The 56403-nt window shown below is 60.6% G+C and carries 55 protein-coding genes (1 of these 55 cut by a window edge); 33 read left to right on the top strand and 22 right to left on the bottom strand.

The features are described 5' to 3' along the window. Positions 1-433 carry the 3' portion of an HTH-type transcriptional regulator UlaR gene (gene ulaR / locus BRD58_RS16925; protein ID WP_012850087.1) on the top strand. It extends 323 nt beyond the left edge of the window, so 433 of the gene's 756 nt are visible here — the last part of the coding sequence; the start codon falls outside the window, past its left edge; its stop codon occupies positions 431-433. A 78-nt stretch (positions 434-511) separates the two neighbouring features. On the opposite strand, the gene nfuA is transcribed toward ulaR, so the two are convergent. Together nfuA and BRD58_RS16915 are read right to left on the bottom strand one after the other, a co-directional pair. Beyond that, complete coding sequence (gene nfuA, locus BRD58_RS16920) at positions 512-1087, bottom strand: Fe-S biogenesis protein NfuA (RefSeq protein ID WP_005290532.1); 576 nt, start codon at positions 1085-1087, stop codon at positions 512-514. A gap of 58 nt (positions 1088-1145) precedes the next feature. Next, complete coding sequence (locus tag BRD58_RS16915; protein WP_015462442.1) at positions 1146-1826, bottom strand: phosphoribosyltransferase family protein; 681 nt, start codon at positions 1824-1826, stop codon at positions 1146-1148. Between the two features lie 44 nt (positions 1827-1870). On the opposite strand from BRD58_RS16915, the gene bioH reads away from it, so the two are divergent. Then, the gene (bioH, locus tag BRD58_RS16910) at positions 1871-2647 is read left to right on the top strand and encodes a pimeloyl-ACP methyl ester esterase BioH (RefSeq protein ID WP_034168521.1); all 777 of its coding nucleotides are present in this window, start codon (positions 1871-1873) and stop codon (positions 2645-2647) included. Positions 2648-2719: 72 nt separating this feature from the next. On the opposite strand, the gene BRD58_RS16905 is transcribed toward bioH, so the two are convergent. The 5 genes from BRD58_RS16905 to greB all read right to left on the bottom strand — a co-directional run bounded on the left by BRD58_RS16905 (position 2720) and on the right by greB (position 9202). Next, positions 2720-2968 carry a FeoC-like transcriptional regulator gene (locus BRD58_RS16905; protein ID WP_015462440.1) on the bottom strand — a complete coding sequence of 83 codons (249 nt, stop codon included), beginning with the start codon at positions 2966-2968 and terminating at the stop codon, positions 2720-2722. A 21-nt stretch (positions 2969-2989) separates the two neighbouring features. After that, on the bottom strand, positions 2990-5305 hold the full coding sequence (gene feoB, locus BRD58_RS16900) for a Fe(2+) transporter permease subunit FeoB (RefSeq protein ID WP_012850083.1): 2316 nt from the start codon (positions 5303-5305) through the stop codon (positions 2990-2992). A gap of 98 nt (positions 5306-5403) precedes the next feature. Then, on the bottom strand, positions 5404-5691 hold the full coding sequence (feoA, locus tag BRD58_RS16895; protein WP_069579464.1) for a ferrous iron transporter A: 288 nt from the start codon (positions 5689-5691) through the stop codon (positions 5404-5406). 609 nt (positions 5692-6300) lie between these two features. Continuing rightward, the gene (locus tag BRD58_RS16890; protein WP_069579462.1) at positions 6301-8643 is read right to left on the bottom strand and encodes a Tex family protein; all 2343 of its coding nucleotides are present in this window, start codon (positions 8641-8643) and stop codon (positions 6301-6303) included. 82 nt (positions 8644-8725) lie between these two features. Continuing rightward, a complete protein-coding gene (gene greB / locus BRD58_RS16885) occupies positions 8726-9202 on the bottom strand; it encodes a transcription elongation factor GreB (protein ID WP_012850079.1) in 477 nt (158 codons plus the stop codon). Positions 9203-9540: 338 nt separating this feature from the next. Between greB and ompR the strand changes: the two genes are divergently transcribed. Together ompR and envZ are read left to right on the top strand one after the other, a co-directional pair. After that, on the top strand, positions 9541-10260 hold the full coding sequence (gene ompR / locus BRD58_RS16880; RefSeq protein ID WP_005290509.1) for an osmolarity response regulator transcription factor OmpR: 720 nt from the start codon (positions 9541-9543) through the stop codon (positions 10258-10260). After that, positions 10257-11642: a two-component system sensor histidine kinase EnvZ gene (gene envZ, locus BRD58_RS16875; protein ID WP_012850078.1), complete on the top strand. Its 1386-nt coding sequence runs from the start codon at positions 10257-10259 to the stop codon at positions 11640-11642. The genes ompR and envZ overlap by 4 nt, the downstream gene beginning before the upstream one ends. A gap of 93 nt (positions 11643-11735) precedes the next feature. On the opposite strand, the gene pckA is transcribed toward envZ, so the two are convergent. From pckA to BRD58_RS16825, 9 genes are all read right to left on the bottom strand, one after another. After that, positions 11736-13355: a phosphoenolpyruvate carboxykinase (ATP) gene (gene pckA / locus BRD58_RS16870; protein WP_012850077.1), complete on the bottom strand. Its 1620-nt coding sequence runs from the start codon at positions 13353-13355 to the stop codon at positions 11736-11738. Positions 13356-13621: 266 nt separating this feature from the next. Continuing rightward, positions 13622-14044, bottom strand: coding sequence for a rhodanese-like domain-containing protein (locus BRD58_RS16860; RefSeq protein ID WP_012850076.1), 423 nt, complete (start codon positions 14042-14044; stop codon positions 13622-13624). A 57-nt stretch (positions 14045-14101) separates the two neighbouring features. After that, positions 14102-16093, bottom strand: a complete 1992-nt coding sequence (locus BRD58_RS16855) for a cytochrome c3 family protein (RefSeq protein ID WP_069579460.1) — start codon at positions 16091-16093, stop codon at positions 14102-14104. 80 nt (positions 16094-16173) lie between these two features. Further along, positions 16174-16959: a thiosulfate reductase cytochrome B subunit gene (gene phsC / locus BRD58_RS16850; RefSeq protein WP_034168523.1), complete on the bottom strand. Its 786-nt coding sequence runs from the start codon at positions 16957-16959 to the stop codon at positions 16174-16176. Between the two features lie 10 nt (positions 16960-16969). After that, positions 16970-17605, bottom strand: a complete 636-nt coding sequence (locus tag BRD58_RS16845) for a 4Fe-4S dicluster domain-containing protein (RefSeq protein WP_012850073.1) — start codon at positions 17603-17605, stop codon at positions 16970-16972. Between the two features lie 228 nt (positions 17606-17833). Next, complete coding sequence (hslO, locus tag BRD58_RS16840) at positions 17834-18715, bottom strand: Hsp33 family molecular chaperone HslO (protein WP_034168525.1); 882 nt, start codon at positions 18713-18715, stop codon at positions 17834-17836. A gap of 23 nt (positions 18716-18738) precedes the next feature. Continuing rightward, positions 18739-19149, bottom strand: coding sequence for a ribosome-associated heat shock protein Hsp15 (gene hslR / locus BRD58_RS16835; RefSeq protein ID WP_012850071.1), 411 nt, complete (start codon positions 19147-19149; stop codon positions 18739-18741). Then, entirely contained in the window at positions 19146-19847 is a 702-nt protein-coding gene (yrfG, locus tag BRD58_RS16830) for a GMP/IMP nucleotidase (RefSeq protein ID WP_073383783.1), read from the bottom strand. The genes hslR and yrfG overlap by 4 nt, the downstream gene beginning before the upstream one ends. A gap of 81 nt (positions 19848-19928) precedes the next feature. Continuing rightward, the gene (locus BRD58_RS16825) at positions 19929-22043 is read right to left on the bottom strand and encodes an IgaA/UmoB family intracellular growth attenuator (protein WP_041692557.1); all 2115 of its coding nucleotides are present in this window, start codon (positions 22041-22043) and stop codon (positions 19929-19931) included. A 457-nt stretch (positions 22044-22500) separates the two neighbouring features. Here BRD58_RS16825 and nudE point away from each other — a divergent pair, with 457 nt between their 5' ends. After that, positions 22501-23058 carry an ADP compounds hydrolase NudE gene (gene nudE, locus BRD58_RS16820; RefSeq protein ID WP_012850068.1) on the top strand — a complete coding sequence of 186 codons (558 nt, stop codon included), beginning with the start codon at positions 22501-22503 and terminating at the stop codon, positions 23056-23058. 78 nt (positions 23059-23136) lie between these two features. Here the strand turns inward: nudE and mrcA are convergent, their stop codons facing one another. Further along, on the bottom strand, positions 23137-25701 hold the full coding sequence (mrcA, locus tag BRD58_RS16815; protein WP_015462431.1) for a peptidoglycan glycosyltransferase/peptidoglycan DD-transpeptidase MrcA: 2565 nt from the start codon (positions 25699-25701) through the stop codon (positions 23137-23139). Positions 25702-25818: 117 nt separating this feature from the next. On the opposite strand from mrcA, the gene BRD58_RS16810 reads away from it, so the two are divergent. The 12 genes from BRD58_RS16810 to trpS all read left to right on the top strand — a co-directional run bounded on the left by BRD58_RS16810 (position 25819) and on the right by trpS (position 35563). Beyond that, positions 25819-26649: a pilus assembly protein PilM gene (locus tag BRD58_RS16810; protein WP_069579455.1), complete on the top strand. Its 831-nt coding sequence runs from the start codon at positions 25819-25821 to the stop codon at positions 26647-26649. Next, positions 26637-27167 carry a hypothetical protein gene (locus tag BRD58_RS16805; protein ID WP_225857382.1) on the top strand — a complete coding sequence of 177 codons (531 nt, stop codon included), beginning with the start codon at positions 26637-26639 and terminating at the stop codon, positions 27165-27167. Before BRD58_RS16810 ends, BRD58_RS16805 begins: the two co-directional genes overlap by 13 nt. Continuing rightward, the gene (locus tag BRD58_RS16800) at positions 27160-27633 is read left to right on the top strand and encodes a hypothetical protein (protein WP_012850064.1); all 474 of its coding nucleotides are present in this window, start codon (positions 27160-27162) and stop codon (positions 27631-27633) included. Before BRD58_RS16805 ends, BRD58_RS16800 begins: the two co-directional genes overlap by 8 nt. Beyond that, the gene (locus BRD58_RS16795) at positions 27630-27950 is read left to right on the top strand and encodes a hypothetical protein (RefSeq protein ID WP_015462428.1); all 321 of its coding nucleotides are present in this window, start codon (positions 27630-27632) and stop codon (positions 27948-27950) included. The genes BRD58_RS16800 and BRD58_RS16795 overlap by 4 nt, the downstream gene beginning before the upstream one ends. After that, positions 27947-29212, top strand: a complete 1266-nt coding sequence (locus BRD58_RS16790) for a secretin N-terminal domain-containing protein (RefSeq protein ID WP_069579453.1) — start codon at positions 27947-27949, stop codon at positions 29210-29212. The genes BRD58_RS16795 and BRD58_RS16790 overlap by 4 nt, the downstream gene beginning before the upstream one ends. A 287-nt stretch (positions 29213-29499) precedes the next feature. After that, on the top strand, positions 29500-30018 hold the full coding sequence (aroK, locus tag BRD58_RS16785; protein WP_005290467.1) for a shikimate kinase AroK: 519 nt from the start codon (positions 29500-29502) through the stop codon (positions 30016-30018). Between the two features lie 45 nt (positions 30019-30063). After that, positions 30064-31149, top strand: coding sequence for a 3-dehydroquinate synthase (gene aroB / locus BRD58_RS16780; RefSeq protein ID WP_015462426.1), 1086 nt, complete (start codon positions 30064-30066; stop codon positions 31147-31149). Between the two features lie 61 nt (positions 31150-31210). Then, on the top strand, positions 31211-32233 hold the full coding sequence (locus BRD58_RS16775) for an SPOR domain-containing protein (protein ID WP_015462425.1): 1023 nt from the start codon (positions 31211-31213) through the stop codon (positions 32231-32233). A gap of 89 nt (positions 32234-32322) precedes the next feature. Further along, positions 32323-33141, top strand: coding sequence for an adenine-specific DNA-methyltransferase (dam, locus tag BRD58_RS16770; RefSeq protein WP_012850058.1), 819 nt, complete (start codon positions 32323-32325; stop codon positions 33139-33141). A 36-nt stretch (positions 33142-33177) separates the two neighbouring features. Further along, positions 33178-33855 (top strand): ribulose-phosphate 3-epimerase, encoded by a 678-nt coding sequence (gene rpe / locus BRD58_RS16765; protein ID WP_012850057.1) that lies wholly within the window; start codon positions 33178-33180, stop codon positions 33853-33855. Next, positions 33848-34534: a phosphoglycolate phosphatase gene (locus BRD58_RS16760; RefSeq protein WP_069579451.1), complete on the top strand. Its 687-nt coding sequence runs from the start codon at positions 33848-33850 to the stop codon at positions 34532-34534. Before rpe ends, BRD58_RS16760 begins: the two co-directional genes overlap by 8 nt. Before the next feature lie 24 nt (positions 34535-34558). Further along, positions 34559-35563, top strand: a complete 1005-nt coding sequence (gene trpS / locus BRD58_RS16755; protein WP_012850055.1) for a tryptophan--tRNA ligase — start codon at positions 34559-34561, stop codon at positions 35561-35563. A gap of 70 nt (positions 35564-35633) precedes the next feature. Here trpS and cysG read toward each other — a convergent pair whose 3' ends face one another. Further along, positions 35634-37019: a siroheme synthase CysG gene (cysG, locus tag BRD58_RS16750; protein ID WP_015462423.1), complete on the bottom strand. Its 1386-nt coding sequence runs from the start codon at positions 37017-37019 to the stop codon at positions 35634-35636. Positions 37020-37305: 286 nt separating this feature from the next. Between cysG and codB the strand changes: the two genes are divergently transcribed. Further along, the gene (gene codB / locus BRD58_RS16745; RefSeq protein WP_012850053.1) at positions 37306-38556 is read left to right on the top strand and encodes a cytosine permease; all 1251 of its coding nucleotides are present in this window, start codon (positions 37306-37308) and stop codon (positions 38554-38556) included. Beyond that, positions 38546-39829 carry a cytosine deaminase gene (locus BRD58_RS16740; RefSeq protein WP_012850052.1) on the top strand — a complete coding sequence of 428 codons (1284 nt, stop codon included), beginning with the start codon at positions 38546-38548 and terminating at the stop codon, positions 39827-39829. Before codB ends, BRD58_RS16740 begins: the two co-directional genes overlap by 11 nt. Positions 39830-39894: 65 nt before the next feature. On the opposite strand, the gene tsgA is transcribed toward BRD58_RS16740, so the two are convergent. Next, positions 39895-41079, bottom strand: a complete 1185-nt coding sequence (tsgA, locus tag BRD58_RS16735; RefSeq protein ID WP_012850051.1) for an MFS transporter TsgA — start codon at positions 41077-41079, stop codon at positions 39895-39897. Positions 41080-41550: 471 nt separating this feature from the next. Between tsgA and ppiA the strand changes: the two genes are divergently transcribed. Further along, entirely contained in the window at positions 41551-42117 is a 567-nt protein-coding gene (gene ppiA / locus BRD58_RS16730; RefSeq protein ID WP_012850050.1) for a peptidylprolyl isomerase A, read from the top strand. A 48-nt stretch (positions 42118-42165) separates the two neighbouring features. Here ppiA and BRD58_RS16725 read toward each other — a convergent pair whose 3' ends face one another. Beyond that, positions 42166-42741, bottom strand: coding sequence for an aminodeoxychorismate synthase component II (locus BRD58_RS16725; RefSeq protein WP_073383780.1), 576 nt, complete (start codon positions 42739-42741; stop codon positions 42166-42168). Positions 42742-42937: 196 nt separating this feature from the next. Here BRD58_RS16725 and argD point away from each other — a divergent pair, with 196 nt between their 5' ends. Beyond that, positions 42938-44152 carry a bifunctional acetylornithine/succinyldiaminopimelate transaminase gene (gene argD, locus BRD58_RS16720; RefSeq protein ID WP_012850047.1) on the top strand — a complete coding sequence of 405 codons (1215 nt, stop codon included), beginning with the start codon at positions 42938-42940 and terminating at the stop codon, positions 44150-44152. Between the two features lie 6 nt (positions 44153-44158). Here the strand turns inward: argD and BRD58_RS16715 are convergent, their stop codons facing one another. Then, the gene (locus tag BRD58_RS16715; protein WP_012850046.1) at positions 44159-46087 is read right to left on the bottom strand and encodes an ABC transporter ATP-binding protein; all 1929 of its coding nucleotides are present in this window, start codon (positions 46085-46087) and stop codon (positions 44159-44161) included. 159 nt (positions 46088-46246) lie between these two features. Between BRD58_RS16715 and kefG the strand changes: the two genes are divergently transcribed. The 4 genes from kefG (at position 46247) to slyD (ending at position 49579) form a co-directional block, all read left to right on the top strand. After that, positions 46247-46807: a glutathione-regulated potassium-efflux system ancillary protein KefG gene (gene kefG / locus BRD58_RS16710; RefSeq protein ID WP_012850045.1), complete on the top strand. Its 561-nt coding sequence runs from the start codon at positions 46247-46249 to the stop codon at positions 46805-46807. Continuing rightward, positions 46797-48623: a glutathione-regulated potassium-efflux system protein KefB gene (kefB, locus tag BRD58_RS16705; protein WP_015462416.1), complete on the top strand. Its 1827-nt coding sequence runs from the start codon at positions 46797-46799 to the stop codon at positions 48621-48623. The genes kefG and kefB overlap by 11 nt, the downstream gene beginning before the upstream one ends. Beyond that, positions 48620-48808 carry a YheV family putative zinc ribbon protein gene (locus BRD58_RS16700; RefSeq protein ID WP_012850043.1) on the top strand — a complete coding sequence of 63 codons (189 nt, stop codon included), beginning with the start codon at positions 48620-48622 and terminating at the stop codon, positions 48806-48808. The genes kefB and BRD58_RS16700 overlap by 4 nt, the downstream gene beginning before the upstream one ends. A gap of 108 nt (positions 48809-48916) precedes the next feature. Beyond that, entirely contained in the window at positions 48917-49579 is a 663-nt protein-coding gene (gene slyD, locus BRD58_RS16695; RefSeq protein WP_012850042.1) for a peptidylprolyl isomerase, read from the top strand. A gap of 65 nt (positions 49580-49644) precedes the next feature. Here the strand turns inward: slyD and BRD58_RS16690 are convergent, their stop codons facing one another. Continuing rightward, a complete protein-coding gene (locus BRD58_RS16690; RefSeq protein ID WP_012850041.1) occupies positions 49645-49878 on the bottom strand; it encodes a protein SlyX in 234 nt (77 codons plus the stop codon). A gap of 275 nt (positions 49879-50153) precedes the next feature. Between BRD58_RS16690 and fkpA the strand changes: the two genes are divergently transcribed. From fkpA to fusA, 8 genes are all read left to right on the top strand, one after another. Beyond that, positions 50154-50978: an FKBP-type peptidyl-prolyl cis-trans isomerase gene (gene fkpA, locus BRD58_RS16685; protein ID WP_015462415.1), complete on the top strand. Its 825-nt coding sequence runs from the start codon at positions 50154-50156 to the stop codon at positions 50976-50978. Positions 50979-51189: 211 nt separating this feature from the next. After that, positions 51190-51906: a helix-turn-helix transcriptional regulator gene (locus BRD58_RS16680; RefSeq protein WP_012850038.1), complete on the top strand. Its 717-nt coding sequence runs from the start codon at positions 51190-51192 to the stop codon at positions 51904-51906. 3 nt (positions 51907-51909) lie between these two features. Then, positions 51910-52299 (top strand): sulfurtransferase complex subunit TusD, encoded by a 390-nt coding sequence (tusD, locus tag BRD58_RS16675; RefSeq protein WP_012850037.1) that lies wholly within the window; start codon positions 51910-51912, stop codon positions 52297-52299. A gap of 8 nt (positions 52300-52307) precedes the next feature. Beyond that, positions 52308-52667: a sulfurtransferase complex subunit TusC gene (gene tusC, locus BRD58_RS16670; RefSeq protein ID WP_012850036.1), complete on the top strand. Its 360-nt coding sequence runs from the start codon at positions 52308-52310 to the stop codon at positions 52665-52667. A gap of 16 nt (positions 52668-52683) precedes the next feature. Continuing rightward, a complete protein-coding gene (tusB, locus tag BRD58_RS16665; protein ID WP_012850035.1) occupies positions 52684-52974 on the top strand; it encodes a sulfurtransferase complex subunit TusB in 291 nt (96 codons plus the stop codon). 170 nt (positions 52975-53144) lie between these two features. Then, positions 53145-53519 carry a 30S ribosomal protein S12 gene (rpsL, locus tag BRD58_RS16660; protein ID WP_012850034.1) on the top strand — a complete coding sequence of 125 codons (375 nt, stop codon included), beginning with the start codon at positions 53145-53147 and terminating at the stop codon, positions 53517-53519. Positions 53520-53615: 96 nt separating this feature from the next. Continuing rightward, positions 53616-54086, top strand: coding sequence for a 30S ribosomal protein S7 (gene rpsG / locus BRD58_RS16655; RefSeq protein WP_012850033.1), 471 nt, complete (start codon positions 53616-53618; stop codon positions 54084-54086). Positions 54087-54181: 95 nt separating this feature from the next. Continuing rightward, positions 54182-56290 carry an elongation factor G gene (gene fusA / locus BRD58_RS16650; protein ID WP_012850032.1) on the top strand — a complete coding sequence of 703 codons (2109 nt, stop codon included), beginning with the start codon at positions 54182-54184 and terminating at the stop codon, positions 56288-56290. Positions 56291-56403 lie beyond the last annotated feature (113 nt).

The raw sequence follows: 56403 nt of genomic DNA, 5'->3' as shown, positions 1-56403 counted from the left end.
GGGGCGGGAGCTTTGCGGACGCGATGTGCAGGTGATTACCAACTATTTGCCGTTGGCTAACTACTTGATAGATCAAGAGCACGATAGCGTGGTGATCATGGGGGGGCAGTATAATCGCACCCAGGCGATCACGCTGGCGCCGGCGGACGGCGACGCCTCGCTGTATGCCGGACACTGGATGTTTACCAGCGGTAAGGGGCTGACCCCCGAGGGGCTGTACAAGACCGATATGCTGACGGCGATGGCAGAGCAGAAGATGCTGAAGTACGCCGGTAAGCTAGTGGCGCTGGTGGACAGCAGCAAGGTGGGGCAGCGGGCCGGCATGCTGTTCGCGCGCGCGGGGCAGATAGACATTCTGATCACCGGTCAGGATGCCCCGGCGGAGGTGGTCGCGCGTCTGCGCGAGTGCGGCGTACGGGTTGAGCTAGTGTAAACGGGAAAGGCCAAAAAGCCGCGCGTCGCGCGGCAGATCACGCGATAGGGGCCGTCGCATCCGGCCCGCCTGAGGATATCAGTAGTAAGAGTGGTCGCCGCGCTGGTGCTCGGTCAGATCGCGTACGCCCTTCAGCTCTGGGAAGCGCTGCAGCAGCTCTTTCTCGATCCCCTCTTTCAGGGTGTAGTCCACCATGGAGCAGCCGTTGCAACCGCCGCCGAACTGCAGGATGGCGTAGCCTTCATCGGTGATCTCCATCAGCGAGACGCGACCGCCGTGGCCCGCTAGCTGGGGGTTAATCTGCGACTGCAGAATATACTCCACGCGTTCGATCAGCGGCGCATCGTCGGCGACTTTGCGCATCTTGGCGTTGGGGGCTTTGAGGGTCAGCTGCGAGCCGAGCTGATCGGTAACAAAGTCGATCTCGGCATCTTCAAGGAACGGGGCGCTGATTTCGTCGACATAGGCGCTCAGTTGCTCAAAGTCCAGCTTACGGTCATTGGCTTCTACGGCGTCCGGCGGGCAGTAGGACACGCCGCACTCCGCGTTGGGCGTACCGGGGTTAATGACAAAAACGCGGATCTGGGTACCCGGCTCCTGGTTTGCCAGCAATTTGGCAAAGTGCTCTTGCGCTGCTTCGGTAATACGGATCATGGCATCTGCTCAATAGTTGACTTCTCCGGTCGGTTATAATACGCCGATCGTAAAATGCTCACAAGGTGCGGCACAGGCAGATCGTCTCTACCGACATCACACCCTGTGCGATCAGCAGGCGGGATATTTCGCTCAGGGTGCTGCCGGTGGTGATCACATCGTCGACCAGCAGCACCCGTCGCCCGGCCAGCCCCCGGTGCGCGGCGAAGGCGCCGCGCAGGTTGCGCCGCCGCTGCGCTGCGCTGAGCCCCTGCTGGGGTGGGGTACGCCGGGTGCGCCAGAGCCACTGGGGGCGGAACTCGGCCTGTAGCCAGCGCGCCAGCCAGCGGGCCAGTTCGGCGGCCTGGTTGTAGCCGCGCTGCCAGTGGCGCAGGCGGTGCAGCGGCACCGGCAGGATGATCTCGGGGCGCGCCCGCGGCGCGCGGCGGCGATCCTGCAGGTAGTGCAGCAGCATCAGCCGGGCCAACGGCACGGCCAGCGGCCACTCCGCGCGGTATTTCAAGCGCTGTACCAGCGGCGCCAGCGGCGGCAGATAGTCGCTGACAAACGTCAGTCGCTGCCAGGGCGGCGGGCGCAGCAGGCAGCGGCCGCAGGGGCGCTGGGTATCTGCGCTGGGCAGGCCGCAGCGGGGACAGCAGGGGGGCGGTATGGGCAGCGCCCGACGGCAGGCGCTACAGATACCGACCGGCGCCCGCAGGGGGAGGCGGCAGATCGCGCAGCGTCCGTGAAGTGATACCATAGGCTCCGTCCTGAAAGGTCTAAGGTAAAAGGAGACCATAACCGATGAGTGCGCTGTTTTGGCATACCTGCGGCGCGGGTAAACGCGATCTTGTGCTGCTGCACGGCTGGGGGCTGAATGCCGAAGTGTGGCGTTGCATTGTTCCCCTGCTCTCCGCGCAGTTTCGCCTGCACCTGGTCGATCTGCCCGGCTATGGGCGTAGCGGCGGCGATACGCCCTATTCGCTGGCGGAGATGACGCAGCGGGTGCTGGCGCAGGCGCCGGCGCGGGCGCTATGGCTGGGTTGGTCGCTGGGGGGACTCGTCGCCACCCAGGCGGCCCTGCATCACCCGCAGCGGGTCAGCGGCTTAATCACCGTCGCCTCCTCGCCCTGTTTCACGGCACAGACGGCGTGGCCGGGGATCCGCGGCGATGTGCTGCACCATTTTCAATCACAGCTGCGCGATGATTTTCAGCGTACGGTGGAGCGTTTTCTGGCGCTGCAGACGCTGGGGACCGACAGCGCCCGGCAGGATGCCCGCGCGCTGAAGTCGGTGGTGCTGGCGCAGCCGATGCCGTCGGCGGCGGTCTTGAACGGGGGGCTGTCCCTGCTGCGCGAAACCGATCTGCGCTCGCAGCTGGCGACGCTGGCGCCGCCGTGGCTGCGCCTCTATGGTGCGCTGGACGGTCTGGTTCCGCGCCGAGTGGCGCCGCTGGTGGATGCGCTCAGCCCGCGCGGCCGCTCGCTGATTATTCCCGGCGCTGCCCACGCCCCCTTTATCTCCCACCCTGCGCCCTTTTGCGCCGCGCTGTGCGATTTTGCCGGCGAGGCGTCGGCATAATGGGCTGAGACAAAAAAAAGCAGCCGCATCTGCGGCTGCCTGTCGAGGGGCGTCAATGGCTACGGCGCGCGTTTAGTGCAGCGTGCGTATCCGGTAGACGACGGTTTCACATTTTTTCTGCGCTTCGGGACAGCCTTTACAGCTGCCGCTCAGGCACCCGCTATCCATATCATCGACCTTTTCCACACATCCCATGTGCTCCAGACGCTCCAGCATGGCGCGTACCAGGGCCGGCGTACCGCCGACCTCACGACACAGGCGCTGTAGCTCAATGCGTCCATGCAGCGCGACGGTATCCCGGACTTGCAGTAAGGTGGTCATCATGGCGCTCCGTTAGGGTGATCAGTGGCAGCTGCCGCTATTATTGCAGCAGCAGCTGGCGCTGGCGGCGTTGCTCATGCGCACGGTGACTCGCTCGCGAGAGCGGCGCAGAACGATCAGCAGCGCCAGGTTAAACAGTATGACGACGCTGATGGCGATCAGGCTGTAGTCCGGATGGGCGCTGAAGTTGACCGCCTGGTAGTACAGGGTCGCCAGCGAATAGGCTACGTTCAGCCCCCAGCCGATGGAGAACAGCATCCAGCCGCGGCTGCTTTCACGGGCGATAGCGCCCATGACCGATACGCAGGGGACGTACAGCAGCACGAAGATCAGGTAGGCATAGGCGGCGCTGGCGCTGCCAAATTTGCTGCTCATGACCCCCATGGAACCGTTGCCCATTTCACCGTCGCCCTTGCTGGCTTCGATGGGGTTGGAGAGAACGCTGATACTGAAGGTATCCTTCAGCCCTTGCCACGTCTCATCCAGCGCCTCTTTCAGGCCGCCGGCCAGGCTATAGCTCTGCGGATCGAACGTCTCTTCATTGATATGCTCGGCGGTATACAGGGTGTTCAGGGTGCCGACGACCACCTCTTTGGCCATGGCACCGGTCACCAGACCGACGGTGGCCTGCCAGTTATCCTCTTTCACGCCAATCGGCTGCAGCAGCGGCGTTAACACCTTACTGGTCGTGGCCAGCGCGGAGTCGTTGAGATCGCTGACCGGCTTACCGCTGAAGGAGAAGCTGTTCAGCGCGCCGATAAAGATACTGACGATGATGATCACGCGTCCGGCGCGGATCACAAATCCCTTCAGACGCTGCCAGGTCTGCAGCAGCAGGCTTTTGAGATGCGGCACGTGGTAGACCGGCATCTCCATCACGAACGGCGAGGACTCGCCGCGCATCAGGGTATGCTTCAGCATCAGCCCGGTCAGAATGGCCATCACGATACCCAGCAGGTACAGCGAGAACACGACGAATGCGCCGTTCTGACCAAAGAAAGCGGCGGAGAAGACGGCAAAGATGGCCAGTCGTGCGCCGCAGGACATAAAGGGCGCCATCAGTACGGTGATCAACCGCTCACGCGGTGCATCCAGGGTTCGGGCTCCCATCACGGAGGGCACGTTACAGCCGAATCCGACGATCAGCGGGACAAAGGATTTCCCGGGCAGCCCCAGCGCCTGCATCATCCGGTCAACGACGAACGCCGCGCGGGCCATGTAGCCAGAGTCCTCCAGGAAGGAGAGGAACAGGTACATCATGCCGATCTGCGGCACCAGCGGCAGTACGGTATTGATCCCGCCGCCGACCCCTTGGGCCAGGAAAATGGTCAGCCAGTCGGGGAAGTTCAGGGTTGCCCCCAGCCACTGGATCCCCTGAATAAACAGGGTGGCGGAGCCAATGTCAAACAGCGGCTGCAGCGCGCCGCCGATGTTGATGGCCAGCAGGAACATCAGGTACATCACCAGCAGGAAGATGGGGATCCCCAGCCAGCGGTTTAGGATCACCCGGTCGAGCTTTTCCGTCAGGCGGTTGGGCTGCGCCTGCTGGCTATTGCTGACGGCATCGCAGATGTCGGTGATGCTTTGGTAGCGGGCGTTGGCGATGATCAGCGCAGGATCTTCGTTCAGGGTACGCTGTAGGGTATCGCGCACCTCCGGTAGCAACGCCAGCGCGTTGCTGGCCCGCGAAGAGCTGTAGATATCACCCTCCAGCAGCTGCAGGGCAATCCAGCGGCGCTGCTGCATGGTCAGGGAGTCGGGCATTACCTGCGATAGGCGATCGACCTGGCTCAGCAGCAGCGGGGGATAATCAACCAGCGCCTCCACCGCACAGACCGGCGGCATGTCGATGGCTCGCTTCAGGGCGCAGATCCCTTCGCTGCGGGTAGAGACCATCGGGATTACCGGGCAACCCAGGCGCTTGGAGAGGGCGTCGATGTCGATCTCAATCTGCTGGCTACGGGCGATATCCAGCATGTTGAGTGCGACGATGCAGGGGATGCCCAGCTCCAGTAGCTGGAGCGTCAGGTAAAGGTTGCGCTCTAGGTTCGCGGCATCCACCACGTTGACGATCAGGTCCGCGTCGCCGCTGAGGATGTAGTGACAGGCGATCTGTTCATCCAGCGAGGTCTGCTCGGAGATAGTGGTCAGCGAATAGGTGCCGGGCAGATCGACCAGCTTGACCTGATGCTGGGGCGTCGCGAACTGCCCCTCTTTACGTTCGACGGTGACGCCGGCCCAGTTGCCTACGCGCTGGCGCGCACCGGTCAGCTGGTTGAACAGCGTGGTTTTCCCTGAGTTGGGGTTACCGATTAACCCAATGGTCAATTGTTTCATAATTTACTGTTTTTTGGCGAAGACAGACACTGGCACGGGCGTGAAGCGCCCGCGCTATCCCTTGAGCATAGGCCGATGAAGGTGGCTATGCGGTGCGTTTAGGCGCGCTGCTGCGCGCCGATGGCGGCGACGGCCGCGCTCTGCGGCGCAGGCTGCTGCTCGCCCATCGGTTCAATATTCAGCAGCGCGAGATCTTTCTTACGCAGCACCAGGCTGACCCGGCGCGCCTTGACCTCAATGGGATCGCCCAGCGGCGCGATACGCACCACCGTAAACGGCGAGCCGGGCAGGAATCCCAGCGAGAGCAGCTTTTGACGGTAGGCCGGACTGATATTCGGTGAAAAGCCCAATATTTTGTATTGATGACCCGGAAGAAGCCGATGCATATAAACCTTCTTACTTATTACGACAGTCATTGCGCTGAGCCTTCACTCGGGGGCGCCGGCGGCATGGTGTTGGCTGGAGAGGGCGCCTGGGTGAACACGCAGTATAATAAAACTGATAATCGTTTTCATCTGTGTTTCAAGCCGAACGTCGCGCGGCTTACGTCAACGACGCGCCGTACGCTAAAGCGGCCATCGTCCTTACTATCGCTGTGTTTTAGCACTATTTTAAACAGTCCGCAAATGAGAATCATTCGTTAAAATGGTTAATGGAATGTGCCTATTTTTTGTGTGGGATTGAGGGGCGTCGACGCCATCGCCTGCTGCTTGCCGCCGAGAGCGGCGACGGGAGAGTGTCATTTTAATTATTTATTCATTGATATCATATTGATATGAATTATTGGTTCCGCGGATGAAAAGGCGCAGTGCACGGAGTGGCGGCCAGCGTCAGGGCGGGAGGTACGCAGTATTGGGTAACTTTACGTAACATTTTCATTACCTTTCCGCGCGGCGGACGGCGGGGGAAGATTATGAAATTGCGATGAAGTCTCATTTAGATTTGCATTATGTGATGAGCATCACGCCCCCACGGCGGGGGGCGTGACGTCGCCGTCAGCGCTTGTTTTTGCCCAGCGCTGCCGCCAGGGCATCCCCCATGGCGCTGTTGCCGCTGTTTCCCGCGCGTTCAGTGCGTCCTTGGCCCGTGCGTGCCGGACGCTGTCCCGGACGGGGGCGTTCACCGCTGCTGCGATCGGCCGACGAGCGTCGGCCTCCGCCTTCGCCGGGCTGCTCATCCAGACGCATGGTCAGGGCGATGCGTCGGCGAGCCTGATCGACCTCAAGGACTTTCACCTTAACGATGTCGCCGGCTTTAACCACCTTGTGCGGATCGTCAACAAACTTATGGGCGAGAGAGGAGATATGCACCAGGCCGTCCTGATGTACGCCGATATCGACAAAGGCGCCAAAGTTGGTGACGTTGGTGACCGTTCCCTCCAGGATCATCCCGACGCTGAGGTCGGCCAGGGTTTCGACCCCCTCGGCAAACGTGGCGGTTTTAAACTCCGGACGCGGGTCGCGCCCCGGCTTTTCTAGCTCACGCAGAATGTCGCTGACGGTCGGAACCCCGAAACGCTCATCGGTGAAGGCTTTCGGGCTCAGGCCGCGCAGCGCATCGGGGTTGCCCATCAGCATCGCCAGGCTCTGCTCGGTTTTCGCCAAGATCCGCTCAACCACCGGGTAGGCCTCCGGGTGCACCGTCGAGGCATCCAGCGGGTTATCTCCGTGGGTGATCCGCAGGAAGCCTGCGCACTGCTCGAAGGCTTTGGGCCCCAGTCGGCTGACCTTAAGCAGCTGTTCGCGATTGGTAAAACGGCCGTTGGCGTCGCGCCAGCTGACGATGTTCTGAGCCATCAGGCGGCTCAAGCCCGCTACCCGAGTCAGCAGCGCGACCGAAGCGGTGTTCAGGTCGACGCCCACGGCGTTGACGCAGTCCTCCACCACGGCATCCAGCTTACGGGCAAGGAGGCTTTGGCTGACGTCGTGCTGGTACTGGCCCACGCCGATGGATTTAGGATCGATCTTCACCAGCTCCGCCAGCGGATCCTGCAGGCGACGGGCGATAGAGACGGCGCCGCGCAGGGAGACATCCAGGTCGGGAAACTCCTGCGCCGCCAGCTCGGAGGCGGAGTAGACCGAGGCGCCCGCCTCGCTGACGATCACCTTCTGCGCCGTCACCTGCGGGAACTGACGCTGCACGTCGGCATAGAAGCGATCCGTCTCGCGCGACGCCGTGCCGTTGCCGATGGCCACCAGTTCGACGCTATGTTTTTGGCACAGGTTAGCCACGCTGACGGCCGCCTTGGCCGCCTGACCGGTATGCGGATAAATGGTATCGGTGGCAACCAACTTACCGGTGGCATCGACGACGGCGACCTTGACCCCGGTACGCAGACCGGGATCCAGCCCCATGGTCGCGCGCAGCCCGGCCGGCGCCGCCATCAGCAGATCGTGCAGATTGCGGGCGAATACGTTGATGGCCTCATCCTCCGCCCGCTCGCGCAGGGTGCCCATCAGCTCGGTTTCCAGGTGCAGCAGCACCTTGATGCGCCAGGTCCAGCTGACCACGGCCTTGCGCCAGGCATCCGCCGGCGCCTGCGTCAATCGTAGCCTGAGGTGATCGCAGATAATCTGTTCACCGTAGCTCTCTTTCGGCGGCTCGTCGTACTGCGGATCGGGGTTGAGGGAGATCTGTAAAATGCCCTCGTTGCGTCCACGGAACATCGCCAGCGCTCGGTGGGAGGGCACGGCGGCGAGGGGCTCATGGTGGTCGAAGTAGTCGCGGAACTTGGCGCCTTCCTCCTCTTTGCCTTCATTGACCCGAGAGACCAGATGGGCATTTTTCCACAGGTAGTCGCGCACTTTGCCCAGCAGCGCGGCGTCTTCGGCAAAGCGCTCCATCAGGATATAGCGGGCGCCGTCCAGCGCCGCCTTGGTATCGGCCACCCCTTTTTCGGCGTCGATATACTGTAGCGCCAGGGTCTGCGGATCGTGCTGCGGCTGCTGCCACAGCGTATCGGCCAGCGGCTCCAGCCCGGCCTCGATGGCGATTTGCCCCCGGGTGCGACGTTTCGGCTTATAGGGGAGGTAGAGGTCTTCCAGTTCGGTTTTGCTTTGGGTGGCGCGGAGGGCGCTTTCCAGCGGCGCATCCAGCTTACCCTGCTCTGCGATCGACTTAAGGATGGTGGCGCGGCGCTCCTCCAGCTCACGCAGGTAAATCAGGCGGCTCTCCAGCTGACGCAGCTGTGTATCGTCCAGCCCGCCGGTGACTTCTTTGCGGTAGCGTGCGATAAACGGCACGGTATTGCCTTCGTCCAGCAGGCGGACGGCAGCGTCAACCTGCTCAGTACGCGCCTGCAGTTCTGTTGCGATAATACGGCTTAATGCGTCATTCATAGCGTTAGATAGTCTTGATGGATAAAAGCCAAGTCCCCGTTATACGGAGTCAGCCAGGAAAATGCCAGCCCGCGCGGACGGACTATGGCGTGACGTAGTCGATGGCATTGACATACCATTCCGCGTCACCCTGCGGCGTTGCAACGGTCGCGGCGTCGCCTACCTCTTTTTTCAGCAGCGCGCGGGCCATCGGCGAGTCAATGGAGATATAGTCGTTGCGGCCAAAGATTTCATCATAGCCGACGATGCGAAAGCGTTTGATATCGCCCCGCTCGTTCTCCACCTCGACCCAGGCGCCGAAGAAGACCTTACCGTCCTGCTGCGGGGAGTAGTCGACAATTTTAAGTATGCTCATGCACTTACGCAGATAACGTACGCGTCTGTCAATTTCGCGCAGGCGCTTCTTGTTGTACTGATAATCGGCGTTTTCGCTGCGATCGCCCAGGCTCGCCGCCCAGGTCACCTTTTTGGTGACCTCCGGACGTTCTTCGCGCCACAGGTAATCCAGCTCCTGTTTGAGTTTTTCGTAACCTTCTCGGGTAATCAGCGGGGTTTTCATCTGTTATAACCTGAAGTGGATGCCACATCGTCCAGTGCCGCGCCGTGCGGCCCGATTATCACGTAGGCGCTGCGCGCGGCGGCGCAGCACAGCCTATCCCATTTTGCCCGCGTGGGCGAATAAATGGCGTGATGGTGCATTCAAGTTTGCGTAAGCATAAGATAAATAACCTTTGTAACAATTTAGGCTAGAATATAAACCATTATCTGCTGTCTGAATAAAGAGACTTTTCTGACAATAGATCGCTTCGGGTGCGCGCGATATCGGCGGCCCATAACCTGATTGCCATATACCGCTATACAGATAAGCACCGGGCTTTCTGCCTTTGGGAGTAAACCATGCAAGAAAATTACAAAATTCTCGTTGTTGATGATGATATGCGCCTACGGGCTCTGCTGGAGCGCTATCTGACTGAACAGGGATTCCAGGTGCGCAGCGTTGCTAACGCAGAGCAGATGGATCGCCTGCTGACGCGTGAATCTTTCCACCTGATGGTGCTGGATCTGATGCTGCCGGGCGAAGATGGCCTGTCTATCTGCCGCCGCCTGCGCAGCCAGAGCAACCCGATGCCGATCATTATGGTGACGGCCAAAGGGGAGGAGGTGGATCGCATCGTGGGGCTGGAAATTGGCGCAGATGACTATATTCCCAAGCCGTTTAACCCGCGTGAGCTGCTGGCGCGTATCCGCGCGGTGCTGCGCCGTCAGGCCAACGAACTGCCCGGAGCTCCGTCCCAAGAGGACGCCGTGATTAACTTTGGTAAGTTCAAGCTCAATCTGGGCACGCGCGAAATGTTCCGTGACGATGAGCCGATGCCGTTGACCAGCGGCGAGTTTGCCGTGCTCAAGGCGCTGGTGAGCCATCCGCGTGAGCCGCTGTCGCGCGACAAACTGATGAATCTGGCGCGCGGGCGCGAGTACAGCGCCATGGAGCGCTCCATCGACGTGCAGATCTCCCGTCTGCGTCGAATGGTAGAAGAGGACCCGGCGCATCCGCGCTACATTCAGACCGTATGGGGTCTGGGGTATGTCTTTGTCCCGGACGGCAGTAAAGCATGAGACGACTGCGTTTCTCGCCGCGCAGCTCTTTTGCCCGCACCCTGTTGCTGATCGTCACCCTGCTGTTCGTCAGCCTGGTGACGACCTACTTGGTCGTGTTGAACTTTGCCATTCTGCCCAGTTTGCAACAGTTCAATAAGGTGCTGGCCTATGAGGTGCGGATGCTGATGACGGATAAGCTGCAGCTGGAGGATGGTACCCAGCTGGAGGTTCCGCCGGCGTTTCGCCGCGAGATTTACCGCGAGCTTGGCATTTCGCTGTACACCAATTCAGCGGCGGAAGAGAACGGGCTGCGCTGGGCGCAACATTACCAGTTCCTTAGCCAGCAGATGGCGCAGCAGCTGGGCGGCCCGACGGACGTGCGGGTTGAAATCAGCAAGAATACGCCGGTGGTCTGGCTCAAGACCTGGCTATCGCCTGATATCTGGGTGCGGGTGCCGTTGACGGAGATCCATCAGGGCGATTTTTCACCTCTGTTCCGCTACACGCTGGCGATTATGCTGCTGGCGATCGGCGGAGCCTGGCTGTTTATTCGGATACAAAATCGACCGTTGGTCGAGCTGGAGCATGCCGCCCTGCAGGTTGGTAAGGGGCAGATTCCGCCGCCGCTGCGTGAGTATGGCGCCTCGGAGGTGCGCTCGGTGACCCGGGCGTTTAATCAGATGGCGGCGGGGGTTAAACAGCTGGCCGACGATCGCACCCTGCTGATGGCCGGGGTCAGCCACGATCTGCGTACCCCGCTGACGCGTATTCGTCTGGCGACGGAGATGATGAGTCCGCAGGATGCCTATCTGGCGGAGTCGATCAACAAGGATACGGAAGAGTGTAACGCCATTATTGAGCAGTTTATCGACTATCTGCGCACCGGTCAGGAGATGCAGACCGAGGCGTGCGATCTGAACGGCATTCTGACCGAGGTCGTGGCGGCGGAGAGCGGCTATGAGCGTGAGATCGATACCGATCTGGCCGACGGCGAGCTGTTGATCGACGCGCATCCGCTGTCGATTAAGCGGGCCGTCGTCAATATGGTGGTCAACGCGACCCGCTACGGTAATGGCTGGATCAAGGTCAGCAGCGGTATGGAGGGTGCGCGTGCCTGGTTCCAGGTGGAGGATGACGGCCCTGGGATCGACGATGCGCATCTGGCTCATCTGTTCCAGCCCTTTGTCCGCGGTGAAAGCGCGAGAACCACCAGCGGAACCGGCCTGGGGCTGGCGATCATTCAGCGTATTATCGATGCTCATCACGGTTCGTTGGATATTGGTCGCAGCGAGCGCGGCGGACTGAAGATCCGAGCCTATTTACGACGGGTCAATATGATCGCGGCCAATGCGCCCGATACCGCGCCGCGCAGCGGCGGGCGTCGTAAAGAGCGCGTCTGACGCCCCGACAGAGAGGCCAGTAACGCTAAAAGAAAAGGATGCCCTTGGGCATCCTTTTTTACGTTGAGCGGCCGATATCCGCGTGGGCGTGCGTTAGCGCTGAGGGCCGGCGTGAACCAGCGCGGCGCCCGCGGGCGTATCGGTGTACTTATCGAAGTTGGTGATGAAACGCTGCGCCAGATCCTGGGCCTTCTCTTGCCACTGCTCGCGGTTGGCGTAGGTATCGCGCGGATCGAGGATCGCCGGATTGACGCCGGGCAGCTCGGTCGGCACCGCCAGGTTAAAGATCGGCAGGGTAAAGGTTTCCACCCGATCGATATCGCCGTTGAGGATGGCATCGATAATGGCGCGGGTATCCTGAATGGAGATCCGCTTGCCGCTGCCGTTCCAGCCGGTATTGACCAGGTAGGCCTGAGCGCCGGCCGCCTGCATCCGCTTGACCAGCACCTCGGCGTATTGGGTGGGGTGCAGCGTCAGGAATGCGGCGCCGAAGCAGGCGGAGAAGGTTGGCGTCGGTTCGGTCACGCCGCGTTCGGTACCGGCCAGCTTGGCCGTGAAGCCGGACAGGAAGTGATACTGCGTCTGATCCGCGGTCAGGCGGGAGACCGGCGGCAGGACGCCGAAGGCGTCGGCGGTAAGGAAAATGACCTTCTTGGCCGCCCCGGCCTTAGAGACCGGCTTCACAATATTCTTAATGTGGTAGATGGGGTAGGAGACGCGGGTGTTTTCGGTCTTGCTGCCGTCATCAAAGTCGACGCTACCATCCGCCCGCACCGTGACGTTTTCCAGCAGTGCATCGCGGGTGATGGCGCCGTAGATGTCGGGTTCGGCGTCGGCGGAGAGTTTAATGGTCTTCGCGTAGCAGCCGCCCTCAAAGTTAAACACGCCGTCATCGTCCCAACCGTGCTCGTCATCGCCGATCAGACGGCGCTTCGGATCGGTCGAGAGCGTGGTTTTCCCGGTGCCGGAGAGGCCAAAGAAGATCGCCACGTCGCCCTGTTCGCCCACGTTGGCGGAGCAGTGCATGGAGGCGATGCCTTTTAACGGCAGCAGGTAGTTCATGATGGAGAACATCCCCTTCTTCATCTCGCCGCCGTACCAGGTTCCCCCGATCAGCTGAATGCGTTCGGTCAGGTTAAAGGCGACAAAGTTTTCGGAGTTCAGCCCCTGTGCCTGCCACTGCGGGTTGGTGCATTTGGCTCCGTTCATCACGATGAAATCGGGTTCAAAACCGGCCAGTTCATCCGCCTCTGGACGGATGAACATATTTTTGACGAAGTGGGCCTGCCAGGCCACCTCGGTAATAAAGCGAACCTTCAGGCGGCTGTCCGGGTTGGCGCCGCAGTAGGCATCGACGACGAACAGGCGCTTGTTGGAGAGCTGGCGGGTCACCAGCCCCTTCAGATGCTGCCAGACTTCCGGCGACAGCGGGTGGTTGTCATTCTTGCCCTTGCCCTGATCGGACCACCAGACGGTATCGCGGGTGGTGTCGTCGCGCACCAGGTACTTATCCTTGGGGGAACGGCCGGTAAAAATACCGGTATCCACGGCAACGGCGCCCAGAGAGGTAACGGTACCGCGCTCATAGCCCTGTAGGCCCGGGGCGGTTTCTTCCTTGAATAAGAGGTCGTAATCGGGATTATGGACGATTTCAGTAACGTCAGAAATGCCGTAGGAGGCGAGATCAGCTGCGGTTAAGCCTTTGGCATGCATTGAACTACTCCTTGTAGGTTATTTTTATCTGCGTTTACTGTATGTGGTTGCTTTTTTGTTAACCGAGATAGTCATCAAAAAAACAAAAATTCAGCGGAATCCATTTTGTGGCAGATCCTTCCATTTTGATAATCCCCGCCGGGATCAATTATTAGTCGATTCCCCGTGGTGACACGTCGCCCTGACGCTGAGTCAACCGCAGATCCTCGGCTCCTCGCTGGAGATCCACCGCGGCCCAGCGCCAGGGGGCGTGGATATACCTGACGCTATGCGGTATCCGCCTTTTCGATGGCGCGGCCGGAGGTGATCCAGCCGAAGATACCGTCCGTCATATGAAAGACCTGCCGATAGCCGAGGCTCATCGCCATGCCGGCGGCATCGTAGCTGGCCATGCACAGTCGGTTTGCGCAGTAAAAGATCAGCGTGGCCCGGCGATCGGCCGGCAGCAGCGCCGGCCAGTTGGCCTGGTTGATGTAGATCGCGCCGGGGATATGCCCCTGTTGCCAGATCTCCGGCGTATTGGCGTCCAAGAAATAGACGTTGGGTTTGCCCAGCAGTGCCTCGGCCGCCCGCATACTGATAACGGGCGGCTCATGGGGCGCCGGCGCTGGCGTATCGGCGGCGCAGGCCACGCCGGAGACGATGGTCAGCGCCAGTAGCATCGCGGTTGGTGATGGGGAACGCATCATGATGATCTCCTGAGTGATAGGCGTCGCCGGACGGCGCGGAGCATCCGGCGAGCGACGTTATTTGGGCGTCTTGCCGCCAGAGAGGATCGTTTCAGCCTGTTCGATATACAGCAGGGCCTCCTCCATGCGGGTCTTGGCATAGTTGGGCGCATGGAGCCCCCAGGAGCCATCTTTTTCAATCAGATCTGCCTGCGCACGGGCCTGACCGCTGAGCAGCCGGATTTGCACCTGATCGCTCAGGGCCAGCGCGGGGGCCTTCGCCAGACGTTTTTCGATGCGGGTCAGCCCGCTGCGAATACGCACGTAGCCGTCCCTGACCGGCGTTTGCCACTCCATCACCTTGGCATAGATACTCTCCTGATCCTTAAACTGCAGCCGCTCAGAGAGCACCGTCTGTACCGGACTGTGGCACCCGCCGCCTTCGACTACGTCGCCATCGCTGAACGATGTCCGCCCGCAGGACCACATCAGATCCAGGTAAGGTTTGCCATCCTGCTTGGCGATGGTCCAGCCTTTGATATCGGCGGTGCGGGGTTTCCCCTCCGGGGGATTGAGGGTTTTCGCCGTCTCGTCTACCCGGATTTTCCAGATATGGGCGCGCCGTACGTTGTCGAATCCGGCCATATCGGGGAACTGGATCGTGGCAAAGTTTTCACAGCTCCCCATGTTGGGCATATGACAGGCGGTACAGCTGCTTTGCCCGTGGGTATCGCCTTGGGCAAAGAATTGGGCCTGATCGGTGTGGCAATCCTGGCACTGCTTTTTCAGCGTGGTCTTGGTAAAGCCCTCCTTCCAGTCATTGGCGGTGACGGCATGGGGGTCGTGGCAGGTGCTGCAGCGCATGCCCTTCTCGTAGTGGACGGTGCTGTACATCTGCGATCCCTCTGTGCCACAGGAGGGGCAGGATGATTTGAAATAGGCGTTAAACGGTTTTAACGGGTTGGCCTCGGCGTCGGCCTCATTGTATGCGAAGCGCTGATGGCAGCGTTCGCAGTTCGACGGGATACCGGCGCCGCGGGCGCCGTAAAGATGGGCGCCCGCGCCATGGCACTCTTCGCAGCTAATCCCCTTGGCGATGGTATGCTTGCGCAGCTCCTCTGGCTTGCCCAGCGCGGCGATAAACTCCTCGCTGCTGTTGAAGTCAAACTTCATGGTGTGGCACACCTCACAGTAGGCGCTGGCCGGCTGAAACAGCATTCGGGTGCGGTTAGACGCCCCGTAAGAGGTCATGCCCCAGACGCTGGACCCCTGGGAGCCGAAGTCCTCCAGTTTGGTGGGGAATCCCGGAACGAAGCGGGCGATCTTTTTCGCCATGTCCGGCGTGATGAACTGGGCCCAGCCGCGGGAGAACTGATTACCGCCGGCAACCATGGTGCCGGTGCCGTCCCTGAGCAGTCCGCCCTCGATATGGTAGGTTCCGCGGACCATCCAGCCGTCGATAAACCCATATTTGGTCCGCGGCGTACCGATTACCGCGTAAATGGCATCTGCCGTAATGCCCTCGGGTAAGACGGAGGCCTTGCTACCGTACAGGCCGCGGTTCAGATCGCCGTCGGGAATTTCAACCATTTCGCTGGGGAATCGGACGGTTTTGGCGTGGCGGGAGCGTTCCCAGGCTTGGTACTGCGCCGGGTGGCACTCGGCGCACTTCTCCGGGCCGACATATTTATTGGGGAAGTCGAGAACAGACTCAAAGCCGAGCCGATAGGTGATCGCGGTTGGGCGGCCCTGCTTGGCGGCGTATTTATCGCCGCCGCCGAAGTCGACAAACTCCTCCTGGCGATCGCTGATGCTGTATTGCCCAACCAGGCGCCCGGCGGCCTCGTACTTGAACATCGGATGATGTTCGCGCAGATAGGCGAAGAAATCCTTCTCTTGCCCTACGTACTCCAGCAGCGTGCGCGGTTTTTCTGGAATGCCGTCGTTGCGGTTGAGGTCGACGCGGGGCTCGGTCTGCGGCGCCGGTTGGGCGACCAGATCCGACGTCGCCATTAATGGCGCGCAGCACATGCCGATAATAAGGCAGATTACACGGGTGGGTATTTTCATCGTCAGCTCCTTGACATAATAAAGCGCGGTGCGATGGAACGTTATATTGAGTGGTGCTGTGTTCTCTTATCTGCCGCCGCTTATTTATTTTCTGCGGCGTGGCGGCGGTGATAGCCATCCACCATGGCCATAAACGTCGCACCGGGTGTGTCACCCAGCGTGCAGAGATAAATATGTACGCTAATAAACATTAAAATAAAAAATGAGAGTAAAAGGTGTCCCTGTAATACCCAGTAGGCGGTTCCTTCGGGCAGGAATAGGGGATGGGCGAGACCGAGACCGCTGAGCAATAGCGCAGGCACCATGAGATACATCACCGCGCAGTAGCCTAGCTGCTGTAGCGGGTTAAACTTTTGCGTTGGGCTGGCGTGGAAGGGGTGCGGTGCGGCGCGAAAAATACCGAACAGGTAAAAATGGGCCTGGCACCGGCAGCGCGCCGCGATCCCCCGCCAGCGGATACGGTAGTGAACGCCATTGGCCCCCAGCGCGTTGAGCAGGATAAAGCCGCACCATAGCCCCAGCAGCAGATAGCCCGCGTAGGGATGCCAGCGCACCAGCCAGCGGGTGGCTGCCAGGGGAAGCGGGGCTGCGTGGAGCAACAGCCCGCTGAACAGTAAAAACAGGAACAGCAGCGCATTGAGCAGGTGCCACAGCCGCAGGGCGCGCGGGTAAAGATAGAGGCGCTCAGCGTCGCGACGCCGCGCTGGCGGGGGACGCCGCCGCCGGTGAAGTAGGGCGTGCAGCGTCAGCAGCGCGCACAGCCCAAGCCAGGTCAGCGCCAGCGTTATCAGCCATCCGGGCCACGCATCGGGCGAATCGACGACGGTGCGTTGCATGAGGTAGGACTGCAGCTGTTCGGCGGTCATCGGCGGCCCCCTAGTCATCGGCGGTGAGGCGGTAGACGCGGCTGTGGCGGGTGCCCGCCAGATGGTGCTGATAGTGGGGCGCCAGCGCCAGCGTCAGATCGAATGCCGCGGAGCCCATCTCACCGAAGCTGAGCGCATGATAGGGGCAGATGCGTACGCAGATAGGGATATAGCCATGGCTCAGGCGCGTCGCGCTGCAGAAGTCGCACTTATCGGCGACGCGGCGCTGCGGGTGCAGATAGCGCGCCTGATAGGGGCAGGCGCGGATACAGTAGCCGCAGCCCGAGCAGCGTCGGGCATCGATTTGTATCAGGCCATGCGCATCGCGGTAGGTGGCCTGGCTAGGGCAGACCTCCTGGCAGGGCGCCGGATCGCAGTGCTGGCAGCCGTGGCGAAAGTGGGGCGGCGCAGCCGCGTGCGGATCGTCGGCGGGGAGCGGGATGATGGCCAGCCGGGCATAGCCGGGGGCGACCCGGTTGAGCTGGTTGCAGGCGTGGATACACTCATTGCAGCCGACGCACTTTGACTGATCGTGGATCAGGGCAAACTGCTGCCGTTTGCGCGTGGGGCTGGATAGCAGTATGCCGGGCGCCAGCAAGACAAAGCCGGCACCAGCAATAATGCTGCGGCGTGAATAATGTTTCATAGATTATCCCATTAAATATATTCTGTTTTTATTTTTATATTTTCTAGTTTGGCAGGCGAATTAAATTCTAGGAGGCGTGGGCATAGAGAACAGAGAGAGGGATCAAAGAATGGCGGATCATTAAAAAGAGGTAGGCGATAATCTGAGTTTAATATTATCTAGCTTAATCAAAATAAAATAATGAATAAAAACGGGGGATAATTCCCCCGTGGAAAGACGATGCGGTGATTAGTGCAGCGAGCCTGCTTCGCTCGGCTGTGCGCCGGCGCGTAACGCGTCGATATCGACGCGATCGAACAGGTAGTGGCTACCGCAGTAGTCGCAGTGGATATCGATGCTGCCGCGCTCCGCCAACAGCTCTTCCAGCTGCTGGGACGGCAGGCTCATCAGCGCGCTGGCGCTGCGCTCGCGAGAGCAACCGCAGCGGAAGGCGATCGGCTGCGGTTCAAACAGGGTCACCTGCTCCTGATTGTACAGGCGGTACAGCACCTCGTTGGCGGGCAGCGTAAACAGCTCCTGCGGGGTCACGGTGGCGGTCAGGTGCGACAGGTGAGTCAGGTCGTCGACGTTATTGGGCTGCGTCGGCAGGATCTGCAGCAGCATACCGGCCGCCGCCGGTTGACCGTCCTGCTCTCCGGTGAACATAAACAGGCGGGTCGGCAGCTGCTCGGACTGCATGAAGTAGGCCTCCAGGCAGCTGGCCAGCGTATCGCCCTCCAGCGCCACGACGCCCTGATAACGCTCCCCCTCTTTCGGCGTAATGGTGATCACCATTACACCGTTGCCCAGCATGTGCTTCAGGCTGCTGCCGTCGGCGATATCGCCCTGCAGACGGGCGACACCGCGCATCTCCTGATGATGGTTGCCATTGATCACCGCCAGCGTCAGCGGGCCGTCACCCTGCAGCTGTACCGTGATATCGCCGTCAAACTTCAGGGTGGCGGTCAGCAGGCTGGTGGCGACCAACAGTTCGCCCAGCAGCGCGCGTACCGCGGCCGGGTAGTCGTGGTTTTCCAGTATGCGGGCATAGGTGGCGCTGGCGTTGACCAGCTCGCCGCGCACGGCCAGATTGTCAAACAGGTAGCGATGTAATTGGTCGTGATGGGACATAGTTATCTCTCTTCAGGCGCCGGTCATTCCGACTGGCCGTGTTTAAATTTAAGCAGATTGCGACGTTCTTTTTTATCGGGACGCCGATCCGGGTGCGGCATGCTCAGCGCGTTCATCTTGCGAGCCTGGGCAATCGCCTCGCGCTTGGCAATGCTCTGCGCGGTCTCCTGGTACAGCAGGCGAGCCTGCTCCGCGCCGCCGCGCTGGGCGCTGAGGGCGGTCACGATGATCGTACGATCGTCATTGCCCTGGCGCAGGCGGATCTCGGCGCCGACTTCTACGCTGCGGCTTGGTTTGCCGCGTACCCCGTTGTAGTGCACCTTGCCGCCGTCGATCATGTCGCGGGCAACGGCGCGGGTTTTATAAAAGCGGGCCGCCCACAGCCATTTATCCAGGCGGACGCCCTCCTGTTCCTGCTTGGCGCTGGCTTTCATGGTGCCCTCCTGTCTGTATCGGGCCCACCGGCGACGATGGCCGGCAGCAGGGCGCGGTAGTCGCTCATCGCCGGATGGCGGGCAAAGCGTTTTTCCGGCCTGCCGGAGTCGGGATTACTGACGCCCAGGCAGTAACGGATACCGAACTGGTGCGCGGCGTCGAGGATCGGTTCGGCGTCGTCAATGAACAGCGTTCTGGCCGGATCCAGCCCGCACTGATGCTGTACCGCTCGCCACAGGCGCTGATCCTCTTTGGGATAGCCAAAGCGGTGGGTGGAATAGAGTATATCAAGGTGGCTATCCAGCCCGGTCTGCGCCACCTTCATCGCCAGCCCATGCGGGTGGGCGTTGGTCAGCAGAATGGTACGGCGCCCGCTGGCGCGCAGGGCATTAAGAAAGGGTAACGTGTCCTGACGCACCCGTACCCGCGTCCCTTGTTCCAGGGTCATGCGGTGAATGTCTAGCCCCAGGCGCTCGCGCCAGTAGTCGAAACAGTACCAGTTGAGCGTATGGGCTACCGCCTGGTACTCCCGCTGGATCAGCGCCTGAGCATCGGCGCGGGAAATGCCGCGCGCCTCGCTTAAGGTCTGCGGCACCAGCGTTAGCCAAAAGTAGTTATCAAAGGCCAGATCGATCAGCGTGCCGTCCATATCCAACAGGACGGTATCGATGTCATTCCAGTCGAGGGTGGGAACCATGGGCGTACTCCGGAAAACGCATGCAGGGCGGGATCGCATCGCCCAGTATATTTTCCTGGCGCCGCCTTGTCATGCCGCACGTTAAGGACGCGGCGGCAGATCGAACGGCATGATCTTATGGTTGATGCACTGTTCGTAGTAGCGCTGGATCGCCGGAATCCGCGCCAGCGCGCCGCGCAGACGTCGCACAAACAGCGTGGCGTTGACCGCCAGAGTTACGCAGAGCGCCAGCAGCAGCGGCGTCATTAACAGATAGCGCCACAGGGTGAGCCCATCCGGCTGGCTGTGCAGCATGATATGACGCGTGCCGTTGGCATCCGTGCTGATCTCCGTGATCACGCCGTGGGCCCGGAACGGGGTGTTTAGCAGCAGGCGCGACAGATTTTCCAGTTCGCGCCACTGATCGACCGGGCTGTAGTCATACAGTGAAACGTTGGGCTGCGGGTGAGCGACCCATTGATGTCCCTCATCGCTGCTGATTAAAAAGCCCCCCGGCGGCGTAACCGCCAGCAGCTGCGCTGCCTTATGGGTTTCGCGATAGTAAAACGAGGATACCGCGCTGTTGACGATATTGGTCAGCTGGCGGGCGCTGGCCGGTCGCATGAGGACATTGACCCCCTCCAGTCCTCCGCCGTGCGCTTTTTTCAGCAGCGCGGGCCAGGATTTACTATTGCCCAGGTTCACCAGCGAGTTCTTGAGCCGGGTACATTCGTTTTTCTGCGCGCACAGGGCCTCGGTCTTGAGGACGATCCCGGCAAAGTCATCCAGCAGGATCATCCCCGATTTCTGAATGGCGCTGGCCAGAGCCGGGCTTACCTTGCTATCGCTGTCGCCGGCGGTTAGCTGGCGGGTGACGGTGGACTGCAGCGCGGCGGCGTTATCGATGGTATCCGAGCTTGGCTCCGCCATCGGCGAGGCGGTGCCCCAATAAATGGTGCTGCAGTCGAAGGGCATGAAGGGGTAGCGCTCACCCTCTTGATAGAAGGCGGGTACGTGGCACATTCCGCTGCCGCGCAGATCCAGGATATCCCCGACCTGCAGCGGCATCTCCGTCAGTTGCTTCACGCTGGTGGCGGAGAGGGTTTGGGCGCCGTGTAGCCAGGCGGTGCTGATCTTCAGGGGGATGCTCAGCGACTGCGTGGTCAGCAGGAGCAGCAGCGCGATCAGCGCAGCGGCGCCCAGCAGCGCACTGCGCCCCCACGGCTGCAGCGGAAACTGGGTGGCCTCGTCGCGGAGAGAGAGGAAGCGCCCCTGGCGCACCACCTGATGGTTTTGGTAAATCTCGATATCGGTCGGATGGCCGATATCCGGGTGGATATAGGGCTGCCAGTGGGGCGGATACAGGAGGTCCAACGTACCGACGGACACGTTGCTCAGTTGTTCGCCGCAGGACTCGCCAAACAGTCCCCAGCGCTTGGGGGTCCCGCGCAGCAGGTGGATCTCTTTACGCTGCCTGGCGCTGGGTTTCCGGTATAGGCACCAGAGCCCCCAGCCCAGAAGCGGCGCGGCCAACGCCAGCAGCCACGGCATCAGGGTCGGGGGAACGATCAGGGCCACGCTGAGTAGAATCAAGGCCAGCGCCGTCGGAACGGCGCGGCGGGCACCGCTGCGCTGGTGCAGCTGATATTCGGCCAGGGTTTCTCTGCGTACGCCGCACAGATCGACCTGATCGCCCTCACTGCGGCGGATCGAGGCGGTGCCGCCCAGCGTCGGCGTCGGTAGCTGTTGACTATGCAGGCTCTCGGCCAGCGTATGGCCATTAATGGCGATGACCAGCGGCAGCGTCGCGGTCTTGATCAGATCCAGGCTGTTTTCATCGGCGATGTACTTTTCCCAGAACGCGGGCAGGTGGATTTCTTGGTTATCCAAGAAGTAGCGGTGCTGGCTGGGCGTATCGCCTGCCAGGGCATAGCGGGTGATCGCGTGGGTCACGGAGTAGACCCGATCCCCCTGCGGCATCAGACGTTGGTGCAGCAGCGTCAGCGCCGGGTCGGCGCTCTCTGTCGCGGTATCCAGCCCGCGCAGATAGGCCGCAATCGCCTGGCGCTCTTCCGGATTCAGTTTACGCTGTTTGGTTTTGACAAAGGGAAAGGATGCAGACAACCGCGACGCTCTCTTCGTTGTGTACCAATAGATATACCCGATAATAACCGCTGTGGGAATAAGATACAGGAGTGCTGCGATGGATACATTCACGCCGACTCTCCCACGGTGATCATCGCGCTGCTGTCTTGCCCTTTCTCTGCCCGGCGACGCGGATAAATGACCGCGAAGAACGCCGCGTACCGTCGGAAGACGATAGAGAAAGTATAACGGCAGTGATTATTGCGAATATAACTATATGTTATGGAATGAGTTTACATTTTTGGGTCGCTCGCGTTCCCATGACTCAGCCTAACATACCCGCTTGGCGATCATATCGGTATTGTCCGATTTTTCCTACCGCTGGGAAGGGATTATCGCAACAAATCTCCTGCCTGGCGGCGTTATGGTCCGACATCGCCGGTGAGGTAAAATAATGGCAACATATGTTGCGAAAATATGAGCATCTGCGCACAATGCCGCAAGGTGCCTTTGCGATCACAAACGGTTTATCACGCCGGGCCCGCCGTCGGCCGGTGCGAACGCATATCTTTAGGATGTCGGGTTGAGTATGGATAGTTCCACTAAGAAGCCCAGGATCCTGGGCGTTGAAACCGTGGCGCACTCACGCTTATTTAACGTCGAGTCCGTCGATCTGGAGTTTAGCAACGGGGTGCGCCGGGTGTATGAGCGTATGCGCCCGTCAGGCCGCGAGGCGGTGATGATCGTTCCCATTCTGGGGGACGATCTGCTGCTGATCCGCGAATATGCGGTCGGCATTGAGGAGTATGAGCTGGGTTTTCCCAAGGGGCTTATCGATCCCGGCGAGCGGGTGTTCCAAGCGGCCAACCGCGAGCTGATGGAAGAGGCCGGCTTTGGGGCGCAGCGTTTTACCCTGCTGCATAAGCTCACGATGGCACCCTCCTATTTCTCCAGTCAGATGAACGTGGTGGTAGCGGAGGATCTGTTCGCCCAGCGCCTGCAGGGCGATGAGCCTGAGACGATGCCGGTGATCCGCTGGCCGTTGACCCAGATGATGGCGCTGCTGCAGGAGCCCGATTTTCACGAGGCGCGCAACGTGAGCGCGCTGTTTCTGCTGCGGGAGTATCTACAGCGCCGTACCGCCTAGGACGACGCGAGTCAGCGGTGATAAAAAAGGAGCCTAATGGCTCCTTTTTATTGGTGGAAAGGCGGGGGGAAGAGGGGATCAGAACAGCTCCTGGCTCTGCCCCTCATTGTTGATGATCACGGTGCCGGCGTCCGGCGTGGCATAGTCCGTCGGCTGGGTCCCCTCAATGAAGTACTCGCTGCGGCTGTTACCGCTGCCGGTGGCCAGCTTGCCGGTCGCCCTGTCGATAACGACGCTGACAATGCCCGGCGGCGGCGGAAGCGGCTGCTCGGGGATTCCGGTCAGCGCCGATTTCATGAAGTCGTCCCATGCCGGCTGGGCGCTCTTGGCCCCGCCCTCGCCGCCGGAGATCTGATCCTTCAGGGCTCCAGACACGGTGGTGCGTCCCAGATCGCGCCGATGATCGTCAAAGCCTATCCAGACGCTGGTGACAATACCCGGACCGTAGCCGGAGAACCAAGCGTCTTTGGAGCTGTTGGTGGTCCCGGTTTTCCCGCCGATATCATGGCGCTTCAGATCGCGCATCGCGCGCCACCCGGTTCCCATCCAGCCCGGCTCGCCCCAGATGTTGCTGCTCAGCGCGTCGTGCATCAGGAAAGCCAGCGGCGTGCTGATAACGTGCGGCGCATAGCGCTGATCGCTATCCTGACTGACCTGACCTGGGGTGACCTGCTCCAGCTCCGGCATCGGTACGCTGCCGTTCACCCCCGGGGTCGTTGAGACGGCGACGTTTTCTACGCTGTCGTCGCTCAATACCGCCGACTTCGGCGTCGGGCCATAGATAACCGGCAGGTTACAGCTGTCGCATACGACCTTCGGATGGGCTTCATAGATCGTCTGATCGCTGCCGTCGACGATCTTGGTGATGAAGTAGGGGTCGACCAGATAGCCGCCGTTGGCAAAGACGGCGTAGCCACGCACCAGCTGCAGCGGGGTAAAGTTGGCTGAGCCCAGCGCCAGGGATTCGGTCTTCACGATGTTCTGCGCCGGGAAGCCGAAGCGCAGCAGATAGTCTGCGGCGTAATCGACGCCCATGGCGCGCATGGCGCGCACCATCACCACGTTTTTCGACTCACCGAGCCCCTGACGCAGGCGAATGGGGCCGGCATAGGTCGGCGGTGAGTTTTTCGGCCGCCAATCGGTACCGGCGCCAGCATCCCAACGGGAGATGGGCAGATCGTTGAGGATGGTCGCCAGCGTCAGCCCCTTATCCATGGCGGCGGTGTACAGGAACGGCTTGATATTGGAGCCGACCTGGCGCACCGACTGGGTGACGCGGTTGAATTTGCTCTGATTAAAGTCAAAGCCGCCGACCAGCGCCTTGATGGCGCCATCCTGCGGGCTGATGGAGACCAGGGCGGAGTTGACGTCCGGCACCTGCGCTAGCCACCAGCGCTTATCGCTATCCTGACGCACCCAAATCTGCTGTCCCGGCTGCAGGACGTCGCTGACTTTCCGCGGCGTAGCGCCCTGCACGCGATCGCTGCGGTAGGGACGAGCCCAGCGCACGGTCGCCAGCGGCAATGAGACGCCGTTGCCGTTGGCCAGCATGACCGTGGCGCTGTCGGCATTGGCCGACATCACGACGGCCGGCAGCAGCGGGCCATAGGAGGGTAGGCCGTTCAGCGTATCGGTGATCCGCTGCTGGCTCCAGGCAGGCTGGCCGACCTTCCACAGTACGTTGGAGGGGCCGCGGTAGCCGTGGCGCATATCGTAGTTGATCACGTTATCGCGCAGCGCCGTTTGGGCGGCAACCTGCAGGTGTTTAGTGATGGTGGTATAGACCTTAAAGCCGTCGGTATAGGCGTTTTCACCGTATTTCTCCACCATCTGCTGGCGCACCATTTCGGCCAGATAGGGGGCGGAGAAGTCGATCTCAGGCCCGTGATAGCGGGAGACCAGCGGTTCGCTGCGTGCCTGATCGTACTGTGCCTGGGTGATGTAGTGCTCATCCAACATCCGGCCCAGCACGACGTTGCGGCGAGCGACGGCGCGATCGTGTGAGTAGAGCGGGTTAAAGGTGGACGGCGCTTTGGGCAGGCCCGCGATCATGGCCATTTCACTCAGCGTGAGCTGATCGACGGATTTACCAAAGTAGACCTGCGCTGCGGCGCCGACGCCGTAGGCGCGGTAGCCCAGATAAATTTTATTGAGATAGAGATCGAGAATTTCGTCTTTATTCAACAGCTGCTCGATGCGAATTGCGAGGAAGGCCTCCTTTACTTTACGCATCAGCGTTCGCTCTGGGCTGAGGAAAAAGTTTCTGGCCAGCTGCTGGGTGATGGTACTGGCGCCCTGTGAGGCATGGCCGGTAAACAGGGCGACGGAGGCTGCACGAAAGATGCCGATAGGATCAACGCCGTGGTGTTCGAAGAAACGGCTGTCTTCGGTCGCGATAAACGCCTTGACCATCAGCGGGGGGATCTGCGTGAGCGGCAGCGGAATACGGCGCTTTTCACCATATTGGGCGATGAGATAGCCGTCGGCGCTGTACACCTGCATCGGTGTCTGTAGCCGCACGTCTTTCAGCGTTGCAACGTCTGGGAGCTGCGGCTCAACGTATTTGTACAGTCCAAATACCGCAGTGACTCCCAGCAGAATGCAACAGACTGCGAGGATGATTAAATACTTTACGAACTTCACCTGGAATTTCCCATTACATGTCAGTTGGGCAGTTTATAAACAAACGGGCAGTAGTATAAAGGCTAGCAGACACAGAGGATACGTTCTTTTAGTAAGTTGATGATAAGGAGGCGCGGCATGGGGGGCGGTCATTGGCGCATGGGGATCGATATTCAGCCCGCTCAGCTGATCGCCGTGGCGCTTTCGGCGCGCCGCGACGGTATCCAGCTGCGCGGTTGGTGGCGACTGCCGCTGACGGCCGCCCCGGATCGGGATGGTCTCTCTCCCTCGCTGCCCGCGGCGCTGGCCGCGCTGCGCGCCCGTTTGCCGCGTCGGCTGTCGGTGCGGACAGCCTTTCCCGCCGAGCGGGCGATCCGCGATACGCTGCCGGGCAGCGCGCTTCCCTTGTCACCCTGGCAGCGGCATCGCCTGCTGCTGGCGCAGGGAGAGCGCCTGCTGATGCTTCCCGCGCACCAGCTGGCCTGTGACTTCGCCCCCGCGCCCGAAGGGGGTGGGCGTTGGCAGGTGTGCGCCGTGCACCGCGCGCAGCGCGATCGGTGGCGGGCGCTGTTCGACGGCGCCGGTTTACCGCTGCAGCGCTTAACGCTGGCGCCCTGCGCGCTGCGACGCTTGGCGCGCCTGGCCGGGGAGAGCTCTGCGGCGCCGCTGATCTACGGCGATGGGCGCCGCTTCTGCTGGATAGCGCCCTGGGGATCGCCGCTACAGTATGGGTTTGTTTCCCTCGCCGACGGTCCAGAGACGGCCTGTGCCCAGGCCGTGGCCGCGCTGCCGCCCGGCGTGACCGAGGGCGTCGCACCGCTGCGCTGCGGTAGCGATAGCGGCAGTCGGGGGTGGTCTGGGCTGCGCGCCGTACGTCATCTCGTCTCCCCGCTGCCCGCCGATCCCGCGGTGTTTTGCCTCGCGCTGGGGCTGGCCCTGATGCCGGAGTCACCGCCGTGGATGACATAGATCTGCTGCCCTGGCGCGAGGCTCGGCGCCGGGCGCGTCTTCGGATGCTATGGCTGACGCTGGCGCTGGGAATTCCCGGGTTCGCGGCGCTGGGGATGAGCGCCGAGCGTCTGCTGCACCAGCGGCGGGCGCCGCTGATCAGGCAGATCGCGGAGCAGGCCCGTCAGCGAGAGGCTGCCCATCACCAGCTTCAGCAGCGGCTGGCTGCGCTGCCCGCGCCGCCGCGGCGTGAGTCGGCGCTCGCACCATCGGGGGCGCCGTCGTCGAGCGCGACGGTGACGCAGTTGGCACAGCAGCTGCGCCTGGCGCAGGCCACGATCCCTGATGCGGTATGGCTGACGCGACTGCACCATCTTCCGCCGTACTGGCTCTTGGAAGGGCAGGGTACATCCCGGCAGGCGGTGGCCGATTTTGCCCTCCGTATGGCGGCGTGGCGCTGGCAGGGGCTGTACCGTGCCGACGATGGTCGCTGGCAGTTTACGCTGCACCTCTGTGCGGCGGAGGCGTGCCGTGAGTGAGCGGCTGCTGTCGCTGCAGGGTAGGCTGTATACCCTCTCGCCACGGGCGCTGCGCCTATGGCTGTGGGGCGGCGCGCTGTTGCTTCTGACCTCGCTGCTGGCCGGGCTGTGGCTATGGCATACGCTGGAGCGGCAGCGGCTGCGCGTCCGGTTGACGGAGGGCGATGCGCAGGCGGCGATGCTGCGAGTTCAGCGCTGGGCGACCGAGCTGCGGCTCTGGCAAGCGGACATCGACGCGATAGCACAGGCAGCGCGCCAGGCGCGCTGTGCTCCGGAGCATAACGTCGCGCTGTCTTGGCAGATCCAGCGCGATGGGCGGCGACATGTCTCGGCCGACATGACGTTCAGCGCCCTGCTGCAGACGCTAGATACCCTGTCCGACTGCGGTCAGCGCGTGAGTACGCTGACGATCACGCCGTTAGCGCAGGGGGTGCATATCACCTGGGTGGATCAGGAGGACGAATGAAGGCGAAAGGCGTCGGATGGGGAGCGCTGTTGCTGGCGTGGGGCAGCGATGCCGCGCGGGATCCGTTTCAGCCTCCCGCGCATGCCACGGTGGCGCCCGCGGCGGTTAGCGCCGTCGGGATCGTCGGTCGGGCGCCCTGCTTTTCGCTGTGGCGGCGCGATGCGCTGGGACATTGGCGCCCTGCGGTGCCGCCCGTCTCGCCGCGCCCTGCCGCGTCCGACGCATCGGCGCTGCGCTTTACGCCGCTGATGCTGTATCCCTTTCGCTGTCCGCGCCGTATCCCCTTGGCGGCGCGTCGGGAGGGGGCAGAAAGATGAGATGCCCCTCTGCGTATGCCGCGGCTACCGCGGTGCTGCTGGCCATGAGTTCGGCGGGACAGGCGATGCCCCTGACGCTCTGGTTCGATCGCGCACCGCTGCCCAGCGTGCTACAGGCGGTGGCGGAGTTTGCCGGGCTAAACCTGATCCTCAGTGAGGAGGTGCGCGGCGAGGCGACGCTGCATATTGCCCACACCCCGTGGCCACGGGTGCTCGAGGCCCTGGCGGAGATCCACGATCTCAGCGTGGTACGGCGCGATGGGATACTGCTGATCCAAAGCCGCGCGCGCGCCGCGCGGCAGGCGGGGCCCGCCGCGGCACCTGCGCCGCTCAAACCGCCGCAGATGCGGAGCCAGCGCGTGGTGCTGCGCCATGCCGACGCCGCTACGGTAGAGAAAAGCCTGCGCCAGCGTCGCGATTTGCTGGGGGAGGCGGGCAGCGCGGTGGCGGATATTCGAACCAATGCCCTGCTGCTGCGGGCGGAGGCAGCCCGTCTGGCGGCGCTGCGCGATTGGATTGCGCAGCTGGATGTGCCGCTGTCGCAGGTGCAGCTGGCGGCCCATATCGTTTCTATCAGCCAAGAGGGACTGCGTGAGCTGGGGATCCGCTGGTACAGCGGAGACGAACGCTCAGGCGGACAGGATAGGCTACGCGGTGCGGCCGATGCCTATTTCAGCGCGGGGTTCCAGGTGGCTCGCATCGGTGGTCAGACGCTGGCGGTGGCGCTTGCGGCGCTGGAGCGACAGGATAAGGTGGCGATCATCGCCAGCCCGCATCTGATGGCTGCCCATGGGCAGACTGCCAGTATAAAACAGGGCAGTGAGCTCCCCTATGCCGTCTCCGGCGGCGAGCGCGGCGTGAGCACCATGGAGTTTAAAGAGGCGGTGCTGGGCATGTCGGTCACGCCGCGGGTATTGGCCGATGCGCATATTGAGCTGGCGCTGCAGATAAGCCAGAACATGCCCGGGCGGGTAGTGCGCCAGGGTGACAGCGAGGCGCTGGCGATCGATAAACAGGAGATTACGACCCAGGTCACGCTGAGCGACGGCGACACGGCGATGCTGGGCGGTATTTTTCAGTATCAGCGCCAGGTGGATAGCATCGGCTTTCCCTGGCTTGCCGACGTGCCGCTGTTGGGCCATCTGCTGCGCAGCGACAGCCAGCGCAGCGGGCGGCGCGAGCTGGTGATTTTTATTACGCCGACCCTGCTTTCTCCCGCGTCTCCCGCCCCTCAATCGCTGCGCCAGCCGGCGCGCGGCTAAAAATTTTTATCACATGAATGGTTTCCGCGTTTGACGCTGGGATGGATTTGGCATACAAGGTTAGCGGTTTGCGCCTTGTTCCGTCCCGTATTTCCCGCCGTACACCGGGTCTGATTTGTGTATCGTGCCGCGCGGAAATTTATTCGGTTGCCAAACAGCCTTGAGTGTTGAGATAATTTTTCGTCTGATCTCGCACTATCTTCATGAGGTTTCAGTTTCGGTCCCGTCGCTAATTTGATTGGCGGGGCGGGTTATCATTAACGTATTGTCTTAGTAGTACCGAAAACATGGCAGAGAAACGCAATATCTTTCTGGTTGGGCCTATGGGTGCCGGCAAAAGTACTATTGGCCGTCAGTTAGCGCAGCAGCTGAACATGGAATTCTTCGACTCCGACCAGGAGATCGAACGTCGTACCGGCGCCGATGTGAGCTGGGTCTTTGACGTTGAGGGCGAAGAGGGCTTTCGCGATCGCGAAGAGAAAGTCATCAATGAACTGACGGAAAAGCAAGGCATCGTGCTGGCGACCGGGGGCGGCTCCGTCAAATCCCGCGAGACCCGCAATCGCTTGTCTGCGAGGGGCGTGGTCGTCTATCTGGAAACTACCATTGAAAAACAGCTGGCGCGCACGCAGCGCGACAAAAAACGCCCGTTGCTGCAGGTAGATACGCCGCGCGAGGTGCTGGAGCAGCTGGCGCAGGAACGCAATCCGCTGTATGAAGAGATTGCTGATGTGACTATCCGCACGGATGAGCAGAGCGCCAAAGTGGTGGCCAACCAGATTATCCATTTGCTGGAAAACAACTGAACGGTTGGCTGAGGAACTAGCGTTGTAACAGGGGGCAGGCAGGCCGTGGAAAGGATCACCGTAACGCTCGGGGAGCGCAGCTACCCGATCAGTATCGCCAGTGGGCTTTTTACACAGGAGGCGGCTTTCTGGCCGCTGCGATCCGGCGAGCAGGCTATGCTGGTCACCAACGAAACCCTGGCCAAACTGTACCTGGCGCCGGTTCAGCGCACGCTGGAACGGGCCGGCGTACGCGTCGGGCAGGTGATCCTACCCGACGGTGAGCAGTTTAAGTCACTGAGCGTACTGGATCAGGTATTCAGCGCGCTGCTGGAGAACAACCACGGGCGAGATACCACGCTGGTGGCGCTGGGGGGCGGCGTGATCGGCGATCTGACCGGTTTCGCCGCCGCATGCTATCAGCGCGGGGTACGCTTCATTCAGGTGCCGACAACGCTGTTGGCGCAGGTGGATTCCTCGGTGGGCGGGAAGACCGCGGTCAATCATCCGCTGGGTAAGAACATGATCGGCGCGTTTTATCAGCCGGCCAGCGTGACGATCGACATCGACTGTCTGCAGACCCTGCCGCCGCGCGAGCTCGCCTCCGGGCTGGCGGAGGTCATTAAATACGGCATCATCATGGATGCCGATTTTTTCCGTTGGCTTGAGACGCAGATGGATGCGCTGCTGCGTCTGGAGCCGGCCGCGCTGGTCTACTGTATCCGCCGCTGCTGCGAGCTGAAGGCGCAGGTGGTGGCAGAGGACGAGTGCGAGCAGGGCCGTCGGGCGCTGTTGAATCTCGGCCATACGTTTGGTCATGCCATTGAGACTGAGATGGGCTATGGCAACTGGCTGCACGGCGAGGCCGTGGCCGCGGGTACGATGATGGCGGCTCGCGTGGCCTGCCGTCTGGGCTATCTGCAGCCGCAGCAGGCTGAGCGGATGTCGGCGCTGCTGACGCGCGCCGGGCTGCCGGTGCGGGGACCGGCCGGTATGGCCCCTGACGCCTATCTGCCGCATATGCTGCGTGACAAGAAGGTGCTGGGGGGAACCCTGCGGCTGGTGCTGCCGACCGCTATCGGCAGCGCAGAGGTGTTCGCCGGGGTAAGCCATGATGTCGTGCGGGACGCGATTGCGGACTGCCTGGCCTGAGCGGTTAATTTGCGAGTCTCCGGCGCGGTACGGCCGGCTTTGCCTCTAAGTGGAGGGTGAGATGGATCAAGAAGAGTTTAAAGCAGACGATGAGTTAAAACCGGACGCCAGCGATCGTCGTCCGCCGCGTGCGCGCAGCCGACGTCCCGCGACGCCGCGTCTGACGGTATCGCGTCAGCATCTGATGATCGGCGCCGGTGTCCTGGTATTACTGGTGGTGATCGTGGCGATCGGATCGGCGCTGAAGTCGCCTTCCAAGGGGAGCACCGCTCAGTCTGCGACGGCGGGCAGCGCCAGAGAGATTAGTCTGTCCGGCGCCTCTTCCATGACCAACGGCAGCGCCGGAAGCAACGTGACCGACGTTCAGGACGGCAGTGGGGTAAGTAACTCCGCTCAGCCGGGTCAGCCGCAGCCGATCACGATGCCTGCCGTATCGCCTACGCCAACGCAGTCTGCGCCGGCGGCGCAGGAGAGCGGGCAGCAGCGGATCGATCTGGCGGGGAACTCCGTTTCCGACGCGCTGACCCAGCAGCAGGGGGCGTTGGATGCGATGCCGCAGGCCGGCACGCTACCGACAGAGCCGGCAACGCTGGCCAGCGGCGCAGCGCGCGTCGCGCCGAAAGCGGCGGTCGAATCGACGCCGCGGCCCAAGACGCCGCCGCGTCGGGAGGAGCGTGCGCCGGTCCGCCACAGCGAGAAGAGCGCAGCGCGGGCACCCAGCACGCCGAAGCAAACGGCGCACCTGCCGGTGGTGGGGAGCAGTGGTAAACCGGCGGCGCATCTGCCGCAGAGCGCGGGCAGCAGCGCGGGTGCGCTGAAGAGCGCTCCGGGCAGCCACTATACGCTGCAGCTGAGCGGTGCCTCACAGCCCACGACGCTGAATGCGTTTGCCCGTCGCCAGAGCCTGAGCCATTACTGGGTATATGAAACCTCCCGCAACGGTAAACCTTGGTATGTGCTGGTCAGCGGCAGCTATGCGACGCCGGCGGAAGCTCGGCGGGCAATTGCGGCGCTGCCGGCAGAGGTGCAGGCGATGAAGCCCTGGGCTCGCCCGTTGAGCCAGGTGCAAAAGGATGCAAAGTAAGCGGTTCCCCATAAAACGCGCGCGATGTGCTGTCTGAAAAGGTACGCCCTGGCGAATTGAAAGAGTAGAAATAACTGACTGGCGACGGCATGAAGAAGAAGCGCGCATTTTTGAAATGGGCCGGCGGAAAATATCCTTTGATTGAAGAGATCCGTCGGCACCTGCCGGCGGGCGAAAGACTGGTAGAGCCTTTCGTCGGCGCCGGCTCTGTGTTTTTAAACACGGATTACGATGAGTACCTGTTGGCGGACATTAACGCCGATCTGGTCGGTTTGTACAATATTGTGAAAGATGAGACGGATCGCTTTATCGGCGATGCCCGTCAGATGTTTTGCCCTGAACTTAACGTCTCGGAGGAGTATTACCGCATCCGCGAGGCCTTTAATCTGTGCGACGATCGTTACCAGCGGGCGCTGTACTTCCTCTATCTGAACCGGCACTGCTATAACGGCCTGTGCCGCTATAATGCCAAGGGGGAGTTCAACGTCCCCTTCGGGCGCTATAAAAAACCCTACTTCCCGCAGGAGGAGCTGGAGTTTTTTGCCCGCAAGGCGGAGCGCGCCGTGTTCGTCTGCGAACATTACCAGCAGACGATGCTGCGCGCGCAGCCGGGTGCCGTGGTGTATTGCGATCCACCCTACGCCCCGCTGTCCGCTACCGCCAATTTTACCGCCTACCATGTCAATGGCTTTGGCTTTGCCGAGCAGATGCGCCTGGCGGAGTTGGCCGGTGAACTGGCCCAGCGTCAGGTGCCGGTGCTGATCTCTAACCATGAAACCCCGCTGACGCGGGAGTGGTATGCGCAGGCCGATGCGCTGCACGTCGTGAAAGTTCGGCGCACCATCAGCAGAAAAACTGACGGGCGCAGCAAAGTGAACGAATTATTGGCGCTGTACGGCAAGCGTTAAGCGCGGTCGTCGGCCCCCCAAGCCCAGGAGAAACGGATGAACCCGTATTTAATTGCCCCGTCGATTTTGTCCGCAGACTTTGCCCGGCTGGGCGAAGATACTGCCAAGGTGTTGGCCGCTGGTGCCGATGTGGTGCACTTTGATGTCATGGATAACCACTATGTGCCGAATTTGACCATCGGTCCGATGGTCTGCAAGGCGCTGCGGGACTATGGCATCACCGCCCCGATCGATGTTCACCTGATGGTGAAACCGGTCGATCGGATCATCCCGGATTTCGCCGACGCCGGCGCCAGCATTATTACCTTCCATCCGGAGGCCTCGGAGCACGTCGATCGCACTCTGCAACTGATCCGCGCCTGTGGCTGTAAGGCGGGGCTGGTTCTGAACCCGGCAACGCCGCTGAGCTGCCTGGATTACGTGATGGATCGCCTCGATACCATCCTGCTGATGTCCGTAAACCCGGGCTTTGGTGGTCAGTCCTTTATCCCGTCGACCCTCGATAAGCTGCGTCAGGTGCGTCAGCGCATTGATGCCAGCGGTCTGGATATTCGCCTGGAGGTTGACGGCGGCGTGAAGGTGGACAACATCGGCGCTATCGCCGCGGCCGGCGCCGATATGTTTGTTGCCGGCTCGGCCATTTTCGGCCACGCTGACTATGCGGCGGTGATCACGGATATGCGGCGTGAAATTGCGCAGGCCTGCCATGAATAAAGGGATTCCGGTACAGGCCCTGGCCTTTGATTTAGACGGCACGCTGGTGGATAGCGCGCCGGGTCTGGCGGCGGCTACGGACGCGGCGCTGCTGGCGTTGGGCTACCCGGCGCCGGGCGTGGAGCGGGTGAAGCTGTGGCTGGGAAACGGCGCAGATGTGCTGATGCAGCGCGCCTTGAGCTGGGCCGGTGCTCCGCAGGATGCCGCACTGTGTCAGCGTGCGCGGCGTGCATTTGACGCGCACTACGCCGAGAGTGCCACTCAGGGATGTCAGCTGTTTCCCGGCGTCCGGGAGACGCTGGGGGTCCTGGCGGCCAAGGGATTCCCGCTGGCGGTTATCACCAATAAGCCCTCGCCCTTTGTCCGCCCGATGCTGGAGAGCCTGGGGATCGATGCGCTCTTCGGTCAGGTGATCGGCGGCGACGATGTCGCTAAGCGTAAGCCCCATCCGGCCCCGCTCTATCTGGTGCTGTCCCGTTTGGGGCTGCGGGCCGATGAGATGCTGTTTGTCGGTGACTCGCGCAATGATATCCAGGCTGGCCAGTCGGCCGGCTGTCCTACCGTCGGCTTAACCTACGGTTATAACTATGGCGAACCTATCGCTGCCAGCGAGCCCTGCCGCGTGCTGGATGATTTTGCCGGACTGCTGCCCTTGGTAGGGCTGGCGCCGCTGAACTGAATTGATAAGGACAGGAATGTGACCATGAGTAAGCCCATTGTTTTCAGCGGCGCACAGCCGTCTGGTGAACTCACCATCGGTAACTATATGGGCGCGCTGCGCCAGTGGGTACAGATGCAGGATGAGTATGACTGCATTTACTGTATCGTCGATCAGCATGCCATCACCGTGCGTCAGGATGCAGAGAAACTGCGCAGCGCGACGCTGGATACGCTGGCCCTGTATCTGGCCTGTGGTATCGACCCGCAGAAGAGCACTATTTTTGTGCAGTCGCATGTTCCCGAGCATGCTCAGCTGGGCTGGGTGCTTAACTGCTACACCTATTTCGGCGAACTGAGCCGTATGACCCAGTTCAAGGATAAATCGGCCCGCTATGCAGAGAACATTAACGCCGGCCTGTTCGATTACCCGGTGCTGATGGCGGCGGACATCCTGCTGTACCAGACTCACCAGGTCCCGGTAGGGGAAGATCAGAAACAGCATCTGGAGCTGAGCCGCGATGTCGCGGCGCGCTTTAACGCGCTGTATGGCGATATCTTTAAGGTGCCGGAGCCGTTTATTCCCAAGTCTGGCGCGCGCGTCATGTCGCTGCTGGAGCCGACCAAAAAGATGTCTAAGTCGGATGATAACCGCAACAACGTGATCGGCCTGCTGGAAGATCCTAAGGCGGTGACCAAGAAGATAAAGCGCGCGGTGACCGACTCCGATGAGCCGCCAGTCGTGCGTTACGACGTGGTCAATAAGGCCGGCGTCTCCAACCTGCTGGATATTCTGTCCGGGGTGACCGGTAAGCGTATCGAGGATCTGGAGGCCGAGTTTGAGGGCAAGATGTACGGCCACCTGAAGGGCGCCGTTGCCGATGCGGTCTCTGGGATGCTGTCTGAGCTGCAGGCGCGGTATCACCGTTTCCGCAATGATGAGGCCTACCTGCAGGAGGTCATGCGCGATGGCGCGGCTAAAGCGCGCGCGCGCGCTGCACAGACCCTGGACAAGGTCTACGACGCGATCGGGTTTGTCGCGCGGCCGTAAGCGGCGAGGCGATCTGAACGTGAAGAGGAGGGCGATGGCCCTCCTTTTTTTTTTGCGCCGTGGCGTCGGGTTACGCGCTCGTCTCTTCGCTGCGAAACCAGTTGAGGCGTGGCCGCAGGGTGACGACGTCGCCGACGATGATCAGGCTGGGGCTGGTCACGCGCGTTGCCAACGTTTCCAGCTGAGTCAGTGTTCCGCTGACGACCCGCTGGCGAACCGTGGTGCCGTTTTCAACCAGGGCGACGGGGGTATCTGGCAGCATACCGTGCTGCAAGAGGCGCTGCTGAATGGTCGCCGCCTGGCTCAGCCCCATGTAAAACACAAGCGTTTGTCCTGCGGCAGCCAGGCAGGACCAGTCTAGCTGGCCATCCTGGCGGGTATGGCCGGTGACCAGGCGGACGCTTTGGGCATGGTCGCGGTGGGTCAGCGGAATACCGCTATAGGCGGAGCAGCCGGAGGCGGCGGTAATGCCGGGCACCACCGAAAAGGCGATCCCCGCGGCGGCCAGCGCCTCAAGCTCTTCGCCCCCCCGGCCAAAGATAAAGGGATCGCCGCCTTTTAGGCGCACGACCCGTTTGCCTTCGCGCGCGTGATCCAGCAGGGTCTGATTGATCTCCTCCTGGGGAACGCAGTGATGGCCGGCGCGTTTGCCGACGAAGATACGCGTCGCATCGCGCCGTACCAGCGACATGACCTCATCGGATACCAGGCGATCGTAGATGATCACATCCGCCCGCTGGATCTGCTGTAGCCCTTTGAGGGTCAACAGCCCTGCATCCCCCGGCCCGGCGCCGACCAGCGTCACCTCGCCGCGATCCGCCGGTGCCGCGCTGAACAGCGCATCCACCTGCTGCTGTGTCTGTGCGGTATCGCCGTTGGCCAGCGACTGCGCCAGACGATCTTGGGCGAACAGCCGCTCCCAAAAGCGACGGCGCAGCGACAGGGTGGGAAAGTGTGCCTTGACGCGCTGGCGCAGGTGGCCAGCCAGGTGCGCCAGCTGGCCGAGATGCTGCGGTAGCAGCGCCTCCAGCTTTTCGCGCAGAATCCTGGCCAGCACCGGCGCGCTGCCGCCGGAGGAGACGGCGACCATCAGCGGTGAGCGATCGACGATCGATGGCATGATAAAGCCTGTCTGTTGTGCGGCGTCGACCACGTTACAAAAGAGGCAGCGCGCCTCGGCCTGTGCCAGCACCTGCTGATTGACCCGGCTGTCGTCGGTGGCGGCGATAGCCAGCCACTTGCCCGTGAGCAGCGCGGGGTCGAAGTCGCCGGCGATCAGCGTCAACTGACCATCCCGCTGCCACTGCTCGAACTGAGGCGTGAAGCGCCCGGCGTTCACCGTCAAAATCGCGCCCGCCTCCATCAACAGGCGGGCCTTACGCTCGGCCACTTCGCCGCCGCCGACCAGCAGGCAGGGCTTAGTACGCAGCTGACAAAATATCGGAAAGTAATCCATCAGAGATCCTCTAGGGGGTTCCTGTTGTGGGGCGGCCATATTCCGCGAGCGGGGATAGTACGCCAAGGGGCACAGACTCTCCAGCTTGCCAGACTCGTTGCCGGCCTGCAGCAGACTTGTTTAAAGAAACGGCCACTGCGGGTCGGCGTCAAGGCCGGTGCGGGATCGCGGGGGAATACGCCCGCCGGGATAAATAATCAGCAAAGAAAACGTTTGCTTTTTGGCGCGAACTCTTTAGAATGCGCCAGATTTTTTTGTCTACTGCACAGAGATTAAGGAGGATTGCGTGTCGCAGGATAACAATTTCAGTCAGGGGCCCGTCCCGTCATCGGCGCGTAAGGGTATTCTGGCATTAAGCTGTGTCATGCTGGGGCTCACCTTCTTTTCCGCCAGTATGTGGACCGGCGGCACGCTCGGCACCGGCCTTGGCTATCACGATTTTCTTCTGGCAGTATTCATCGGTAATCTTCTCCTCGGCATCTATACCTCCACGCTTGGCTATATCGGTGCAAAAACCGGTCTGACGACGCACCTGCTGGCGCGCTTCTCCTTTGGTGTTAAAGGTTCTTGGCTGCCTTCGCTGCTGCTGGGCGGCACGCAGGTGGGATGGTTTGGCGTCGGGGTCGCTATGTTCGCGATCCCGGTCAGTAAGGCGACCGGTTTGAATACCGATCTGCTGATCGCGCTTTCCGGGCTGCTGATGACCGTGACGGTATTCTTTGGCATCTCGGCGTTGACGCTGCTGTCGGCGATCGCGGTACCGGCAATCGCGCTGCTCGGCGGCTATTCGGTGTGGCTGGCGATCAATGGCATGGGTGGAATGGATGCCCTGCGTGAGGTGGTCCCCGCGCAGCCGCTGGATTTCAATTTGGCGCTGGCGCTGGTGGTCGGCTCCTTTATCAGCGCGGGCACGCTGACGGCGGATTTTGTCCGCTTTGGCCGCAGCGCCAAGGTGGCGGTGCTGGTGACCATGGTGGCGTTCTTTCTCGGTAACTCGCTGATGTTTATCTTCGGCGCGACCGGCGCCGCGGCGCTGGGTATGTCTGACATCTCCGACGTCATGATAGCCCAAGGACTGCTGCTGCCCGCGATTGCGGTACTGGGTCTGAATATCTGGACCACTAATGATAATGCGCTGTACGCCTCCGGTCTGGGGTTCGCCAATATCACCGGGCTGTCGAGCAAGACGCTGTCGGTCGCCAACGGGGTCATCGGAACCCTGTGCGCGCTGTGGCTGTACAACAACTTTGTTGGCTGGCTGACCTTCCTCTCCGCCGCCATTCCGCCGGTCGGCGGGGTGATCATCGCGGATTACCTGATGAACCGGCGCCGTTACAGCAACTTTGCTGAGGCGGACTGGGTCGCGGTAAACTGGAACGCCATCGCCGCCGTCGCCCTGGGCGTTGCCGCGGGCCACGGGTTGCCGGGGATCGTTCCGCTGAACGCTGTCCTGGGCGGTGCCCTGAGCTACGTGGTTCTCAGCCGCTGGGCGTGTCGTCAGAGAGAAAATAGACTGGAGATCAGCCATGCAGAATAACGTACTGCGCGCCGTCATCAATGCCCGTCTGCCCGCGCGCGACGGGTGGTGGCAAATTACCTTGGAGCATGGCCTGATCGCGGCCATTACGCCGCAGCCCACGCTACGGGCTGCGCAGCCGGATGAGCTGGATGCGCAGCAGGGGCTGGTGGTGCCGCCCTTTGTCGAACCGCATATTCATCTGGATACGACGCAGACGGCGGGGCAGCCGGCGTGGAATCAGTCGGGAACCCTGTTTGAAGGGATCGAGCGCTGGGCCGAGCGCAAGGCGCAGCTGACTCACGATGACGTGAAACAGCGCGCCTGGCAGACATTGAAGTGGCAGATAGCGAACGGTATCCAGTACGTACGCAGCCACGTGGACGTCTCCGATCCGTCGCTGACGGCGCTAAAGGCGATGCTGGAGGTACGCCAGGAGGTGGCACCCTGGGTCGATCTGCAGCTGGTCGCCTTTCCGCAGGAGGGGATCCTCTCCTATCCAAACGGCGAGGCTCTGCTGGAGGAGGCGCTGCGACTGGGCGCGGATGTGGTGGGGGCCATTCCTCACTTTGAGTTTACCCGAGAGTATGGCGTGGAGTCGCTGCATAAGACCTTCGCGCTGGCCGCGCGCTATGACCGCCTGATCGATGTTCACTGTGATGAGATAGACGATGAGCAGTCGCGCTTCGTTGAGACCGTGGCGGCACTGGCGCACCGTGAAGGCATGGGCGCACGGGTGACCGCCAGCCATACCACGGCGATGCACTCTTACAACGGCGCCTATACCTCGCGGCTGTTCCGGCTGCTGAAGATGTCGCAGATTAACTTTGTCGCCAATCCGCTGGTCAACATCCATTTGCAGGGGCGCTTCGATGACTATCCCAAGCGGCGCGGCGTCACTCGGGTGAAAGAGATGCTGCAGGCCGGGATCAACGTCTGCTTCGGCCATGATGATGTGTTTGACCCCTGGTATCCGCTGGGCACCGCCAATATGCTGCAGGTGCTGCACATGGGGCTGCATGTCTGCCAACTGATGGGCTACGCCCAGATTGACGAGGGGCTGGCGCTGATCGGTTCGCACAGCGCCAAAACGCTCAGTCTGCAGGGATATGGGGTGGCGCCGGGCTGCCGCGCCAGTCTGCTGGTGCTGCCGGCGGAGAGCGGGTTTGACGCGGTGCGTCGACAGGTGCCGGTGCGCTACTCCCTGCGCGATGGCCGCCTGATCGCGGAGACCCGTCCGGCGCAGAGCCAGATTTATCTACGGCAGGCCGAAATCGTCGACTTCCGCCGCTGAGTCCAGCGCGTGCAAAAAAAAACGGGGCCTGCATGCAGGCCCCGTTGCTATCGGTATGGCGCAGACTACTTGGCCGCGTGGCCATGCAGGCGGTGTTTGGTGACAAACCCCAACAGAACGCACATCACAAAAACGACCAGATAGAGACCGTTGGCCGTCGCCAGCGCCGCATGGGCTCCGCTGTGAGCGACGATGGGACCGGTGACGACGAAGGTCAGCATGGTACCGATGGTGCCGCAGGTCAGGATAAAGTTCACCAGCTTCGGCGAGGAGACCTTGGTCTGCTGCGACCCCAGCGTAATCAGCGTGGTATAGATAGCGCTGCTGACAAAGCCCAGGCCCAGAATATACATGCTCAGCATGGCGCCCTGCTGGCTGCTGACGAACATGTACATCATAAAGGTGGAAAGGGCGGCCAATACCGTGACGATGCGCTGCAGATCGAAGAAGCGCAGCGCGACGCTGAAGAACCACATGCCGACCATATAGGCGGTCCAGAAGTTACTGACCAGTCCGCCGCTCTCTTCAATGCTCATGCCGAAGCGCTTGGCGGCGTACTCCGGTACCCACTGAATAAAGCCCAGCTGACCGAGGATGTAGCAGAGCGCGGCGATCGACAGAAACAGGACGCCGATCCCCCACTTCTCTTTGCTGACCGGCTGGCTGTCGCCGGCGGTTTGCTTACCCAGCTGTGGGAAGTCAGAGCACAGCGTCAGGATAAAGATGGCCAGATACAGAACGCCGATGCAGGCGTAGACCCAGTACCATGCCACGTGCTGCGCGAGCAGGGTGGCGGCGATGATGGGGAACACCATCCCGGCCATGCTGAAGAACGAGTCGGTAAACAGCAGGCGAGAGCCGCGCTGACGCCCGGTATAGATATGGGTGATCAGGAAGGTTCCGATCGACATGGTGATCCCGCTGACCACGCCCAGCACGAACATGCATGCGGAGAAGATGGCCAGATTGTGCCCGACCATCAGACCGGCGATGGCAAGGATCATCAGGATAAAGCCAAAAACGAGCTGACGTTTGAGCGGAATAATTTCCATCAGCCAGGCATTAAGGAAAATGGAAACCAAAATCCCGGTGTTGAGGAACGTAAAGGTATTACTCATGCTGGAGATCGGCAGATTGAAGTACTCTGCGATATTTCCCATCACCATCCCGGTGACAATCACCAATGCGCCGGTAAGCGCATAGGAGAAGAAACTGATCCATGTTAGGCGGATGCGATTGCTGTCGGTCATAGCAAGGCCTATATCAGTATATAAGGTAAAAAGAAGCGTGTTCGTGGGAAGATCCGACAAGAAGGGTCGATTTCACCAAGCGTGCGCATCCTAACATAGCCATGCCGACGTTTTGTGATATGAATCTTCTTTTTATTGCAAAGCAATAATTTGTTGCTTAAAAAATGAGATCTTTTGCGGAGTTGTCTCCCGATGGTCGCTGCTTCGGCAGCGCATGGGGGGTGTCGTCTCCTCAACACGCACGTTTGCGCCCCGCGTCAGCGCGGCAGGCGCGCGATAAATCGGATTTGACGCGCTTGTCCTGTGCGTCAATTCCGCTAATGTAGGGATAGACCGGGCGCAAAACGCGGCGTGGCGGTTCGGTAAATCTGAGTAAATGGGTGGCGATTATGCCAAGGGCTATTTAGAATCGTTACGCCATTTTGTTGTTTTTACGCTTTTGACAAAGCCCGTCAGAGAAAGGAAGTTTTCATGTTCAAAAGAATCGTCATTACCCTGGTCACCCTCTTCTCGCTGGCCGCCATGGCCCCCGCCGCGCTGGCGGCCAACACGCGGGTCATGCTGACGACCAGCGTAGGCAATATTGAGCTGGAGCTGTATAACCAGAAGGCGCCGGTCACCGTTGATAACTTTCTTGGCTACGTTAACAGCGGTTATTACAACGGCACCATTTTTCACCGCGTGATCCCGGGCTTTATGATCCAGGGCGGCGGTTTTACCGGCGACATGCAGCAGAAAGCGACGCAGCCACCGATCAAGAACGAGGCGGATAACGGGCTGCGTAACCTGCGCGGTACTATCGCGATGGCGCGTACCGCGGAGAAAGACAGCGCGACCAGCCAGTTCTTTATCAACGTGGCGGATAACGCGTTTCTCGACCATGGACAGCGTGACTTTGGCTATGCCGTCTTCGGCAAAGTGATTAAGGGGATGGATGTCGTCGACAAGATCTCCCAGGCGCGTACCGAAAACGTCGGTCCTTACCAGAATGTGCCGGCCAAGCCGATCGTGATTACCTCGGCCAGCGTCATGAAGTAAGGCTATCGCGTGGTTTCGTACAGCGGGCGCCGGACGGCGCCCGCTGTGTTACTGGCGCAGAAAGTTGCGCAGCAGGGCGTGTCCCTGTTCGCTAAGAATGCTTTCTGGATGGAACTGAACCCCCTCCAGGGCCATGCCGGTATGACGGATCCCCATAATCTCATCGACCGCGCCATCGCGTTCGCTCCAGGCGGTCACCTCCAGGCAGTCGGGCAGGCTCTCCTTATCCAGAATCAGCGAATGGTAGCGGGTAACCGTCAGCGGGTTGTTCAGCCCCTGGAATACGCCGCGATCGCGGTGGTGGATGGCGCTGGTCTTGCCGTGCATCACCTGCCGCGCCCGGATCACCCGCGCGCCGAAAACCTGTCCCAACGCCTGGTGTCCCAGGCAGACCCCCAGCAGCGGAACGCGCCCCGCCAGATGACGAATGGCCGCAAGGGAAATACCGGCCTGATCGGGCGTACCCGGCCCGGGAGAGATCACCACGTGCGATGGACGCAGGGCATCGATCTCCGCCAGCGTCAGCGCATCGTTGCGTTTGACCATGACCTCGGCGTCGAGTTGGCAGAAGTACTGGTACAGGTTGTAGGTAAAAGAGTCGTAGTTATCGATAAGCAGCAGCATGGCATGGTACTGGCGTTACGGGAAAGCGATGATGATAAAGCATACGCTGGACAAATTCAGCCCCGCAGGGCCGGATGCAAAGGAGCCTGCGCGGCGTCGGCGCTGAAAATAGGGTTGCCATTTATTGATTTATTATTCATATTTTATGATTATAAAATCACTTTGGCTTGGCCGCTTAGAACGGGGGGAACGCGGGATGACGCAGAAAAACACAGTGGAGAGGGGCAATTTTGAAAAGGTGATGTTGCCGGTTTATGCACCTGCAGAGTTTGTGCCGGTGCGCGGTCAAGGCAGCCGAGTGTGGGATCAGCAGGGACGTGACTATATCGACTTTGCCGGCGGCATTGCGGTGACGGCGCTGGGGCATTGCCATCCGGCATTGGTGGCTGCGCTACAGGAGCAGGGGAGCCGCCTATGGCATACCAGCAATGTCTTCACCAATGAGCCCGCGCTGCGTCTGGCGCAAAAGCTGATCGATGCCACCTTTGCCGAGCGGGTGTTTTTTGCTAACTCCGGCGCAGAGGCCAATGAGGCGGCGCTAAAGTTGGCCCGCTACCACGCCGCGACGCGCATCAGCCCCCATAAAAGCCAGATTATCGCCTTTAAGCAGGGGTTTCACGGTCGCACGCTGTTTACGGTATCGGTTGGGGGGCAGGCGAAGTATTCGGACGGCTTTGGGCCAAAGCCGGCGGATATTGTGCACGTCCCGTTTAACGACGTGACGGCGGTTGAGGCGATCATCGGTGAACAGACCTGCGCGGTGATCGTCGAGCCGGTACAGGGCGAGGGCGGGGTATTGCCGGCCAGCGCCGCGTTTCTGCAGGGGCTGCGAACGCTGTGCGATCGCCATCAGGCGCTGCTGATTTTTGATGAGGTGCAAAGCGGAATGGGGCGCAGCGGCAGGCTGTTTAGCTATATGCACTACGGCGTGACGCCGGACATTCTGACCAGCGCTAAGGCGCTGGGCGGCGGGTTTCCGATCAGCGCCATGCTGACCACCGACGCGATCGCCTCTGCGATGACGGTGGGCTGCCACGGCACGACCTACGGCGGCAATCCACTGGCCTGCGCGGTGGCGGAGGCGGCGTTCGATATCATTAGTCAGCCGCAGGTCCTCGCCGGGGTAGCGACGCGCCGACAGGCCATCGTCAGCCATTTGCAGGCGCTTAACCAGCGCCACGGTGTGTTTAGCGAAATCCGCGGACAGGGGCTACTGCTGGGGGCTGCCTTATCGCCCGCCTACCGGGGGCGGGCTCGAGACATTCTGCATGCGGCGGCGGAGCAGGGCGTGATGCTGCTGAACGCCGGCGCCGATACGCTGCGCTTTACGCCGTCTCTGGTGATCGAGACGGCGGAAATCGACGAGGGCATGGCCCGCCTGGGGCGGGCGCTGGATACGCTGGCGGCCTAGGGGGGCTCAGGCGTTATCGCTCTCCGTGAAGGCGCGGGACATCGCTTCGAGCTGCTCCTGCGCATCGAGCCAACACAGCTCCGCCTCCTCCAGACCGAGCTTGGCCTGGCTTTGGCGCTGCAGAATGTCGTTCAGCTCCTCTTTACGCGCCGGATCGTACAGCGCGCTGTCGGCGAGGCGCTCCTCCAGCGTATTGAGCTGGGCGCTCAGGGTCTCCATACGCTTTTCCTGCGCGGCGATCTGCTTGCGCAGCGGCTGAGTCTGGCTGCGGAACTCGGCTTCGCGCCGCTTCTGATCCTTTCTGGCCTGAGCGCTGTTGGTCGTTTGCGCGCCATCCTGATCCGCCGGCGCCTGGTTCTCCTGGCGCTGCAGATCGATCATCCACCGCTGGTAATCGTCCAGATCACCGGCGAACGGCTCGACCTGACCGTCGTGCACCAGATAGAGATCATCGGTCGTGGATCGCAGCAGATGGCGATCGTGCGAGACCACCACCAGAGCCCCCTCGAAATCGATCAGCGCCTCGGTCAGCGCCTGGCGCATGTCCAGATCCAGATGGTTGGTCGGCTCATCGAGCAGCAGTAGGTTCGGGCGCTGCCAAACGATCAGCGCGAGCACCAGGCGCGCCTTCTCGCCGCCGGAAAAGCGCGCGGTCGCCTCACTGACTTTATCGCCGTTAAAACCGAAGCCCCCTAAATAGTCACGCAGCTGCTGTTCGCTCTCCTGCGGCGCCAGGCGAGCTAAGTGCTGCAGCGGCGACTCGTCGGCGCGCAGATACTCCAGCTGATGCTGGGCGAAGTATCCCAGGCGAACGCCCTTGGCCAGCCCGACCTCCCCCTGCTGCGGCGCCAGTTCACCAGCCAGCAGCTTGATCAGGGTGGACTTACCGGCCCCGTTACGCCCCAACAGACCGATACGCGAGCCGGGTACCAGGTTGAGCTTAATCGAGGCGAGCACGGTGCGCTCGCCGTAGCCGGCGCTGACGTGCTCCATACGCAGCAGCGGCGTCGGCAGGCTTTCCGGTGCACGGAAGCTGAAGTGGAACGGGTTATCGACGTGGGCCGGCGCGATGCGCTCCATGCGCTCCAGCATTTTTACTCGGCTCTGCGCCTGCTTGGCCTTACTGGCCTTGGCCTTGAAGCGGTCGATATAGCTTTGCAGGTGGGCGATACGCTGCTGTTGGCTCTGATACATCGCCTGCTGCTGCGCCAGTTTCCCGGCGCGCTGCAGTTCGAAAGAGGAGTAGTTGCCGCTGTATTCAAACAGCTGCTGCTGTTCGATATGCACAATTTTATCCACGATAGGATCGAGGAAGTCACGGTCGTGCGAAATCAGGATCAGCGTTCCCGGATAGCTTTTCAGCCAGCGCTCCAGCCAGATCACCGCGTCCAGATCCAGGTGGTTGGTCGGTTCGTCGAGCAGCAGCAGGTCGGAGCGGCACAGCAGCGCCTGTGCCAGGTTCAGGCGCATACGCCAGCCGCCGGAGAAGGATTTCACCGGCTGCATGAGCTGTTCTTGGCTAAAGCCGAGGCCGTGCAGCAGGCTAGAGGCGCGGGCGCGAATGGTCCACGCGGCAATGGCGTCCAGCTTGCCGTGGATCAGCGCGATCGCGTTGCCATCGTTGCGCTGGTTGGCATCATCGAGCTGCTGCTCCAGCTGGCGGAACTCGCGATCGCCGTCGAGCACATACTCCAGCGCCGGGATATCCAGCGCCGGGGTCTCTTGGTTAACCCAGGCCATGGCCCAGTTGCCGGGCAGACTCAGGCCGCCGCCGTCGGCGCTCAGCTCATTTTTTAACAACGCTAATAGCGTTGATTTCCCACAGCCATTTTTGCCGACCAGGCCCACCTTTTGGCCGGGATTGATCGTTGCCGAGGCATTGTCCAGCAGCACCCGGGTGCCGCGACGAATTTGGAGCGATGAGAAAACAATCATAAAGCGTCGTCTATTGATAGTGTGTTAAATTGGCGTTGTGGCGACGTAAATAACGCGGCGGGCTAATGGCGATGTGCGGCGCTATTTTGTCATTTAGGGTCGCATGGTAGCTGAAAAGTCCGACAATGACGACGGTCGGACGCACGAGGAGAAGGAAGCATGGCGCACTCGCCGAAGGTGTTACTGATTTATGCCCATCCCGAGTCACCGTCATCCGTGGCCAATCAGCTGCTGCTGCAGGCCGCTCGGCGCCTGAGTAACGTGACGGTACATGACCTGTACGCCCACTATCCGGATTTTTTTATCGATATTCATCATGAGCAGCATCTGCTGCGCAATCATCAGGTCATCGTGTTTCAACACCCCTTGTATAATTACAGCTGTCCGGCCCTGCTTAAAGAGTGGCTGGATCGCGTGCTTGCGCGCGGTTTCGCCAGCGGCGTGGGGGGATATGCCCTGCGCGATAAATATTGGCGGTCGGTGGTCACGACCGGCGAGCCTGAGGGGGCCTATCAGTTGGCTGGCTATAACCATTACACCATGGGCGAGGTTTTGCGTCCGTTTGAGCTGACGGCGTTGCGCTGTCATATGCGCTGGCTGCCGCCGCTGACGATCTATTGGGCGCGGCGCCAGAGGCTGGAGATGCTGCACGCCCAGGCGCATGACTATGCCGAATGGTTAGCGGCGCCGCTGCCCGCCGGAGGCGATGATGAACGCTGAGCCCTCCCTGCTGCCGGCGGTGGTGCTGTTTTTGTTTGCCGCGGTGCTGGCGGTGCCCATCGCCCGTCGCCTGGGCATCGGCGCCGTGCTTGGCTTTCTGATCGCCGGGATCGCCATCGGCCCCTGGGGTATCGGTCTGATCCGGGATGTGGAGGAGATCCTGCACTTCTCGGAGATGGGCGTGGTCTTCCTGCTATTTATCATCGGGCTAGAGCTGAACCCGGGCAAGCTGTGGCGCCTGCGGCGGCTGATCTTCGGCGCCGGCGCCGCTCAGCTGCTGCTGAGCGCGCTGCTGCTCGGAGGGCTGTTGGTCGCCAGCGGGTTTGCCTGGCAGGCGGCGGTCATCGGTGGGATTGGTCTGGCCATGTCGTCGACGGCCATGGCGCTGCAGCTGATGCGCGAGAAGGGGATGAATCGCAATCAGGGCGGTCGCCTCGGGTTTGCCGTGCTGCTGTTCCAGGATATCGCCGTCGTGCCAGCGCTGGCGCTGATGCCGATCTTGGCCGGGGGCGCCGATCACGCCATCAGCTGGGGGCACATTGCGCTGAAGCTCGGCGCGCTGGCCGGTATCTGGGTTGGCGGGCGGCTGCTGCTGCGTCCGCTGTTTCACTATATCGCCGCTACCGGGGTACGTGAAATCTTTACCGCCGCGGCGCTGTTGGTGGTGCTCGGCTCCGCGCTACTGATGGATATGCTCGGCTTTTCAATGGCGCTGGGGACCTTTGTCGCCGGAGTGCTGTTGGCGGAGAGTGAGTTCCAGCATGAGCTTGAGATCGCCATTGAGCCCTTTAAGGGACTGCTGCTGGGGCTGTTTTTTATATCGGTCGGTATGGCGCTCAACCTGGGCGTGCTGTATGCCTACTGGGCGCAGATCCTGGCCGCGGTCGTCGCGCTGGTGGTGGTCAAAAGCGCCGTGCTGTATCTGCTGGCGCGGCTGTCGCGAATACGCAGCGCGGTGCGGCTGCAGTTTGCGGCGGTGCTCAGCCAGGGGGGAGAGTTTGCCTTTGTGCTGTTTTCCGCCGCCGCCGCTCAGCACCTGCTGAGCGCCCAGCAGAGTTCGCTGCTGCTGGTGGTGGTGACGCTGTCGATGGTGACCACCCCGCTGCTGATGCAGGCGCTCGATCGTCTGCTGGCTCAGCGGCTGAACCCGGCGGAGGAGAGTGCGGAAAAACCCTATGTCGCCGATGATGAGCCGCAGGTGATCCTGGTCGGCTTTGGCCGCTTCGGTCAGGTTATCGGTCGACTGCTGATGGCCAATCAGACGCGAGTCACCGTACTGGAGCGCGATGTCAGCGTGGTCAGCATGATGCGCCGCTACGGTTATAAGGTGTATTACGGCGATGCCACCCATCTGGATCTGCTGCACGCGGCGGGCGCGGCGCGGGCGGAGGCTATCGTCATCACCTGTAACGAGCCGGAGGAGACCATGGCAGTGGTTCGTTTGTGTCAACAGCACTTTCCACAGCTGCGCATTCTGGCGCGCGCCCGCGGGCGGGTCGAGGCCCACGAACTGCTGCAGGCCGGCGTGACGCAGTTTAGCCGGGAGACCTTTTCCAGCGCGCTGGAACTGGGGCGTAAGACCTTGATTGAAACAGGAATGCACCCGCATCAGGCCTATCGAGCCCAGCAGCATTTCCGCCGTTTGGATATGCGCATGCTGCGTGAGCTGATGCCGCATCGGCAGGGGGATATCGCACAAATATCTCGCATTCGCGAGGCGCGACGTGAGCTGGAGGAGATCTTTCAGCGCGAGATGCTGCATGAGCAGCATCAAATGAATGGCTGGGATGAAGAGTGGCCGGAGGATGAGGCGTGAAGAAGCGATTTATTGCCGGGGCACGTTGCCCCGCCTGTCACGCCATGGATACCCTGGCGCTGTGGCAGGTCAATGAACATGAACATGTTCATGAACAGGTGCAGTGCGTGCGCTGCGGCCATCGGATGACGCCACCGGTGCCGGCGGGGGCGCCTGGGCGGATCATTGGCCGTTTTAAACCCTGAAGAGACAAAGCGGGTGCGGCGGCGCAGCTTTTTTTATCCTGAACCGTACAGTGGCGCGAAATTCCGCTACAATCCGCTCGGATTTAGTTTCAAACGCTAGGAGATATCATGAAAGTAGCTAAAGACCTGGTGGTCAGTCTGGCCTATCAGGTGCGTACGGAAGACGGGGTATTGGTTGATGAGTCTCCGGTGTCAGCACCGCTGGACTACCTGCACGGCCATGGCTCTCTGATTGCCGGCCTGGAAAAAGCGCTGGAAGGTCACGTCGTCGGCGATCGTTTCGACGTGCATGTTCCGGCTAATGATGCCTACGGCCAGTATGATGACAACCTGGTACAGCGCGTACCGAAGGATGTCTTCATGGGGGTTGACGAGCTGCAGGTTGGCATGCGTTTCCTGGCGGAAACCGATCAGGGCCCGGTACCGGTCGAAATTACCGAAGTGGGTGATGACTATGTCGTGGTTGACGGCAACCACATGCTGGCGGGTCAGAACCTGAACTTCAACGTGGAAGTCGTTGCCCTGCGTGAAGCGACCGCGGAAGAGCTGGAGCACGGCCACGTTCACGGCGCTCAGGATCAGCACGGCGAATGCTGCGGCGGCCACGGTCACGGCGAAGGTGAGTGCTGCGGCGGTCACGGTCATAGCCACGGCGAAGGCGAATGCTGCGGCGGTCATGGCCATGACCACGATCACGAGCACGCAGAAGGCGATACCTGCTGCGGCGGCCAGGGCAAAGGTAAAGGCCACGGCGGCTGCGGCTGCCATTAATGGTTCTTGGATTGTCCCTGTAAAAAAGCGGTCATCTTGACCGCTTTTTTATTGTCTGCGCTGCCTCAGTAGTGGGGCGGCGGCGTCTCTTCTGACGGGTGCGCCATCATGGAGGGCTGCACGGCCCTGAACTTGTCGAGCAGCAGGCGCATTTGCTCGCGGTATTTCCCGAGCTCCAGCTGCAGCGCGATCACCGTCTGGTTAAGATCCTCAATGGTGATCTCCTGAAAAGCGATCCGGCTCTCCATCTGCTCCAGACGGCTCTCCAGTCCACTCAGTCCGTTGGACGATGATTCCATAAAAAATTCCTCTATTTTCCGATTATTACATTCTGGCTCTTTCTTGATTACGCCGGGATGGGGCGATGAGCGAGCTATGGTAGCGCGAATTGTATGTATTTGCGTAGTCGTCTACCCTATCACAGCGTCGCTAGAAACTTTTTTACGTAATACAGGTCTGAATTTACACTGTATGCTGGCTTATTGATTGTTTTCTGGTAAGGGCGCCAGCTATAGTAGCCCAGTACTGTTGCTCATCGTGATTTAAGGCAAGTGCCTTAATTTTGGAGAAATGGATGAAATCTTTTTTTAAAGTTACCGCGCTGGCCACGACCATGGCTCTGGCGCTGAATGCCTCGGCGTTTGCAGCGGACGCAGCCAAGGCGGATACCGCCGCACCGGCCGCCGCCCATAGCCAGTTCAAGAATGACGATCAGCAGGCCGCTTACGCACTGGGTGCCTCTCTGGGTCGTTATATGGACAACTCACTGAAAGAGCAAGAGAAGCTGGGTATCAAGCTGGATAAAGATCAGCTGATCGCCGGGGTACAGGATGCGTTTGCCGGTAAGAGCAAACTGAGCGATCAGCAGATCGAGCAGACGCTGCAGTCTTTCGAGAGCCGAGTGAAGAGCGCGGCTCAGGCGAAGATGGAGCAGGAAGCTAAAGAGAACGCAGAGGCGGGGCAGAAGTTCCGCGCGGCGTTTGCCAAAGAGAAAGGGGTGAAGACCACCGCCAGCGGCCTGATGTATCTGGTTCAGAAAGAAGGGACCGGGCCTGCGCCGACGGACAGCGATACCGTGGTGGTGAACTATAAGGGTTCGCTGATTAACGGTACCGAGTTCGATAACTCCTACAGCCGCGGTGAGCCGCTCTCCTTCCGTCTGGACGGGGTGATCCCGGGGTGGACCGAAGGTCTGAAGCACATCAAGAAAGGCGGTAAGATCAAGCTGGTTATCCCGCCGGATCTGGCCTACGGTAAAACCGGCGTTCCGGGGATCCCGGCTAACTCTACGCTGGTCTTCGAGGTTGAGCTGCTGGACGTGAAGCCGGCGGCGAAGGCGGATGCTGCGCCGGGCGCGAAAGACGAAGCCGCTGCGGCTAGCACGACCGCGACTAAATAAGCCGCGCGTTGATTAGAAAAACCCCCTGAGGGCGCCGCTCTCAGGGGGTTTTTGCTGTGCGCTTGCGCCGCCTGCGGGTAAAAAAAGGCATTTACCTTGGCGCCATCAAGGATTTAAATAGAGCGTCTTTGCTAAAATTTTTTAAAAATTACGCTATTTTTTCCGGACCAGTCAGGGATGGGTGAGTCTGGTTCGACGATGGGAGTGGTTAATGTCAAATACGCTTGTTACGGCTGATATCAGCGAGCTAGATCTGTTGGATGAACGTCCTTTCACCCCGCTCGATCAGGCGATCCTTAAATCCTACGAGGCCGTGGTGGATGGCCTGGCGATGCTGATCGGCCCGCACTGCGAGATTGTTCTGCACTCGCTGGAGGACCTGAAGTGCTCGGCGGTGCGGATCGCCAACGGTGAACACACCGGGCGTAAAATTGGCTCTCCGATAACCGATCTGGCCCTGCGCATGCTGCACGATATGGCCGGAGAGGACAGCAGCGTCTCGCGCGCCTATTTTACCCGAGCCAAAAGCGGCGATCTGATGAAGTCGGTGACCATCGCCATCCGCAACCGAGAGCAGCGGGTGATCGGCCTGCTGTGTATTAACATGAATCTGGATGTGCCCTTCTCTCAGATCATGGAGACGTTCATCCCCAAAGCGACCCAGGAGGTCTCTTCGGCGGTGAACTTTGCCTCATCGGTTGATGAGCTGGTGGCCCAGACGCTGGAGTACACCATCGAAGAGGTGAACGCCGACCGGACGGTATCCAACAATGCCAAGAATCGCCAGATCGTGTTTACGCTGCATGAGAAGGGGATCTTTGACATCAAGGATGCGATCAACCAGGTGGCCGATCGCCTGAATATCTCCAAGCACACGGTCTATCTCTACATTCGCCAGTTTAAGAACGGCGACGTGCAGGGTAACTGAGCCATGCTGAGCTATTCTCTGGTCGTGAATGGACCGGCCTACGGCACGCAGGCGGCCAGCAGTGCCTATCAGTTTGCCCTCGCGCTGCTGGCGGCGGGGCATACGCTGCACAGCGTTTTCTTTTATCGCGAAGGGGTGCTCAACGCCAATCAGCTGACGCAGCCGGCGGCGGATGAGTTTGATCTGGTGCGGGCCTGGCAACAGCTATCGCAGCAGCACGGCGTGACGCTGAATGTCTGCGTTGCCGCTGGACTGCGCCGCGGCGTGGTAGCGACAGAGGCGGCCGAACAGCGAGGGCTGACGTCGGGGAATCTGCAGCCCGGCTTTACGCTGAGCGGCCTGGGTGCGCTGGCGGAAGCGATGCTGGTGTGCGATCGCACCATGCAGTTTTAGGGGGAGAGATGAAACGGCTTGCCTTTGTTTTTACCCAGCCACCCCATACGACCAGCGCCGGGCGAGAGGGGCTGGACGCACTGCTGGCGGCCTCAGCATTCTGCGAGGATATTGCCGTATTCTTTATCGGCGACGCGGTCTTCCAGCTACTGCCCGACCAGCAGCCAGCGGCTATTCTGGCGCGTGATTACGTCGCCACGTTCGGCGTGATGGCGCTGTATGATATCGAGCAGGTCTATCTGTGCGCCGCGTCGCTGGCCGCGCGCGGGCTGAGCAGCGACGTCCGCTGGGTTATTCCCGTCGAGGCGCTGGCGGCCGATGCGCTGCGCGCGCGGCTGGATGAGTGCGATGTCATTTTGACCTTTTAACGCTGGGGACTCCGCGATGTTACATACCTTGACCCGCTCACCGCAGGGGGGCGTCGATTTCACCGCGCTGGCGGCGCTGGTACGCCCCGGCGATGCGCTGGTGTTGCTGCAGGATGGCGTCCTGTGCGCGCTGACGGGCAGCCCCGGGCTGACGGCGCTGAGCGCGATGCCGGTGGCGCTGTATGTGCTGCGGGAGGATGTGTTGGCGCGGGGGCTGACGGCGTATGTCGCGCCCACGTGTCAGCTGATCGGCTATGGCGAGTTTGTCACGCTGAGCGAGGCGCATTCGCGCCAGATGGCCTGGTAACGATACGGACAGCGTTGACAGTATCGCGCCGAATATCTTGTATATTTCTTGACACCCTCCCGACTCAGCCATAAAATTCTGCGTCCCCATATTTTGCCCTTGGTCTATCCAGTGTGCAGTATGGGGCGATTTATTACGTGTTTACGAAAAGCAAAAACCAGGAGCTTTTGATGGCAACTATCAACCAGCTGGTTCGCAAGCCACGCGCTAAGAAAGTTGAGAAAAGCAACGTTCCAGCGCTGGAAGCCTGCCCGCAGAAACGTGGCGTATGTACCCGTGTATATACCACCACTCCGAAAAAACCGAACTCCGCACTGCGTAAAGTATGTCGTGTTCGTCTGACCAACGGTTTTGAAGTGACTTCCTACATCGGTGGTGAAGGTCACAACCTGCAGGAGCACTCCGTGATCCTGATCCGTGGTGGTCGTGTTAAAGACCTGCCGGGTGTGCGTTATCACACCGTGCGCGGTGCTCTGGACTGCTCCGGTGTTAAAGACCGTAAGCAATCCCGCTCTAAGTACGGCGTTAAGCGTCCTAAGGCTTAATGGTTCTCCGTTAAGTAAGGCCAAACGTTTTAACTTTAATGTCAAAATAAACTCGTAGAGTTTTGGACAATCCTGAATTCACAACGGAGTATTTCCATGCCACGTCGTCGCGTAATTGGTCAGCGTAAAATCCTGCCGGATCCGAAGTTCGGATCAGAACTGCTGGCTAAATTTGTTAACATCCTGATGGTAGATGGTAAAAAATCTACTGCAGAATCAATCGTATACAGCGCGCTGGAGACCCTGGCTCAGCGCTCTGGCAAAACTGAACTGGAAGCTTTCGAGACCGCTCTCGAAAACGTGCGCCCGACCGTCGAAGTTAAATCTCGTCGCGTTGGTGGCTCCACCTACCAGGTTCCGGTTGAAGTTCGTCCGGTTCGTCGTAATGCCCTGGCAATGCGTTGGATCGTAGAAGCTGCTCGTAAACGCGGTGATAAATCCATGGCTCTGCGTCTGGCGAACGAACTTTCTGACGCTGCAGAAAACAAAGGCACTGCAGTTAAGAAACGTGAAGACGTTCACCGTATGGCAGAAGCCAACAAGGCGTTCGCTCACTACCGCTGGTAATATCATCGGTATGTTAGTCACCAAGCGGGCGCTTAGGCTTAAGCAGCCCGCTTTGGGTAACTTAACTTGAACGTCCTAGGATATAGAGGAATCAAATGGCTCGTACAACACCCATTTCGCGTTACCGTAACATCGGTATCAGCGCCCACATCGACGCCGGTAAAACCACTACTACCGAACGTATCCTGTTCTACACCGGTGTAAACCATAAGATCGGTGAAGTTCATGATGGCGCTGCCACCATGGACTGGATGGAGCAGGAGCAGGAGCGTGGTATTACCATTACCTCCGCTGCGACCACCGCTTTCTGGTCCGGTATGGCCAAACAGTTTGAACCGCACCGTGTCAACATCATCGACACCCCGGGGCACGTTGACTTCACCATCGAAGTAGAACGTTCCATGCGTGTACTGGATGGTGCGGTAATGGTTTACTGCGCCGTTGGTGGTGTTCAGCCGCAGTCTGAAACCGTATGGCGTCAGGCAAACAAATATCAGGTTCCGCGCATCGCGTTCGTTAACAAAATGGACCGCATGGGTGCGAACTTCCTGAAAGTTGTTAACCAGATCAAAACCCGTCTGGGCGCGAACCCGGTTCCGCTGCAGCTGGCTATCGGTGCTGAAGACGCATTCACCGGTGTCGTTGACCTGGTTAAAATGAAAGCCATCAACTGGAATGAAGCCGATCAGGGCGTGACCTTCACCTATGAAGACATCCCGGCTGATATGGTTGAGCTGGCTAACGAATGGCACCAGTTCCTGGTTGAGTCCGCCGCTGAAGCTTCTGAAGAGCTGATGGACAAATACCTGGGCGGTGAAGCGCTGTCTGAAGAAGAGATCAAGAAAGCTCTGCGTCAGCGCGTACTGAACAACGAAATCATCCTGGTTACCTGTGGCTCCGCGTTCAAGAACAAGGGCGTACAGGCAATGCTGGATGCGGTCATCGAATATCTGCCGGCACCGACTGACGTTCCGGCGATCAAAGGTATTCTGGACGACGGTAAAGATACCCCGGCTGAGCGTCATTCTGACGACAACGAGCCGTTCGCGGCGCTGGCGTTCAAAATCGCTACCGACCCGTTCGTGGGTAACCTGACCTTCTTCCGCGTGTACTCCGGTGTGGTTAACTCCGGTGATACCGTACTGAACTCTGTGAAGTCTGCGCGCGAGCGTTTTGGCCGTATCGTTCAGATGCATGCCAACAAGCGTGAAGAGATCAAAGAAGTTCGCGCGGGCGACATCGCTGCGGCAATCGGTCTGAAGGACGTCACCACCGGTGATACCCTGTGCGACCAGAACGCACCGATCATCCTGGAGCGTATGGAATTCCCTGAGCCGGTAATCTCCATCGCCGTTGAGCCGAAAACTAAGGCTGACCAGGAGAAAATGGGCCTGGCACTGGGCCGTCTGGCTAAAGAAGACCCGTCTTTCCGCGTATGGACCGACGAAGAATCTAACCAGACCATCATCGCCGGTATGGGTGAACTGCACCTGGAAATCATCGTTGACCGTATGAAGCGCGAGTTCAACGTTGAAGCCAACGTCGGTAAACCGCAGGTTGCTTACCGTGAAACCATCCGTGACACCGTCAAGGATGTTGAAGGTAAACACGCCAAACAGTCCGGTGGTCGCGGTCAGTACGGTCATGTCGTTATCGACATGTTCCCGCTGGAGCCGGGTGGCGAAGGTTACACCTTCACCAACGACATCAAGGGCGGCGTGATTCCGGGTGAATACATCCCGGCAGTTGACAAGGGTATCCAAGAGCAGCTGAAGTCTGGTCCGATGGCCGGTTATCCGGTAGTAGACCTGGGCGTACGTCTGCACTTCGGTTCTTACCATGACGTTGACTCCTCTGAACTGGCGTTCAAACTGGCTGCCTCTCTCGCGTTTAAAGAAGCATTCAAACGCGCTAAGCCGGTTCTGCTTGAGCCGATCATGAAGGTTGAAGTAGAAACTCCGGAAGATTACATGGGTGACGTTATCGGTGACTTGAACCGTCGTCGCGGCATGATCGAAGGTATGGAAGATACTGCGACTGGCAAGACTGTTCGCGCGCAGGTTCCGTTGTCTGAAATGTTTGGTTATGCTACTGACCTGCGTTCTCAGACCCAGGGCCGTGCTTCATACTCCATGGAGTTCCTGAAGTATGCTGAAGCACCGACTAACGTCGCTCAGGCCGTTATTGAAGCACGTGGCAAATAAGCCTCTGCTTTAACATATTGATCCCGCACCCTCTCCTTCGGTGAGGGTGCAAGATAAGGAATATAACCGTGTCTAAAGAAAAATTTGAACGTTCTAAACCGCACGTTAACGTT

The sequence above is a fragment of the Edwardsiella piscicida genome, from assembly GCF_001896205.1.
GTDB lineage: Bacteria > Pseudomonadota > Gammaproteobacteria > Enterobacterales > Enterobacteriaceae > Edwardsiella > Edwardsiella piscicida.
The sequence above is the reverse complement of the archived record's forward strand: the minus strand, read 5'-3'. Positions and strand labels throughout refer to the sequence as shown.

Bases quoted from the DNA above. Each gene is read 5' to 3' on its own strand.
- nfuA (WP_005290532.1), bottom strand. From the start codon at position 1,087: ATGATCCGTATTACCGAAGCAGCGCAAGAGCACTTTGCCAAATTGCTG.
- BRD58_RS16915 (WP_015462442.1), bottom strand. From the start codon at position 1,826: ATGGTATCACTTCACGGACGCTGCGCGATCTGCCGCCTCCCCCTGCGG.
- bioH (WP_034168521.1), top strand. From the start codon at position 1,871: ATGAGTGCGCTGTTTTGGCATACCTGCGGCGCGGGTAAACGCGATCTT.
- BRD58_RS16905 (WP_015462440.1), bottom strand. From the start codon at position 2,968: ATGACCACCTTACTGCAAGTCCGGGATACCGTCGCGCTGCATGGACGC.
- feoB (WP_012850083.1), bottom strand. From the start codon at position 5,305: ATGAAACAATTGACCATTGGGTTAATCGGTAACCCCAACTCAGGGAAA.
- feoA (WP_069579464.1), bottom strand. From the start codon at position 5,691: ATGCATCGGCTTCTTCCGGGTCATCAATACAAAATATTGGGCTTTTCA.
- BRD58_RS16890 (WP_069579462.1), bottom strand. From the start codon at position 8,643: ATGAATGACGCATTAAGCCGTATTATCGCAACAGAACTGCAGGCGCGT.
- greB (WP_012850079.1), bottom strand. From the start codon at position 9,202: ATGAAAACCCCGCTGATTACCCGAGAAGGTTACGAAAAACTCAAACAG.
- ompR (WP_005290509.1), top strand. From the start codon at position 9,541: ATGCAAGAAAATTACAAAATTCTCGTTGTTGATGATGATATGCGCCTA.
- envZ (WP_012850078.1), top strand. From the start codon at position 10,257: ATGAGACGACTGCGTTTCTCGCCGCGCAGCTCTTTTGCCCGCACCCTG.
- pckA (WP_012850077.1), bottom strand. From the start codon at position 13,355: ATGCATGCCAAAGGCTTAACCGCAGCTGATCTCGCCTCCTACGGCATT.
- BRD58_RS16860 (WP_012850076.1), bottom strand. From the start codon at position 14,044: ATGATGCGTTCCCCATCACCAACCGCGATGCTACTGGCGCTGACCATC.
- BRD58_RS16855 (WP_069579460.1), bottom strand. From the start codon at position 16,093: ATGAAAATACCCACCCGTGTAATCTGCCTTATTATCGGCATGTGCTGC.
- phsC (WP_034168523.1), bottom strand. From the start codon at position 16,959: ATGACCGCCGAACAGCTGCAGTCCTACCTCATGCAACGCACCGTCGTC.
- BRD58_RS16845 (WP_012850073.1), bottom strand. From the start codon at position 17,605: ATGAAACATTATTCACGCCGCAGCATTATTGCTGGTGCCGGCTTTGTC.
- hslO (WP_034168525.1), bottom strand. From the start codon at position 18,715: ATGTCCCATCACGACCAATTACATCGCTACCTGTTTGACAATCTGGCC.
- hslR (WP_012850071.1), bottom strand. From the start codon at position 19,149: ATGAAAGCCAGCGCCAAGCAGGAACAGGAGGGCGTCCGCCTGGATAAA.
- yrfG (WP_073383783.1), bottom strand. From the start codon at position 19,847: ATGGTTCCCACCCTCGACTGGAATGACATCGATACCGTCCTGTTGGAT.
- nudE (WP_012850068.1), top strand. From the start codon at position 22,501: ATGGATAGTTCCACTAAGAAGCCCAGGATCCTGGGCGTTGAAACCGTG.
- BRD58_RS16810 (WP_069579455.1), top strand. From the start codon at position 25,819: ATGGGGGGCGGTCATTGGCGCATGGGGATCGATATTCAGCCCGCTCAG.
- BRD58_RS16795 (WP_015462428.1), top strand. From the start codon at position 27,630: ATGAAGGCGAAAGGCGTCGGATGGGGAGCGCTGTTGCTGGCGTGGGGC.
- BRD58_RS16790 (WP_069579453.1), top strand. From the start codon at position 27,947: ATGAGATGCCCCTCTGCGTATGCCGCGGCTACCGCGGTGCTGCTGGCC.
- aroK (WP_005290467.1), top strand. From the start codon at position 29,500: ATGGCAGAGAAACGCAATATCTTTCTGGTTGGGCCTATGGGTGCCGGC.
- BRD58_RS16775 (WP_015462425.1), top strand. From the start codon at position 31,211: ATGGATCAAGAAGAGTTTAAAGCAGACGATGAGTTAAAACCGGACGCC.
- dam (WP_012850058.1), top strand. From the start codon at position 32,323: ATGAAGAAGAAGCGCGCATTTTTGAAATGGGCCGGCGGAAAATATCCT.
- rpe (WP_012850057.1), top strand. From the start codon at position 33,178: ATGAACCCGTATTTAATTGCCCCGTCGATTTTGTCCGCAGACTTTGCC.
- BRD58_RS16760 (WP_069579451.1), top strand. From the start codon at position 33,848: ATGAATAAAGGGATTCCGGTACAGGCCCTGGCCTTTGATTTAGACGGC.
- trpS (WP_012850055.1), top strand. From the start codon at position 34,559: ATGAGTAAGCCCATTGTTTTCAGCGGCGCACAGCCGTCTGGTGAACTC.
- cysG (WP_015462423.1), bottom strand. From the start codon at position 37,019: ATGGATTACTTTCCGATATTTTGTCAGCTGCGTACTAAGCCCTGCCTG.
- BRD58_RS16740 (WP_012850052.1), top strand. From the start codon at position 38,546: ATGCAGAATAACGTACTGCGCGCCGTCATCAATGCCCGTCTGCCCGCG.
- tsgA (WP_012850051.1), bottom strand. From the start codon at position 41,079: ATGACCGACAGCAATCGCATCCGCCTAACATGGATCAGTTTCTTCTCC.
- ppiA (WP_012850050.1), top strand. From the start codon at position 41,551: ATGTTCAAAAGAATCGTCATTACCCTGGTCACCCTCTTCTCGCTGGCC.
- BRD58_RS16725 (WP_073383780.1), bottom strand. From the start codon at position 42,741: ATGCTGCTGCTTATCGATAACTACGACTCTTTTACCTACAACCTGTAC.
- argD (WP_012850047.1), top strand. From the start codon at position 42,938: ATGACGCAGAAAAACACAGTGGAGAGGGGCAATTTTGAAAAGGTGATG.
- BRD58_RS16715 (WP_012850046.1), bottom strand. From the start codon at position 46,087: ATGATTGTTTTCTCATCGCTCCAAATTCGTCGCGGCACCCGGGTGCTG.
- kefG (WP_012850045.1), top strand. From the start codon at position 46,247: ATGGCGCACTCGCCGAAGGTGTTACTGATTTATGCCCATCCCGAGTCA.
- kefB (WP_015462416.1), top strand. From the start codon at position 46,797: ATGAACGCTGAGCCCTCCCTGCTGCCGGCGGTGGTGCTGTTTTTGTTT.
- slyD (WP_012850042.1), top strand. From the start codon at position 48,917: ATGAAAGTAGCTAAAGACCTGGTGGTCAGTCTGGCCTATCAGGTGCGT.
- BRD58_RS16690 (WP_012850041.1), bottom strand. From the start codon at position 49,878: ATGGAATCATCGTCCAACGGACTGAGTGGACTGGAGAGCCGTCTGGAG.
- fkpA (WP_015462415.1), top strand. From the start codon at position 50,154: ATGAAATCTTTTTTTAAAGTTACCGCGCTGGCCACGACCATGGCTCTG.
- BRD58_RS16680 (WP_012850038.1), top strand. From the start codon at position 51,190: ATGTCAAATACGCTTGTTACGGCTGATATCAGCGAGCTAGATCTGTTG.
- tusD (WP_012850037.1), top strand. From the start codon at position 51,910: ATGCTGAGCTATTCTCTGGTCGTGAATGGACCGGCCTACGGCACGCAG.
- tusC (WP_012850036.1), top strand. From the start codon at position 52,308: ATGAAACGGCTTGCCTTTGTTTTTACCCAGCCACCCCATACGACCAGC.
- tusB (WP_012850035.1), top strand. From the start codon at position 52,684: ATGTTACATACCTTGACCCGCTCACCGCAGGGGGGCGTCGATTTCACC.
- rpsL (WP_012850034.1), top strand. From the start codon at position 53,145: ATGGCAACTATCAACCAGCTGGTTCGCAAGCCACGCGCTAAGAAAGTT.
- rpsG (WP_012850033.1), top strand. From the start codon at position 53,616: ATGCCACGTCGTCGCGTAATTGGTCAGCGTAAAATCCTGCCGGATCCG.
- fusA (WP_012850032.1), top strand. From the start codon at position 54,182: ATGGCTCGTACAACACCCATTTCGCGTTACCGTAACATCGGTATCAGC.